The 57,671-nt window shown below is 38.8% G+C and carries 51 protein-coding genes and 1 tRNA gene; 23 read left to right on the plus strand and 29 right to left on the minus strand.

The genetic code is table 11. The features are described 5' to 3' along the window. The 4 genes from FTV50_RS07655 to FTV50_RS07670 form a co-directional block, all read left to right on the plus strand. A partial coding sequence (locus tag FTV50_RS07655) for a type I secretion C-terminal target domain-containing protein (RefSeq protein ID WP_257223874.1) occupies positions 1-2,827 on the plus strand: 2,827 nt, incomplete at its 5' end. Positions 2,828-3,077: 250 nt separating this feature from the next. Continuing rightward, complete coding sequence (locus FTV50_RS07660; protein WP_180024043.1) at positions 3,078-4,049, plus strand: hypothetical protein; 972 nt, start codon at positions 3,078-3,080, stop codon at positions 4,047-4,049. Positions 4,050-4,143: 94 nt separating this feature from the next. Then, entirely contained in the window at positions 4,144-4,989 is an 846-nt protein-coding gene (locus FTV50_RS07665) for a hypothetical protein (protein WP_180024044.1), read from the plus strand. A gap of 150 nt (positions 4,990-5,139) precedes the next feature. Then, positions 5,140-5,583, plus strand: a complete 444-nt coding sequence (locus FTV50_RS07670; RefSeq protein WP_257223879.1) for a hypothetical protein — start codon at positions 5,140-5,142, stop codon at positions 5,581-5,583. Positions 5,584-5,691: 108 nt separating this feature from the next. Here the strand turns inward: FTV50_RS07670 and FTV50_RS07675 are convergent, their stop codons facing one another. Both FTV50_RS07675 and FTV50_RS07680 read right to left on the minus strand, forming a co-directional pair. Further along, positions 5,692-6,270: a DJ-1/PfpI family protein gene (locus FTV50_RS07675; RefSeq protein WP_078193062.1), complete on the minus strand. Its 579-nt coding sequence runs from the start codon at positions 6,268-6,270 to the stop codon at positions 5,692-5,694. A 348-nt stretch (positions 6,271-6,618) separates the two neighbouring features. Next, positions 6,619-7,236 (minus strand): hypothetical protein, encoded by a 618-nt coding sequence (locus FTV50_RS07680; RefSeq protein WP_180024046.1) that lies wholly within the window; start codon positions 7,234-7,236, stop codon positions 6,619-6,621. A gap of 356 nt (positions 7,237-7,592) precedes the next feature. Here FTV50_RS07680 and FTV50_RS07685 point away from each other — a divergent pair, with 356 nt between their 5' ends. Further along, a complete protein-coding gene (locus FTV50_RS07685; RefSeq protein ID WP_180024047.1) occupies positions 7,593-8,294 on the plus strand; it encodes a DUF4145 domain-containing protein in 702 nt (233 codons plus the stop codon). Positions 8,295-8,345: 51 nt separating this feature from the next. Here the strand turns inward: FTV50_RS07685 and gatB are convergent, their stop codons facing one another. Genes gatB through gatC form a run of 3 tightly spaced genes read right to left on the minus strand, consistent with a single transcriptional unit; the run spans position 8,346 to position 11,665 of the window. Further along, a complete protein-coding gene (gene gatB, locus FTV50_RS07690; protein WP_180024048.1) occupies positions 8,346-9,821 on the minus strand; it encodes an Asp-tRNA(Asn)/Glu-tRNA(Gln) amidotransferase subunit GatB in 1,476 nt (491 codons plus the stop codon). Beyond that, entirely contained in the window at positions 9,821-11,299 is a 1,479-nt protein-coding gene (gatA, locus tag FTV50_RS07695; RefSeq protein ID WP_180024049.1) for an Asp-tRNA(Asn)/Glu-tRNA(Gln) amidotransferase subunit GatA, read from the minus strand. Before gatA ends, gatB begins: the two co-directional genes overlap by 1 nt. Positions 11,300-11,350: 51 nt before the next feature. Beyond that, a complete protein-coding gene (gene gatC, locus FTV50_RS07700) occupies positions 11,351-11,665 on the minus strand; it encodes an Asp-tRNA(Asn)/Glu-tRNA(Gln) amidotransferase subunit GatC (RefSeq protein ID WP_078189985.1) in 315 nt (104 codons plus the stop codon). 133 nt (positions 11,666-11,798) lie between these two features. Between gatC and FTV50_RS07705 the strand changes: the two genes are divergently transcribed. The 6 genes from FTV50_RS07705 to FTV50_RS07730 all read left to right on the plus strand — a co-directional run bounded on the left by FTV50_RS07705 (position 11,799) and on the right by FTV50_RS07730 (position 16,564). After that, entirely contained in the window at positions 11,799-12,845 is a 1,047-nt protein-coding gene (locus tag FTV50_RS07705; RefSeq protein WP_078193300.1) for a rod shape-determining protein, read from the plus strand. Between the two features lie 16 nt (positions 12,846-12,861). Continuing rightward, positions 12,862-13,719 (plus strand): rod shape-determining protein MreC, encoded by an 858-nt coding sequence (gene mreC, locus FTV50_RS07710; protein ID WP_180024050.1) that lies wholly within the window; start codon positions 12,862-12,864, stop codon positions 13,717-13,719. Further along, positions 13,706-14,197 carry a rod shape-determining protein MreD gene (gene mreD / locus FTV50_RS07715; RefSeq protein ID WP_180024051.1) on the plus strand — a complete coding sequence of 164 codons (492 nt, stop codon included), beginning with the start codon at positions 13,706-13,708 and terminating at the stop codon, positions 14,195-14,197. Before mreC ends, mreD begins: the two co-directional genes overlap by 14 nt. Beyond that, positions 14,185-14,751 (plus strand): Maf family nucleotide pyrophosphatase, encoded by a 567-nt coding sequence (locus tag FTV50_RS07720; RefSeq protein WP_180024201.1) that lies wholly within the window; start codon positions 14,185-14,187, stop codon positions 14,749-14,751. Before mreD ends, FTV50_RS07720 begins: the two co-directional genes overlap by 13 nt. Positions 14,752-14,793: 42 nt before the next feature. Next, on the plus strand, positions 14,794-16,248 hold the full coding sequence (gene rng / locus FTV50_RS07725) for a ribonuclease G (RefSeq protein ID WP_111885603.1): 1,455 nt from the start codon (positions 14,794-14,796) through the stop codon (positions 16,246-16,248). Between the two features lie 142 nt (positions 16,249-16,390). Beyond that, positions 16,391-16,564 carry a PA1571 family protein gene (locus FTV50_RS07730; protein WP_168379036.1) on the plus strand — a complete coding sequence of 58 codons (174 nt, stop codon included), beginning with the start codon at positions 16,391-16,393 and terminating at the stop codon, positions 16,562-16,564. 313 nt (positions 16,565-16,877) lie between these two features. On the opposite strand, the gene FTV50_RS07735 is transcribed toward FTV50_RS07730, so the two are convergent. Together FTV50_RS07735 and FTV50_RS07740 are read right to left on the minus strand one after the other, a co-directional pair. After that, positions 16,878-18,257: a wax ester/triacylglycerol synthase family O-acyltransferase gene (locus tag FTV50_RS07735; RefSeq protein WP_180024052.1), complete on the minus strand. Its 1,380-nt coding sequence runs from the start codon at positions 18,255-18,257 to the stop codon at positions 16,878-16,880. Between the two features lie 167 nt (positions 18,258-18,424). After that, a complete protein-coding gene (locus tag FTV50_RS07740) occupies positions 18,425-19,159 on the minus strand; it encodes a phosphoadenylyl-sulfate reductase (RefSeq protein ID WP_180024053.1) in 735 nt (244 codons plus the stop codon). A gap of 199 nt (positions 19,160-19,358) precedes the next feature. Between FTV50_RS07740 and thrH the strand changes: the two genes are divergently transcribed. Further along, positions 19,359-19,976 carry a bifunctional phosphoserine phosphatase/homoserine phosphotransferase ThrH gene (gene thrH / locus FTV50_RS07745; RefSeq protein ID WP_078189978.1) on the plus strand — a complete coding sequence of 206 codons (618 nt, stop codon included), beginning with the start codon at positions 19,359-19,361 and terminating at the stop codon, positions 19,974-19,976. A 72-nt stretch (positions 19,977-20,048) separates the two neighbouring features. Here thrH and FTV50_RS07750 read toward each other — a convergent pair whose 3' ends face one another. From FTV50_RS07750 to FTV50_RS07760, 3 genes are all read right to left on the minus strand, one after another. Then, positions 20,049-21,425: an OmpP1/FadL family transporter gene (locus FTV50_RS07750; protein ID WP_180024054.1), complete on the minus strand. Its 1,377-nt coding sequence runs from the start codon at positions 21,423-21,425 to the stop codon at positions 20,049-20,051. Between the two features lie 374 nt (positions 21,426-21,799). Next, a complete protein-coding gene (locus FTV50_RS07755) occupies positions 21,800-23,020 on the minus strand; it encodes an OmpP1/FadL family transporter (protein ID WP_078193052.1) in 1,221 nt (406 codons plus the stop codon). Positions 23,021-23,324: 304 nt separating this feature from the next. After that, positions 23,325-24,584, minus strand: coding sequence for an OmpP1/FadL family transporter (locus FTV50_RS07760; protein ID WP_078193051.1), 1,260 nt, complete (start codon positions 24,582-24,584; stop codon positions 23,325-23,327). Positions 24,585-25,654: 1,070 nt separating this feature from the next. Between FTV50_RS07760 and FTV50_RS07765 the strand changes: the two genes are divergently transcribed. Beyond that, positions 25,655-26,182: a Panacea domain-containing protein gene (locus FTV50_RS07765; RefSeq protein WP_180024055.1), complete on the plus strand. Its 528-nt coding sequence runs from the start codon at positions 25,655-25,657 to the stop codon at positions 26,180-26,182. Between the two features lie 8 nt (positions 26,183-26,190). Beyond that, the gene (locus FTV50_RS07770) at positions 26,191-27,183 is read left to right on the plus strand and encodes a hypothetical protein (protein ID WP_180024056.1); all 993 of its coding nucleotides are present in this window, start codon (positions 26,191-26,193) and stop codon (positions 27,181-27,183) included. Between the two features lie 436 nt (positions 27,184-27,619). On the opposite strand, the gene FTV50_RS07775 is transcribed toward FTV50_RS07770, so the two are convergent. Both FTV50_RS07775 and FTV50_RS07780 read right to left on the minus strand, forming a co-directional pair. Next, positions 27,620-28,087 carry a hypothetical protein gene (locus FTV50_RS07775; protein WP_257223875.1) on the minus strand — a complete coding sequence of 156 codons (468 nt, stop codon included), beginning with the start codon at positions 28,085-28,087 and terminating at the stop codon, positions 27,620-27,622. A gap of 158 nt (positions 28,088-28,245) precedes the next feature. Then, a complete protein-coding gene (locus FTV50_RS07780; RefSeq protein WP_180024057.1) occupies positions 28,246-28,650 on the minus strand; it encodes a hypothetical protein in 405 nt (134 codons plus the stop codon). A gap of 71 nt (positions 28,651-28,721) precedes the next feature. On the opposite strand from FTV50_RS07780, the gene FTV50_RS07785 reads away from it, so the two are divergent. Beyond that, positions 28,722-29,228: a DUF4365 domain-containing protein gene (locus tag FTV50_RS07785; RefSeq protein WP_180024058.1), complete on the plus strand. Its 507-nt coding sequence runs from the start codon at positions 28,722-28,724 to the stop codon at positions 29,226-29,228. Between the two features lie 933 nt (positions 29,229-30,161). Beyond that, positions 30,162-30,470 (plus strand): hypothetical protein, encoded by a 309-nt coding sequence (locus tag FTV50_RS07790; protein WP_180024059.1) that lies wholly within the window; start codon positions 30,162-30,164, stop codon positions 30,468-30,470. A 1,115-nt stretch (positions 30,471-31,585) separates the two neighbouring features. Here the strand turns inward: FTV50_RS07790 and FTV50_RS07795 are convergent. Beyond that, positions 31,586-32,188, minus strand: a complete 603-nt coding sequence (locus tag FTV50_RS07795; RefSeq protein ID WP_180024060.1) for a hypothetical protein — start codon at positions 32,186-32,188, stop codon at positions 31,586-31,588. Positions 32,189-33,263: 1,075 nt separating this feature from the next. Here FTV50_RS07795 and FTV50_RS07800 point away from each other — a divergent pair. Together FTV50_RS07800 and FTV50_RS07805 are read left to right on the plus strand one after the other, a co-directional pair. Further along, positions 33,264-35,513, plus strand: coding sequence for an SIR2 family protein (locus FTV50_RS07800; protein ID WP_180024061.1), 2,250 nt, complete (start codon positions 33,264-33,266; stop codon positions 35,511-35,513). A gap of 98 nt (positions 35,514-35,611) precedes the next feature. After that, a complete protein-coding gene (locus FTV50_RS07805; RefSeq protein ID WP_180024062.1) occupies positions 35,612-37,051 on the plus strand; it encodes a hypothetical protein in 1,440 nt (479 codons plus the stop codon). A gap of 415 nt (positions 37,052-37,466) precedes the next feature. On the opposite strand, the gene FTV50_RS07810 is transcribed toward FTV50_RS07805, so the two are convergent. The 11 genes from FTV50_RS07810 to FTV50_RS07860 form a co-directional block, all read right to left on the minus strand. After that, positions 37,467-39,923, minus strand: a complete 2,457-nt coding sequence (locus FTV50_RS07810) for a DUF927 domain-containing protein (protein WP_180024063.1) — start codon at positions 39,921-39,923, stop codon at positions 37,467-37,469. After that, positions 39,920-40,222: a hypothetical protein gene (locus tag FTV50_RS07815; RefSeq protein ID WP_180024064.1), complete on the minus strand. Its 303-nt coding sequence runs from the start codon at positions 40,220-40,222 to the stop codon at positions 39,920-39,922. The genes FTV50_RS07810 and FTV50_RS07815 overlap by 4 nt, the downstream gene beginning before the upstream one ends. A 2-nt stretch (positions 40,223-40,224) precedes the next feature. Then, positions 40,225-40,737: a hypothetical protein gene (locus tag FTV50_RS07820; RefSeq protein WP_373683679.1), complete on the minus strand. Its 513-nt coding sequence runs from the start codon at positions 40,735-40,737 to the stop codon at positions 40,225-40,227. Further along, entirely contained in the window at positions 40,734-41,237 is a 504-nt protein-coding gene (locus FTV50_RS07825) for a BRO family protein (protein WP_180024065.1), read from the minus strand. Before FTV50_RS07825 ends, FTV50_RS07820 begins: the two co-directional genes overlap by 4 nt. Next, positions 41,234-41,443 (minus strand): helix-turn-helix domain-containing protein, encoded by a 210-nt coding sequence (locus FTV50_RS07830; protein ID WP_180024203.1) that lies wholly within the window; start codon positions 41,441-41,443, stop codon positions 41,234-41,236. Before FTV50_RS07830 ends, FTV50_RS07825 begins: the two co-directional genes overlap by 4 nt. Before the next feature lie 2 nt (positions 41,444-41,445). Then, positions 41,446-41,829 (minus strand): hypothetical protein, encoded by a 384-nt coding sequence (locus FTV50_RS07835; protein ID WP_180024066.1) that lies wholly within the window; start codon positions 41,827-41,829, stop codon positions 41,446-41,448. Positions 41,830-41,832: 3 nt separating this feature from the next. Next, entirely contained in the window at positions 41,833-42,042 is a 210-nt protein-coding gene (locus FTV50_RS07840) for a transcriptional regulator (RefSeq protein WP_180024067.1), read from the minus strand. Positions 42,043-42,176: 134 nt separating this feature from the next. Beyond that, positions 42,177-42,821, minus strand: a complete 645-nt coding sequence (locus FTV50_RS07845; protein ID WP_180024068.1) for a hypothetical protein — start codon at positions 42,819-42,821, stop codon at positions 42,177-42,179. Between the two features lie 324 nt (positions 42,822-43,145). Then, positions 43,146-44,468 carry an integrase arm-type DNA-binding domain-containing protein gene (locus FTV50_RS07850; RefSeq protein ID WP_180024069.1) on the minus strand — a complete coding sequence of 441 codons (1,323 nt, stop codon included), beginning with the start codon at positions 44,466-44,468 and terminating at the stop codon, positions 43,146-43,148. 167 nt (positions 44,469-44,635) lie between these two features. After that, positions 44,636-44,711, minus strand: a tRNA-Arg gene (locus FTV50_RS07855). Between the two features lie 73 nt (positions 44,712-44,784). Next, positions 44,785-46,173 carry an amino acid permease gene (locus tag FTV50_RS07860; protein WP_078189974.1) on the minus strand — a complete coding sequence of 463 codons (1,389 nt, stop codon included), beginning with the start codon at positions 46,171-46,173 and terminating at the stop codon, positions 44,785-44,787. A 330-nt stretch (positions 46,174-46,503) separates the two neighbouring features. Between FTV50_RS07860 and prpF the strand changes: the two genes are divergently transcribed. The 3 genes from prpF to FTV50_RS07875 all read left to right on the plus strand — a co-directional run bounded on the left by prpF (position 46,504) and on the right by FTV50_RS07875 (position 49,918). Next, positions 46,504-47,694, plus strand: coding sequence for a 2-methylaconitate cis-trans isomerase PrpF (prpF, locus tag FTV50_RS07865; protein WP_078193050.1), 1,191 nt, complete (start codon positions 46,504-46,506; stop codon positions 47,692-47,694). 207 nt (positions 47,695-47,901) lie between these two features. Then, a complete protein-coding gene (locus FTV50_RS07870) occupies positions 47,902-48,879 on the plus strand; it encodes a GGDEF domain-containing protein (RefSeq protein ID WP_180024070.1) in 978 nt (325 codons plus the stop codon). Positions 48,880-49,009: 130 nt separating this feature from the next. Then, positions 49,010-49,918 (plus strand): polyprenyl synthetase family protein, encoded by a 909-nt coding sequence (locus tag FTV50_RS07875; RefSeq protein ID WP_078193048.1) that lies wholly within the window; start codon positions 49,010-49,012, stop codon positions 49,916-49,918. A 198-nt stretch (positions 49,919-50,116) separates the two neighbouring features. Here FTV50_RS07875 and putP read toward each other — a convergent pair whose 3' ends face one another. The 5 genes from putP to FTV50_RS07900 form a co-directional block, all read right to left on the minus strand. Then, positions 50,117-51,607 (minus strand): sodium/proline symporter PutP, encoded by a 1,491-nt coding sequence (gene putP, locus FTV50_RS07880; RefSeq protein WP_078193047.1) that lies wholly within the window; start codon positions 51,605-51,607, stop codon positions 50,117-50,119. A gap of 211 nt (positions 51,608-51,818) precedes the next feature. Continuing rightward, on the minus strand, positions 51,819-52,673 hold the full coding sequence (locus FTV50_RS07885; RefSeq protein ID WP_078189969.1) for an SPFH domain-containing protein: 855 nt from the start codon (positions 52,671-52,673) through the stop codon (positions 51,819-51,821). 16 nt (positions 52,674-52,689) lie between these two features. Continuing rightward, positions 52,690-53,172: an NfeD family protein gene (locus tag FTV50_RS07890; RefSeq protein WP_180024071.1), complete on the minus strand. Its 483-nt coding sequence runs from the start codon at positions 53,170-53,172 to the stop codon at positions 52,690-52,692. 99 nt (positions 53,173-53,271) lie between these two features. Beyond that, positions 53,272-54,195, minus strand: coding sequence for a patatin-like phospholipase family protein (locus FTV50_RS07895; RefSeq protein ID WP_180024072.1), 924 nt, complete (start codon positions 54,193-54,195; stop codon positions 53,272-53,274). Between the two features lie 61 nt (positions 54,196-54,256). Further along, the gene (locus tag FTV50_RS07900; protein WP_180024073.1) at positions 54,257-54,892 is read right to left on the minus strand and encodes a 1-acyl-sn-glycerol-3-phosphate acyltransferase; all 636 of its coding nucleotides are present in this window, start codon (positions 54,890-54,892) and stop codon (positions 54,257-54,259) included. A gap of 168 nt (positions 54,893-55,060) precedes the next feature. Between FTV50_RS07900 and FTV50_RS07905 the strand changes: the two genes are divergently transcribed. Together FTV50_RS07905 and FTV50_RS07910 are read left to right on the plus strand one after the other, a co-directional pair. Further along, positions 55,061-56,347, plus strand: coding sequence for an MFS transporter (locus FTV50_RS07905; RefSeq protein ID WP_180024074.1), 1,287 nt, complete (start codon positions 55,061-55,063; stop codon positions 56,345-56,347). A 127-nt stretch (positions 56,348-56,474) separates the two neighbouring features. Further along, positions 56,475-57,611, plus strand: a complete 1,137-nt coding sequence (locus FTV50_RS07910; protein ID WP_180024075.1) for a porin — start codon at positions 56,475-56,477, stop codon at positions 57,609-57,611. Positions 57,612-57,671: the final 60 nt, after the last annotated feature.

The following is a 57,671-nucleotide window of genomic DNA, read 5'->3' on the forward strand; positions in this document are numbered from 1 at the left end:
AGCTGCAGCGCAAGCAGCGGTAGATGGCATTGTTGCCGACTTCCCAACAGAAGCAGCTGATTTCCAAGACCGTATTGATGCGTTAACGGATATCGTGATTCCAGCGGTGACGGACAGCAACAACAACGGTGTTGACGATGCAACAGAAATTGCAGCGGTAGAAGACTTGGTAGCAGCGGCAGAGCAAGCGTATCAGGATGCGGCGGATGCCTTGACGGCAGCGCAAGCGGATAACTCAATCAGCCAAGCCGAAGTGGATGCCTTAACCCAAGATCTAGCGGATGCTCAAGCGGCGAAAGCTGCAGCGCAAGCAGCGGTAGATGGCATTGTTGCCGACTTCCCAACAGAAGCAGCTGATTTCCAAGACCGTATTGATGCGTTAACGGATATCGTGATTCCAGCGGTGACGGACAGCAACAACAACGGTGTTGACGATGCAACAGAAATTGCAGCGGTAGAAGATTTGGTTGCAGCGGCTGAGGCAGCGTATGCAGCAGCGGATCAAGCCCTAGCTGATGCGATTGCAGACAATGCAGTGACGCAAGCAGAAGTGGATGAATTAACCCAAGACCTAGCTGATGCGATTGCAGCAAAAGATGCAGCACAAGCAGCGGTAGATGGCATTGCGACAGACTTCCCAACAGAAGCAGGCGGTTTCCAAGACCGTATTGATGCGTTGACAGATATCGTGATTCCAGCGGTGACTCATAATATCACTGCAGATGACGATCAAAATTCAACAAACTATGAGTTAAGCACAACAGAGAGCAGAGCTGATATCGAAGGAAGTATTTTCACATTAGCGAATGCAGGTGTGCTTGGAGGTATAATTAGTCTTGATTTAAGCACTTCAACAAATCCAAAAATTACAGTTGCAAACAATGAAACACTTAATTTTACGTTGACGGCATCAGGATCAACAGGTCTAACAGCAGGAGCATTGGGGGCACTTGTTGATGCCCTTCTGGCTGGTGGAAGTGTTAACGGCACGATGGATCTCGTGATATTAAAAGACAATGGGGCCGGTAAGTATGAAGTTTATAATGTCCTTGAAAATGTGTACACATTAAATAACGCCTTACTTACATTTACTGCTAGTGGCAGTGCAGCTGTTACATTAAACGAGGCTGGTAATTATAGTTTTGTCCTTGCTCCAAATGGTTCTGAAACGAATAATCTTTTAACGCAACTATTATCGTTGAATGTACTTGGTTCATTGAACTTGGATGCAAATGGCACAGTTATCGCAACCATTAACAATACTGACCCAGTAACAGGCAATGTATTTGATAATGATGTGATTAACCCAGTTGGTCTTGATGTCAAAGTAACCACAGTTACACATGGTGCTGACAACCAAGGTGTAGTTGCTGGAACACCTACAGTAATTGAGGGGCAATATGGCACATTAACGATTAATTCGGATGGTACATATAGCTATCAAATGACTGCGGATGGAACAGCATTAGGTAAAGTGGATACATTTAGTTATACAATTGCGGATGGAGATGGACATAGTTCTGTAGCAAATATTTATATTCGTTTGGATTCGACTCTAGTGAATCTAGATTGGACTGGAAAAACTGGAGCACAAGAGGCAACGAAAGCTACAAATGTTCTGGTCTCAGATGTGGATGGGACAGCAGCAACACTCGCTAACCAATATAATGTAGCTGTAAATGGAAACGGTGATGCAGCTGGATCTGTCTTAACAACGGGTCAAACGACACTAGGCGTACAATCTATTCCTGATGATAGCGGCACATTCACAGTCGCTGCGGGTCAAACGGCATATATTGCGTTTACAACAGTTGTTCCAGCCAATGTAACGCAGGACTTTGGTACGTTTGTTACTAATAATCAAACCACTAACTACACAACTACGGTTACGTTATCTCAAAACGGTGTTTTAATTGGCGGTACTCTGGCGACTTGGACTAGCAATGCGGCTCAAAATGGTACCGTTCATTACTATAAAGTCACCAATACCGGAACATCTGATGCGACGTATTCATTAAAAGTTTCTGGCAGTGATGGTGTACCGCTTTATGACTTTAATAATACCTTGACGGCGCAGTTTGGTGTAAATAACATCCAGCTTGATGTGAAAGCGCCAACTTATACTGCAGCTGCGGTGACAGGTAATGTCATTACTGGTACAGATAGTGCTGGTGAGGACACCTTGTATTCTTCTAGCTTCAAGCTCGGAGCTGTAGCGGGTACAACTGAACCGGCAGGCTACAATGTAGGAACTGGAACTGCAATTGTCGGAAGCTATGGCACACTGACAATCAATGCAGACGGTTCATATAGTTACCTTGCAAATGGTAAAGTTAGCGACCTAGGCAAAGTGGATGTCTTTACTTATAAAGTAGAGACTCTAGACGGTTCAAGTGCAAGTTCTACTCTAAGCATTACACTTGGTAAAGAGTCTGTACTTATTGGAAATCCTACAGGTGGGACGGCTGGAGATGATGTTGCTGTATCGCAGGGTGGAGCAGAAACATTCACCTTAGGCACAGGTCAAGATACATTGATATTTAATGTATTGAATTCGACAGATGCTCTGGGTGGTAATGGCCACGATACTTGGAGTGATTTCAGTACATCGCAAGGTGATGTCATTGATATTAGTTCATTACTCTCCGGCGCGACTGCAGCCAACATTGCTAGTTATGTGAGCGTTACAACTAGCAATGGCGTTTCGACTATTTCTATTGACCGCGATGGTGCTGGTACAACGTACAATAGTAAAGTTGATTTATTGACTATTAATGAAGCATCGACCCTTGAAGAGCTCATAAAAGGAAATCATCTCATTTATTAATTAATAAAATTAAGCTCTTAATTAAAGAGCCTCCTCGGAGGCTCTTTTTTATGTTCTTCATAAACACCACTAGATCGAAATGAAATGTGAAATTCATCAAATTAAAATGAACAACATGTGTATAGATCTCAAACGTATGCGATTTTAGTGATTAAATTTATAAAAATAATAAATAAAATCAAGATTATAAAATTGTGAAAGGCACTAAATTACGCTATTTTTTAAGGGTGAAATTTTTGAGATTTTTGCTGTGAATTTAAAGGCAATTTTATGGGTGGGGAGTATTGGATTTGCATTACATGGTTGTACCACCATGCAGAGTTTAAACCCAAATTCATTTAATCATTATGCATCACCACAAGAAGTGATCAATCAAAAAGGGCTAAATAGCTCAAATGGCAAGGCGAAAGAATACGTCTATGATTGGGGACCACAAAAGAAAAATATGGAAGCAGAATCACTCATACCCAAGCAAAATATGAGCAGTTACTGCCAAGCCAAAAATGGCAAATTTATTCAACTGAATAAAAGCAATTTGAACCAAGTCAAAAATGCATGGAGTCGTAAATTATTAGCGACCTATAGCAGTATAAAACAGAGCACAGGTGTGTTTCAGTGTAGTCAGGCAGATGGACAACGTTGGATGGTTGCTATTGAACCCGTTTCAGAGCGTAAATCGAATGACCGTTCTGAAACCCGCTTAGTGAGTTTGTATACAGCAATTATTGGACCCGAAGAACGTCGCAAAAACTATAATAAACAAGAAGAAACTGTAGCTAAAAAAGCCACACCAAGCAAAGCAAAAGCAACGACAACAAAAAGCAATGCGAAAGAGGAAGCAAAAAAAGAAGTAGAGACTAAAAAAGAAACCAAAGCCAAAGAGCCTGAAAAAAAACCTGTAGTGAAACCAGTTGCAGAAACATCGCAACAGATACAAATGCGCTTATATGTGAATGCACGACGTGACCTGAATGCCGGAAAAAATCAAGTCACCGCTTGTAATAATGCACAGCGCGCTTATAGCTATGGCAAATTAAATGGTGCAAATGCCAATAGAGCCTATGCTGAATCAGGCATGCTCGTTGCAAAATGCTTAACGTCAGTGCCTGCTTATAGCAAAAGTTATCCAAACGCCAATGCAAGAGCAAAAGGCATCCTACAAAACTTAGCGACTAACTATAACCATGCAGGGGCAAAAAATATGTTGAATCGTATGAAATAAACCTCAACAGGATAAAAGCCATTTGGGGAAATAACCTTTTATCCTGATCCAATGATGTATTCAGATAAAGTTTTAAAAATAATAAGGAAAAACCATGAGTTCAGTAAATGAAACTTATTTTAATGCACCATTATTTGATCGGGAATTGGCTGAAATTACAGTCAATATCGAGCAAACACCCTTCTTTTTGAATGATCGTGGGCATCCAACATATTTAGCATCACTTGGGTCAGGGATTCATTTAATTACCGAGTTGGCCACCAATGCGAAAATGACGATGGGAAATGGCTACGAGGTTCCTTCTGAAATTTCGACTAAAATTACCAATTGGGGGGAGCAAACGGAGCTTGATTTTGAAGGGCAACACTTCGAGTTTATGCCATTGGTGGCAACCAAAGAAACCGCGGCAGCTTTTGGTATCACCCTAGTCCATGCAGGTGAAGCGATTCAGATTCATTCAAATCAAAAACTACTGTCAGAAATTCAATATGAATACGGCATGATGGCAGGGCATTATTTACCTTATGAAAATGCAACATCAAATTTAAATGGCTGTAAAACTTTAACGCCATTTGTCATTACTGATTTAGAACACCATGACTTTCCGCATATTTTTAGTGCGACAGATCAGGATCATTTGCCTCTGGTCATCTCAGTGGGACGCTATTTTCCAAATCTAGGCAAGATTTACTTGGCAGATTTATGGGTCAATCCGGGAGATGCTTTATACATTCCTGCGAAACCAAAATATTTAAATCCCGAGTTTATTGACCTACATAATAACCGTAATGCAGCACTTGCATGTTGGCGAGGTGATAGCAATAAATCGACATTGACCACCCATAGTTTGCTCGATACCCATGGACATTTTTACTGGTATTGGAATAGAAGGCCAACGATTCATCCTCTCATCTATGCACCGACTAGCAAAAATGAATAGTTGAGTTACATAGACCAAACAGCAAATACAGCACTTCATGATACAAAGGTGACTCAAGTTTTGGGAGTTTGGTCTATGGCTTACGGTTTATCTAAAAAATTACATCTACGTTTTTCACGACCAGCAGGTTTGGCTTTATTGACGCTCATCATGTTCGGGTCGACTCAGGTGAGTTTGGCGAGTCCTACGGTCGATCAGCTCAGTCAATGTTTAGTGAAATCGACCACTGCTGCGGATAAAACAGCGGTGCTGCAATGGACCTTTTCTGCCTTGGCAGCGCATCCAGATTTAAAACAATACAGTAATGTCAGTGATGCGCAAAAAACGCAACTCGATAAAAATCTGGCTCAAGTGATGCAGCGAATTTTGGTGGAGCAATGTTCTACGCAAACGCAGGCTGTAATTAAAGCCGACGGTCTACAGGCTGTAGGCGAAAGTTTTCAAGAGCTTGGTAGTATCACGGGGGATGAAATATTAAAGACGCCTGAAATTAAACAACAATTACAAGGCGTACTGCGTTATGTCGATTTGAATAAATTGGTGACCAAATTTTTAACCCCAGAAATTTGGAATAAGTTAGGTGTGGTTCGTTAATTTTATTTTGAGTAAATAAAAAATGCTCCTTTTATACAAGGAGCATTTTTTATGGATTCACCCTAAATGGATGATGATCCAATGCGTTTTAGTTTCGTGACTCAAGCATTAAATGGTAATCGTCGCGCCTAATGCTTTAACAAATTGCGCCATCCACGCAGGGTGAGCAGGCCAAGCAGGAGCAGTAACTAAATGACCGTCGGTGACTGCATCCGTGACTGCAATATCTGCATATTGACCGCCAGCCAGTTTAACTTCGGCGGCACATGCAGGATAAGCGGAACATGTACGGCCTTTCAGTACATTGGCTGCTGCTAAAATTTGCGCACCATGACAAACCGCTGCAATCGGTTTTTTCGCTGCGTCAAATTCGCGTACGATTTCAATCACACGTGCATTCATACGTAAATATTCAGGTGCACGACCACCCGGAATCACTAAGCCGACATAGTTATCTGAGTTAACTGCATCAAAGTCATAGTTAATGGCAAAGTTATGACCGCGTTTTTCGCTATAGGTTTGTTCACCTTCAAAATCATGAATCGCTGTGGCAATGTTGTCACCGGCTTTTTTGTCAGGGCAAACGGCATGAACGGTATAACCAAGACCAACTAAAAACTGAAAAGGTACCATGGTTTCGTAGTCTTCAGCATAGTCACCTACAAGCATAAGAATTTGTTTTGACATAATGTAACCCTCTGTTGAAATATGATTTATATCAATTTTTCATTTACCTTAGCATATTGAAATGACAGTTTTAAGCAGGCTGTAAATTCTTTAGTTGTATATTTTTATTTAGATTTATAAAAAGTTATGGATGGTTATAGTTCAAATTATGATGAGTCTAGTAGGCTAGCTGTTATCAATTATTAATGACTTTAGTGTTTTTCACAAAGTTTTAAAAAGTTAAATATTTACCTCTCCCTTGCGCAGCACTGCTGCTTATCTCCTAAAAGGAGAGGGGGGGATATCCAAAAAATCGTTTAAGTATTTATTCACTTTGAAAGCTCCCTCTCCCATTGGGAGAGGGATAAATCACAGCAAATCAGGATAAAATTTTTCATAGTCTAGATTTGGTTCATGCGTTACTTTCAGCTTGCCTTTAGATCCTGTGACATAGCTATTGATCTCTTTAAGTGGTTTCTCATGCCAACCGATATTGAATGCACAAAACGTATTTTCTTTTTTAAAAAATTCTAGATGACTGTATGGCAAGTGATTGTGAATCCAATATGCAATCTGTTTCCAATTATTTGGGTCTTTTTCAATTAAATCGATGAGTGAGGGAATGATAATACACGCCGTTGCACCGTAGCCTTTAGCATCGGGATAGTCCCAAATATGACTGGCAAAGTTTTTCTCATTACTTGCGCAATTATGTCCTTTTTCGTTGCCAAGTTGGTTCACGCTTGGTGAACGGTAAGCTGAACGAGTGGCAATACGTCCAAACTTTTCTTGCAGTGGTTCAAGTAGTTCTTCGCAGAGTTTCGAGCCCGTACGAATGGCAATATCAGGATGGTCAGGGACGTTGGGTACACCGTACCAATTGGCGATTTCACTATAGAGAAAGTCGCGCATAAAGAAGGACTTGGAAAGTTGGATACGTCCTAATTCTTCAAGTTTGCCAATTGAGGATGCTTTTTTGATGGTCATGTTGTTTTTGGTGTGAAGTATTTGGATTGATTGTATGGTTAAAAATATGAAAATTAAATATTTACTTCTCCCTAACCCTCTCCTGAAAGGAGAGGGAATTTCCAATACTAAATTTATAACGGCAAAAAATTAGTAATGTGAGCTCCTTTTCCCACTGGGAGAAGGCGGGAATGAGGGGGGATAAGTCCTAAGTCTTTGAGTTTGACGATGGAAAATATTTAGTAGGCGTTTATGTATTTAGTGGTAATTATTTAAAGAAAAATTTCTTTAAATTTTTCAAAGTAATAATAGTTTTAAAACTTACAGATTTGTATGTAAACTTGTTAAATAAAGAAAAACTAATGTTAGTATAAGTTATGAAAATACCAGAACAATCTAAAACTATTCTTGATCAAAATAGTTTCAAATGTCCTCATTGTGGGGCTTTTTCACATATGAAGTGGGAAAATTTATTTTTTATTTCATATGATGAAAATGGTTTAGAACACAATATTCCAACTAGAGTTCATCAAGCAAACTGTGCATCATGTAGTCAAAATAATATTTGGTATAATCAAAAAGTTGGAAGTAATTTTCTTAGTCTTATTCCAAGACCTAGTCAGGACTCCGACTTAGTGAGATTATTTCCAATACAAGAAATAAGCAATCAAGATATTCCTGATTATTCACCTGATATGCCAAATGATGTAAAGGTATTATATAAAGAAGCGGCTTTGATCTTTGAATTGTCACCACGTTCTGCTGCGGCTTTAATACGTTTAGCATTGGAAAAACTATGTGGTCATTTAGGTGTAAAAAAGAAAAATATTAAAGAATCAATTGAGGAGTTGGCAAAAGAAAATATTATTCCATCAAGAGTTGCGAGAGCCGCTGATAATATTAGATTGATTGGAAATGCAAATGTACATCCAGGGATTATTGGTGATGAAGTTTTAGAAGATATTAATCCTGCTATTTTTACTTATATTAATTTAATAGTGGATTATGCTATTACAAAACCAAAGGAAATTGATGAAATTAACTCCTTATTTCCAGAACAAAAAAGAGCTTCATTATAAGTATAAAAAACCCGCTCTAAAGCGGGTTTTTTATTTCAAAATCAATTGGTATTAACCAATCAATTTCTTCATTAATTCATTTACTTGTGCAGGGTTGGCTTTACCTTTCGCTGCTTTCATTACTTGACCAACTAAACCGTTGAAAGCTTTCTCTTTACCAGATTTATACTCTTCAACCATCTTCTCGTTAGCAGCAAGTACGTCTTTAATAATCGCTTCAATCGCGCCTGTATCAGTTTCCTGTTTCAAGCCTTTTTCAGCAATAATCTCGTCCGCAGTTTTGCCTTCTTCCCACATAAAGCTGAACACTTGCTTTGCAATCTTACCGTTAATGGTGTTGTCCACAATACGTGCGATCATACCGCCAAGTTTTTCAGCAGATACAGGAGAGTCATGAAGCTCTAGGCCTGCTTTGTTTAAAGCACCAGAGAATTCACCCATCACCCAGTTAGCAGACACTTTACCTTGTGAAGCACCGCCAGCAGCTTTTACGACTTCTTCATAAAACTCTGACATTTCACGAGTAAGCGTCAGCACGTGTGCATCGTACTCAGTCACACCAAAGTCAGCCACAAAGCGTGCACGACGTGCAGCAGGAAGCTCAGGAAGGGCAGCACGTGCCGCTTCAATTTGCTCGTCTGCAATGATCACAGGTAACAAGTCAGGATCAGGGAAGTAGCGGTAATCGTTCGCTTCTTCCTTCGAACGCATAGAACGCGTTTCCATCTTCACAGGATCGAACAAACGTGTTTCTTGGTCGATGGTGCCATCCCATTCCAAGATTTCCATTTGACGTTCAATTTCAACATTGATTGCTTGTTCAATGAAACGGAAAGAGTTCAAGTTTTTCAACTCACAACGCGTACCAAACGGTTGACCCGGACGACGTAAAGACACGTTACAGTCTGCACGGAACGAACCTTCTGCCATGTTACCGTCAGAAATGCCTAACCAACGAACAAGCGTGTGAATCGCTTTAATGTAGGCAACCGCCTCTTCAACCGAACGCATATCGGGTTCAGATACGATTTCAAGCAGCGGTGTACCAGCACGGTTTAAATCGATACCAGATTGACCTTCAAATTGGTCATGGATCGATTTACCTGCATCTTCCTCAAGGTGAGCACGGGTTACGCCAATGCGCTTAACCGTACCATCTTCAAGTTGAATGTCGATATGACCCAAGCCCACAATCGGGTTGTCCATTTGGCTGATTTGGTAGCCTTTTGGCGAGTCAGGATAGAAATAGTTTTTACGTGCAAACACAGATGCTTGGTCGATGTACGCATCGATACCCAAACCAAAGCGAATCGCAAGATCAACTACTTCTTTGTTCAATACTGGCAATACGCCCGGCATTGCCAAATCAACTAGGCTCGCTTGTGTATTTGGGTCTTGACCAAATGTAGTAGATGAACCTGAGAAAATTTTGGTATTGGTTGCAAGCTGAGTGTGAATCTCGATACCAATCACCACTTCCCAACCATCAATTAGGTTAGATTTTGGTTTAGCAGCGTTCTTAGCCATTATGCGTTCTCCTCAGCAATTGCAGCGCGTTGTGTATGCCAATCGGTTGCTTGTTGGTACTGATGCACCACAGACAACAATTGAGATTCTGACCAGTAGTTACCAATCAGCTGTAAGCCAACAGGTAAGTTGTCTTTGTCAAAACCAACAGGCGCGTTAATCGCAGGCAGACCTGCCAAGTTCACTGCGATGGTGTAGATGTCGCCTAAGTACATTTCTACAGGAGACAGGTTTGCACCAATTTTATATGCAGTCGTTGGTGCAGCAGGAGCAGCAATCACGTCTACAGATTCAAATGCTTTTAAGAAATCTTGTTGAATTAAACGACGTACTTTTTGTGCTTTCACATAATAAGCATCGTAGTAACCCGCAGAAAGCGCGTATGTACCAATCAGGATACGTTGTTGAACTTCTTTACCAAAACCTTCAGAGCGTGAACGCTTGTAAAGATCCATCAAATCCACAGGATTTTCTGCACGGTAGCCATAACGTACACCGTCGAAACGAGATAAGTTAGACGATGCTTCAGCAGGTGCGATCAAGTAATACGTCGGTACGTAGCTTTCAGTCATGTTTAGGTCAATCTCAACCAAGATTGCGCCCATTTCTTCAAGCTTTTTCAACGATTCTTCAACACGTGCTTTCACGTCTGCATCTAAACCAGCAACGTTAAAGTACTGTTTAGGAATACCGATGCGTAAGCCTTTTACTGAAGTGCTGTTGAGGTTCGCCACGTAGTTATCGACGTCTTTTTCAACCGAAGTTGAATCTTTCGCGTCATGACCTGCCATCACGTTCATGAGGTAAGCACAATCTTCAGCAGAACGCGCCATTGGGCCACCTTGATCGAGTGATGATGCATAAGCAATCATACCGAAGCGTGATACACGACCGTAAGTCGGTTTAAGACCAGTCAAACCACAGAAAGACGCCGGTTGACGGATTGAACCGCCTGTATCTGTACCTGTTGCGAACGGAGCAAGATCAGCCGCTACCGCCGCAGCAGAACCGCCTGAAGAACCACCTGGAACATGGTTTAAGTTCCAAGGGTTAGCCGTTGCGCCATAAAATGAATTTTCAGAAGTCGAACCCATGGCGAATTCATCCATGTTCACTTTACCTAAAGTGACAAGGCCCGCAGCTTTACCTTTCGCTACAACGGTTGCGTCGTAAGGAGAGATAAAATTGTCCAGCATTTTAGAACCAGCCGTGGTTTTAATGCCTTGGGTACAAAAAATGTCTTTGTGTGCAATTGGTATACCAGTCAACGCAGTTGCATTGCCTGCTTTAATTGCAGCATCAGCCGCATCTGCTTGCGCAAGTGCTTGTTCAGCTGTCACGGTCACGTATGACTTGACTTGAGCATCGATTTTTTCAATGCGTTTTAAATAGTGTTCAGTCAATTCGCGTGAAGAAAATTTAGCGCCAGCCAAACCTTCAGACAATTCACGAATTGATAAGTGATGTAAATCTGTCATGAGAAATATTTCTTTACGTTTAATTTGAAAAAATGTTGATCTGAATAAAAATTATTCAATCACACGCGGAACAAGGTACAAGCCATCCTGTACGGCAGGAGCAACTGCTTGATATGCTTCGCGATGATTGGTCTCAGATACCACGTCTTCACGTAAGGGCTGTGGATTGTCGAATGGACTTTTTAGTGGTTCAACACCGTCAGTATCGATGCCTTTCAGGGTTTCCATCATGCCTAAAATTTTATTTAAACTTTGAGCATAGTCAGCAGATTGCGCTTCATCTAGCGACAATCGAGCCAGATGGGCAATCGCTGAAACTGTTTGTGCATTTAGATCTGCAGAATGCTGTGCATCCGATGTAGACATAACATTACCTAATCAGTATTAAAAAAATTCAAAATATCGTGGCTTATAATAAGCGATTGACTTGTTCAAATCATCACATTTAGTTAAAGTTGCCACCTTGCGTCCATATAAAAGTTTAACTGAGAACGTCCCCGTGATTCTAAAACGACTAATTGGCTTGTTTTCGCCGGATCTTGCCATTGATTTAGGCACTGCAAATACACTTATCTATGCGCCAGGACGAGGCATTATATTAAATGAACCGACGGTGGTGGCAATTCGCCACAGTGGTTCACAAAAAATCGTTGCCGCAGTAGGTCTTGACGCGAAGCAAATGCTAGGTCGTACACCTGCAAATATTTCTGCGATTCGCCCAATGAAAGATGGGGTGATTGCTGACTTTGAAGTCACTGAAACGATGTTGAATCAATTCATTGGCAAAGTGCACGAAAAACGTTTGTTCCCACCTGCACCGCGTGTCGTGGTGTGTGTGCCATGTAAATCGACGTTGGTGGAACGCCGTGCAATCCGTGAAGCTGTATACAATGCAGGTGCACGTGAAGTTCGCTTAATTGAAGAGCCAATGGCTGCTGCAATTGGTGCAGGTATGCCTGTTGAGCAAGCCTGTGGTTCGATGGTTGTCGATGTTGGTGGTGGTACAACTGAAATCGCGATCATTTCACTTCAAGGTTGTGTCTATGCAGACTCACTACGTATCGGTGGTGATGTATTTGATGAACAAATCATTAACTACGTGCGTAAAGCACATGGTTGTGTGATTGGTGAAACCACTGCAGAAAACATCAAAAAAGAAGTGGGTATGGCGCTTCCAGAAGAAGGTGCAAAACCTTTGGAAATCGAAGTCCGTGGTCGTAACTTGGCAGAAGGTGTACCTCGTGCGATTACTGTCACTTCTGATGAAGTGACTCAAGCGATTTCTGATCCACTACAAAACATTGTGTCTGCGGTTAAATCTGCACTAGAGCAAACGCCACCTGAGTTGTCTTCAGACATCGCAGAACGCGGTATTGTGTTGACTGGTGGCGGTGCATTACTTCGCAATCTTGATAAGCTTCTTGCAAAAGAAACAGGTCTTCCTGTAGTGGTTGCAGAAGATCCACTATCATGTGTTACACGTGGTGGCGGTAAGGTTCTCGAATTCTTCGATAACCCAAATCATGACATGTTATTTGTAGGCTAAGAAAAGGACTCGGCGGGTGCAAACGCAACTGTTTTCAAGACAACCGCCATCTTTTCGCTCATTTATCATTGCGGTGATTACATGCTTGGTGGTGCTTTTCTTTGATTGGCGCTTGCCACATGTAATTCAACCGGCCAGAGACGTCTTGTATGCGGCATATAATCCAATTTATGCACTAGCAAGCTATCCAGTGTTATCGCGAGAATGGCTGAATCAACAAACCAAGTCTGAAGCTCAATTACGTCGTGAAAATACCGCGATGCAAGCAGAGTTAATTCAGGCTCAAGTCCGTTTACAGAAACTTTCTGAACTTTCTGCTGAAAATACTCGACTGCGTGGACTACTCGATACACCACTCATCATTGATGGTCGTATGGAGATTGCCGAAGTCATTGGTACTGATGCTGATCCCTTACGTCATATTATTGTGATTAACCGTGGAGCCAGCAGTCAGCTTAAAGTGGGACAAACTGTACTCGATGACAAGGGTATTATGGGGCAAATTATCAATGTTTACCCGCATAGTAGCCGTGTGATGTTGCTCTCAGACAAAGAGCACTCTTTATCCGTGCGGATGGAGCATACCGGTATGCGCGCAATCGTTACGGGTACAGGTGACTTAGGTCGACTTAAAATGGAATACGTGCCAACCAGTGCGAATATCAAAGTCGGTGAAAAAGTCTATAGCTCAGGTCTAGGGGCACATTTCCCAGCGGGTTATTTGGTGGGTACAGTGTCGAAAGTCAGTCGTCACAATAGCGGTGAATTTGCCCAAATTGATATCAATCCTGCTGCCCAATTGGCAGGTGGTCATCATGTGGTTGTGCTATTTTCCGATTCTTTAGCGATGGAGCAACCGCATGTCACTCGCTAAGCTTAATCGTCATACAGAGCGCGACCCATTATTTCCAATTATCTTTTCCATCATTTTGGCATCCGTGCTGATGGTGTATCCGCTTTCTTATGACCTATCGGGTTGGCGCCCATTATTCATGATGATGATCATGCTATTTTGGGTCCTCTGTCAGCCGACATGGTGCGGTGTTTGGTTTGCATTTGCCACAGGTCTCTTTACAGACTTATTGACTGATGCGCCTTTTGGCATGAACGCACTGAGTTTTGTGGTCATTGCATTTGTGACACGCTTTTTGACCCGTGAACGTCGTATCCTCACATTTGGTAATTTATGGATTATTGCTGCAATGGCAATTTTCGCGCATTTACTGTTTGTGTGGATTGTTCAAGTGATGGGTGGGGCACAGTTTTCATTTGCTCGCCATTGGCAGCCAATTGTTACTAGCTTACTCATTTGGCCAATCATGTATTACTTCCTGAGAAAATGGCGCATATAATTTTAGCTTCGAGTTCTCCTCGACGACGCGAACTTTTGCAACAATTAGGTCTGGAATTTGACATTTTCAGTCCAGATATTGATGAGTCCGTGTTGGAAGGAGAACCTGTAGCGGATTATGTAGAGCGTTTAGCACGTGCCAAAGCTTGCGCAGTACAACAACAATTCCCTAATGCTATCGTTATTGCCGCCGATACTAGTTTAGGTGTAGATGAGCACATTTTAGGAAAGCCAGCATCGAAAGCACATGCTTTTTCTATGTGGGAAATGATCTCTGGACGAAAACATGATGTGTTTTCAGGTGTTTGTGTCAGTACAAAAGATCAAATATACAGTATAGTAGTGCGTACACAGGTTGAATTTCAAACGCTGAGTCTAGCTGACATGGAAAGCTACTGGGCAACAGGTGAACCAATTGGCAAGGCGGGAGCCTATGCCATTCAAGGAATTGCTGCGCGCTATATTCCTTGTATTGAAGGGAGTTACAGCAATGTCGTTGGGCTTCCTTTGCATGAAACCGTACAGTTATTACAGACAGTTAAGGCATTAAATTAACTGCTGCAACACAAGAATTTTTATAATGTTTTGAGTTTTGATATGTCTGACGAGTTGTTGATTAACGTCACACCGATGGAATGTCGTGTGGCGTTGATTCAAAACGGTACGGTCAATGAATTATTTGTTGAACGCACCGTGAAGCGTGGGTTAGTGGGCAATATTTATAAAGGGAAAGTTGTTCGCGTGCTTCCGGGTATGCAGGCTGCTTTTATTGATATTGGATTGTCGAGAACGGCTTTTTTACATATCAATGATATGGTCTGGCAGCGCAATCAACCGACCCCGAACGTTTTTGAGCTGTTACAACCGGGACAAGTACTCACCGTACAAGTCATGAAAGATATGTTGGGTACCAAAGGTGCACGACTTTCTACTGATCTTTCTATTCCTTCCCGTTACCTCGTTTTAATGCCATATGGCAGTCATACCGGTGTTTCACAGCGCATTGAGTCTGAAGAAGAACGTGATCGCTTGCGTAGCATGATTGAACGCATCCAAAAGGAACACAACTTACCGGGTTCAGTCATCGTTCGTACTGCCGCCGAAGGTATTCCTGAATGTGAAATTGCGCAGGACATGGCTTATTTAGCCAAACTGTGGGAATATATTCAACGTAAACAACGCAGTATTGTCGTACCTTCTCTGATTTTTGAAGAGCTGCCTTTACCGCAACGCGTCATCCGTGATTTGGCTAATGAAGAGACGTCTAAAATTCAGGTCGACTCACGAGAAGTACATGGCAAATTGCAAGAGTTTGTCCAAGAATTTGTACCGAGTATGCAAAATCGCTTACTACATTATCCGGGTGAGCGTCCAATTTTTGACTTGTACAATGTCGAAGAAGATATTCAAAAAGCCTTACAGACACGTGTAGCACTTAAGTCTGGCGGCTATCTAATGATCGATCAAACTGAAGCAATGACCACGATTGATGTCAATACTGGCTCCTATGTTGGTGGTCGTTCACTTGAAGACACTGTGTTTAAAACCAATATGGAAGCCACACAGGTCATTGCACGTCAGCTCCGTCTACGTAACTTGGGCGGGATTATCATTATTGACTTCATTGATATGCAAGAAGCACATCATCGAGAAGAAGTGATGAGCCAGTTTGAGAAAATGCTCGAGCGCGATCATGCCAAAACCAAGATCACTCAAGTGTCTGAGCTGGGTTTGGTGGAAATGACGCGTAAACGCACCCGTGAATCTCTGGAGCATCTGCTTTGTGATTCTTGCCCGACCTGTCAGGGGCGTGGTTATGTGAAAACTGCTGAAACAGTTTGCTATGAAATTTTCCGTGAAATCTTGAGATATGCACGAGCTTATGAGTCACAAAGTGGTTTTACCGTGGTGGCACATCCGTCGGTGATTGACCGATTGTTAACTGCTGAAGCACCTGCAGTGGCTGATTTAGAGCACTTTATTAGCCGTGTGATCAAGTTCCAAGTGGAAAATTTATATACGCAAGAGCAATACGATATCATTCTGAGTTGAAATTGTAACAGAATATCGTTAAACACTTGTTACAACTGAGATTTTACTTTTGAACTGTTATTTTGAATACTAGACACATCAAATAGCCAAAGCCGTTTTCCCGTAATGAACTTGAAAATGGCTTAGCAAAAAGAGGTGTATTATGGGTGTTAGTAAAACAGTAATGAAAAGTGGTCTTAAAACTGTCGTTGAAGCAAAAGCGATCCATTCAGGTTATATCGTGGATGAGCGTGGTAATGAAGTTCAAATTACAGCGTCTATGATTCGCTCTGCTTGTCATCAGTTACTTAAACAGTGCCGAGCAATTAAAGCTTAAATATTGAAATATAAATAATAATGTAATCCAGAGGGTTAAAGTGCTAACGCGCGATTCTAAATTTTTTAATGCGCTAAAATTTTATAAAGAATGGAAAATAAATTTAATTATCAGTGTGTATCTACAAGTCGTAATTAAACAATAACAACGGATTTGTTCACCTAAATTTTAGCTTATACACATAAATTACTCCAAAAAATTAATCAAAGTTCAAATACTAAAAAAACCGTCTAGATTGTTTAATTTAGACGGGTTTTTAATTTTTGATGGTTCAATCTGCTGATGAACTGATACTAAGTTGTGAAGCAGGCGGTTAGCTAACCGCCTGTAACTTTGGGGAATCTTGATTCACAATAGCTTCAAATCGTTGAATTTCTTCTTCCAAATGCGACAGTAAATTTTGCATTTTTGGCAGTGCATTACGACATGCAGTTAGACCCACTTCAAGCTTATCTAAATAGCTAGTCATAGTGATATTAAGCGCTTGACCATCTAACACTATGGAAGCAGGGTAGAGCGCTTCTAAGCGTGCACCATTCCAATATAACGGCTCTTGTGGGCCGGGAACATTTGAAATCACCAAGTTAAAGGCTTGACGTTTTGGCATAAAGCCTGATGCAATATTTAAACCTGCTGCACTGTAGACAAAAGCACTGTAGTTTAAAATTTGATTCGAGTTCATGCGCTTAAAGCGTTCTTTGGCATTGAGCACACTACGACGCACAATCTTCAACCGTTCTAGAGGATCTTCTTTATGGGTTCCTAGGTTTGCCAAAATCATAGTAATACGGTTAGACATATCTGAATCATCGGTACGAACAGATGCAGGCACCATGGCAATCAATGGCTTTTTAGGTAAAGCATTTTGTGTAATTAAATACTCACGTAATGCACCTGAACAAATTGCGAGCACAATATCGTTAATTGTTACACCAAGTGACTTGGCAATATGTGACAAACGTGAAAATTCAAAAGACTGAGCAGCGAAACGACGTGAAGAACTAACCCGTTGGTTTAATATTGAACTCGGCGCTTGGAAACTAGATACATAATCTGGGTTACGCCCCATATCTTTCATTACAGTTTGTGACAGTTCATATAAAACTCGTGGAGTTGAGTCAAGTTGTCCCTTAATGGTCGATAGGAGACCTTTCATGCGACTGACTTTAGGCTGCTTCAGGCGTTTTGCACGAGGGCCCTCAACACACCAGGGTGGCACAATACTTTTAGCATCTGGGTCATGCGAAAGTGATTTTTCAACTAAACGCATACCTGCAATGCCATCGACCATCGCGTGGTGGATTTTGAAGTACATGGCAAAACGATTGCCTTCAATGCCTTCAATAATATGGCAAGTCCAAAGCGGTTTTGCACGGTCAATCAGCGCACTGTGTTCTTGAGAAATATAAGTCAAAAGTTCACGAATACGACCGGGATGCGGCAGTGCGATATGGCGGAAGTGATGATCTAAATCAAACTCTTCGTCTTCATCCCAAAAGAAGCCGTTGAGTTTATTGTTAAAAGGAGGAATAGGAATGGATTTTGAATTACGAATATCTGCGACTAAATCTTGAATAAAAGTATCTGGTGCATTGTCAGGGATCTGAAATAAAAATAGACCACCTACGTGCATCGGTTGTTGCCGTTTCTCTAAATTTAAGAATATGAAATCAATAGGATGTAATGGACGCATAGCGTTGATTGCCTCACTGCAATTTCTACAGCTGCTCATGTATGAGTAGCATTGTTAGAATTATTAAATTGTCATTTGCAGTATAGCGTTTTTACGTTGAAATGATACGGAATTATGTGTATCGATGCGTTGAAAAAAACCACTGCTATGCAGTGGTTTTGTGCTCTTTATTTTTTCATGTTGCCTGCGTGTAAGCCGCATTCTTTATGGGTTGCATCTTCCCACCACCAGCGACCTTCACGTTCGTGTTGATTCGGTAAAACAGGTCGAGTACATGGTTCACAGCCTATCGAAATAAAGCCACGTTCGTGTAGTGGATTATATGGAATTTCCATTAGACGGATATAGTTCCATACATCAGCACTAGACCAGTTTGCCAAAGGATTGTATTTAATTAAATGCTTGCCCTCACCTGAAAAACCTGGGTCAGCTTGTACTACAGGAATTTCATTACGTGTGCCTGGGCTTTGGTCCTTACGTTGACCAGTGATCCAGCCATCTAAAGTGGCTAGTTTTTTACGCAAAGGTTGTACTTTGCGGATACCACAGCATTCTTTATGTTCATCTTGATAAAAGCTAAAAAAGCCCTTTTCTGTCACCAGTTTTTGTACGGCATCACTTTCTGGGAAACAGATTTCGATATCAATTTTATAATGTTTACGGACAGTATCTAAAAATTGGTAAGTTTCAGGGTGTAAGCGACCGGTATCTAAACTAAATACACGAAATGGAATCCCTAAGTTCGATGCAAGATCTATCAGTACAACATCTTCTGCACCAGAAAAGGAAATCGCAACTTCACCTTGCTGGCTTAGCGCAAGTTTCATAATCTCAGAAGGTGATTTATCTGCATATTCGGATGCAAGTGCATCGACAAGGTCAATAGTAGGGATGGTAGTCATGAATGTCCTGGCTATAGGCTTGGAACGTTAAAACCTATATTAATTTATTTCAGAACTATTTTAATGGAAATGCTAAAACACACTTATCACTAAAAAATAGATACTTATGAAAAAAATAGATTTAAAAAAGAACAATGCATTTTTTTATTCTTCCGCTATGATATTGAAAATTTTTTTCACTTAACAGAGGGTAGAGTGCATGGAAGTCGTTTGTTTAGATCTAGAAGGGGTTTTAGTACCTGAAATTTGGATTAATTTTGCGAAAAAAACAGGCATTAAAGAACTTGAAGCAACGACTCGTGACATTCCAGATTACGATGTGTTGATGACTCAACGTTTAAATATCCTAAAACAACACGGTTTGGGTTTAAACGATATTCAAGACGTAATTGCAGATATGGGGCCATTTGAAGGTGCAAAAGAGTTTGTAGAGTGGGTACGTACTCATTTTCAATTAATTATTCTTTCAGATACTTTCTATGAGTTTGCACATCCATTAATGCAGCAACTTGGTTGGCCAACGATTTTCTGTCACAAGTTAGAAACTGATGAAAATGGCATGATTAGCGCTTATAAGCTTCGTCAACCTGATCAAAAACGTAAAGCCGTTCAAGCATTACATGGATTGAACTTCCGAGTGATTGCAGCAGGTGATTCTTATAACGATACGACGATGCTCGGTGAAGCAGATGCGGGTTTCTTATTTGATGCGCCTGACAATGTGATTGCGGAGTTTCCACAGTTCCCACCAATTCATGGCTATGCAGCACTAAAAGAAGCCATTCGTAATGCTTCAGTGCGTGATATTCCAGCTTAATTCTGAATAGCAAATTATAGAAAGGGCGCTTATAGCGCCCTTTCTTGTTTAATCCAAAGTTTTTAAAGCAACTTAGAAACGGTAACCAATTTTCAAGCTATAACCAATTGCATCGTTATCTTCAAAGTTTGCAGCATATTCATCTGTACCGAAATGACTTGCAACTTGTGATTTTGCATCACCTAGCCAGAAGTACTTAACACCGGCTTGTACAAATGTTTGTGGTGTTGGACTAAATTGTCCACCTAAACCTAGGCTCCAATAACCCTCTGTTGGGCCAAGAGTCGATACAGGGTTACCAGCCCCAGAGTCCCAACCGACCATGACTGTGCCAGCCCATTGTTCATTAAACTTACGTCCGACACCCACATTCGCCGAAATTTGATCCTTCTCGTAGGCAACTAAATCAAAGCCACGTGGGTCACCAATTACTTTGTTTGTTAGAGCAGATGCTAATTGACCAAATTTATTTGGGCGTATTTTAAATTCCGACCAATCTACCCAACGCAATTGAGCAAATGCTACTGTATTGGCCATAATCCCTGTTTGAAAATCTAAATTTACAGACTGTGGTGTGGTTACATCAGTTTTACCCTCTTTAAATTCATAACCATCTACCATAGGTTTAATACCACCTAAGCCGCCCATCAGGGAGTTAGCTGGCATAACTTCATCAGGAGTTACACTATGCTCAATCTCCGAGCGGTAAGTAACAGATGCTTTAAGTGCAATTTCCGGTATTTGAAAAGCAAAGCCAGCAAGCCAACCAACAGAAGAATCTTCTGCTATACGAGCTTCATAACCATTAAATTTATCTTTAGTACCTTGAATTGTGGAATTCAAACTGCAAGCGCTAATCGGACAATTAACTCCTCCAAATGGACCATAAGCAGAACCACGTAAAGTCACATCACCTTTAACTGTCTGATAAACTGGACCTGCATAAATATTCCAATTTTCATTTGGTTGATATCCAAAAATAAATGATAAATTTTGTGTATTTACATCAACGGATGTTGCTTCATCTCCGACAGTAAATGCGCCAACTTCATTGGTTTTGAGTGAAACACTATCGGTTTGACGTTTATCATTCGTTGAATATTTTGCTTTAGCACCAAAAGGCTGGTCGTAAATTAATCCAAATGAAACATTATCTGTCATTTGTACTTTTAATGCAGCATTGTAGAAATGATAGCTCTCTGCCATATCACCAAGTTCAGTACCTTGAATTGATTTTGCTGTATTTGCACCACCACCTGTAACTGTATAATTATCTTTTAATTTGCCAGAAACATCGGCATCTAAAACTGAAATCCCTGCTTCAAAATAATTACCCGGTTGTAAAAATGCAGAAATTGACTGCCCAGAGCGATCCATTGCTGCTGCAAAAGCCCCTGTCATTGGTACGCTGGCAAATAAAATGGCACTTGTTAATGCTTTTAAGTTCATTTTTCTACTTTCCTAGTATAAAAAACGCGTCAATGCGTTAATAAAAATATGAGATATGTAAATTATTTTTAATCATATCCATGTGCGAAAAATATCATAAATAAAAAAAGAGTAAAGACTCTAAAATTGAACTAATAGTATAAAAAAGTCATTGTTTTTATTTATTTTAGAGTTAAAACTTTAAAATATTTATTTAAGTTACTGTTATGCAAATAAATACTTTTAAATTAAATATTAAAGTTTTTATAGTTTGTTTGGCTAAAAAACGCTCTATATATTGCTTAATAAATATAATAAATTGTGAAATACATCACATGTTGAATATAAAAAAGCCCCAAAATGGGGCTTTTTTATATTACAAAATATAACTTGTATTAGAAGCTGTACCCGACATTTAAACCATAAGCAATTGCGTGGTTATCTGCGAATCTGCCTGCAGGGGTATGTGCGCCCGTTACAGCATCAGCATCACCCAACCAGAAATATTTTATACCAGCACCGATGAAGTAATTTGTAGCAGGAGAGAAGCGTACACCTGTACCAATATTCCAATAACCTTCAGTTGGACCTAATGTTGTCACAGGGTTGCCTGCTCCAGAGTCCCAACCGATAGATACATTTGCAGCCCAACGATCTGTAAATTTACGACCAACACCAATGTTTGCAGAAATTTGATCATCTTTATAATCAATTAAGTTAAAACCATTTGGCTTAGTTGGAACCATACCAGATTGACCGAGTGTTTCACTAAGTTTTCCAAACTTGTAAGGTTGTACTTTAAATTTTGACCAATCTACCCAACGTACATTTGCAAATGCAACAGTGTTTTCCATAATACCTGTTTGGAAATCAATATTTACAGACTGTGGAGTCGTTAGCTCAGTTTCACCTTTTGCAGAGTTTATAACAGTCATTGCACCATTTAAAGCGTCATTTCCAGTCATTCCTACAGCATTAAAACGCTCATAGGCATTCATTTCATGATCAATTTCAGAGCGATAAGTTACAGAGGCTTTAAGCGCAATTTCTGGAATTTGATATGCAACACCCGCTAACCAACCAACGGATTCATCTTCACCTGTTCTAAAATCATATCCATTAAAAGCAGAATATGTTTTACCACGTAGAAGTACTGTGCCATCTACTGTTTGATATACAGCACCTGCATATACGTTCCAGTTCTCATTGGGTTGATAGCCAACCAATAAACTTAGATTTTGTGTATCTACAACAACAGATGTATTTCCTTGAAAAGGCAATGGACGGTTTTCAACAAAGTTATTTTGGCCAGAATATTCTGCATCTGCACCAAAGGGTTGGTCGTAGATTAAACCTACTGAAATTTTATCTGTCGCTTGGATTTTAAGTGCTGCATGAGGAAAATAATAATCACCCGCCATATCTGAAGCACTGTTTTTATCAGTGTCTTGTCCTGATACATTTGGATCTAGAATTGAAATACCAGCTTCTGCATAGTTACCAGGTTGTAAGAATGCAGAAATTGATTGGCCTGAACGGTCTAAACCACCAGCAATCGCTGTAGTTGCAGGCATTAAACTGATGATGATGGCTTTTGTAAGACTGTTAAGTTGCATACATTATCCCTGTTTGTAACTTTTGATGTTAATTCGGTGAGTGAAAGTAACATAAATAGAAAAACAGTAAATAAGAGTTGCTACTCTAAAAATGAACTGTATAAGTTAAAAAATAAGCAATGCTAGAGTAATTATTCTAGAAGGTGTTATTTATGTTTATGATTTATAAATAAAAAAATAGAGTATTTAACTTAATGTTTAACTTTGAACTTAAAAAATTCAAATGCTCAATCTATGAACATTTGAATTAAATTATTTTTACAATAGTAGATTGGATATATTTCCAATCTACTAATACCGAGAATTAGAAGCGGTAACCGATTTTTAGACCGTAAGCCCATGCATCGTTATCTTCAAATGATGCTACTGATTCATTTGTACCAAACATTGATGCAGGTTGTGCTTCAGCATCACCTAACATGAAGTATTTAACACCACCTGCGATAAAGTAGTTAGGCGCTGGGCTGAATTGTAAACCTAAGCCAACGTTCCAGTAGCCTTCAGTAGGACCAAGTGTTGATACAGGGTTGCCTGCACCAGAATCCCAACCTACAGAAACGTTACCAGCCCATTGTTCACTCAATTTACGACCTATACCAACTGTAGCATTGATTTGATCGTCAGAATAAGCAACAAGGTCAAATCCACCAACAGGACCACGACCAAGGGCACCTAATGTTTCAGATGCTTTACCAAAAGCGGTTGGGCGAATTGCAAAATTTGACCAATCTACCCAACGTACATTTGCAAATGCGACAGTGTCGGCCATGATACCAGTTTGAAAATCAAGGTTAACAGACTGCGGTGTGGTGATCTTAGTGTCAGCACGCGTTGAAAAAGCACCGCCTAGTAGAGCACTGCTTCCAGTTTCAGTGGTTGCAGCTTCGTGATCAATCTCAGAACGGTAAGTAATAGATGCTTTTAAAGCAATTTCTGGGATTTGGTACGCTAATCCTGCTAACCAACCAACGGCACTATCTTCTTTCATATTTGCATTATATAAACCGAGAGCTTGGTTTGCTCCATATGCAATACCGCGTAGTTGAACATCACCTTTTACTGTTTGATAAACACCACCGCCGTATATGTTAAAATTTTCAATTGGTTGAAAACCTAATATCATCGAGATATTTTGAGTGTTAACTTCGACTTCCGTTGTTTCGCCCATTAATTGGAATGCGCCAGGGTTACCTGCAACTGGTAGTGTTTGATCTGTTGCACTATATTTAGCTTCTGCACCAAAAGGTTGATCATATAGTAAACCAAAAGAAAAATTATCAGTTAGCTGTAATTTTAATGCTGCTTGTGGAAAATAGTAATCACCCGCCATGTCATCTAGTGATGTATTAGCAAGAGCTCCTAATGTTGGATTGCTTGCAGGAGCAGTGCTGTTCATCTTCCCAGAAACATTCGGATCTAAAACTGAAATACCTGCTTCAAAATAGTTCCCTGGTTGTAAAAATGCAGAAATAGATTGCCCTGAACGATCTAGTGCTGCTGCAAAAGCACCTGTCATTGGAACTGAAGCAAGAATCATGGCTGTAGCTAAAGTTTTTAATTTCATTCTTCGTCATTCCTTGAGATACGAATTTGATTTTTATGGTTACTGCATATATTCGTTATGGAAAACTTTTTAATACTCTTGGGCTTAATTGTTACTCCATGTGACAAAAATAGCACAATTAAAATAAGAGTAAATGCTCTAGATTAAAAAATATGATTGAAAAACGAACTATTTAGAGTAAATGTACTAATTAATACATATAACATTTTGATTATTATTTAATATTTTTAGTTACTGCATTATTTTCTAAACCTAAAAATAATTGAAAATATTTTGATATGGGCAGTCATAAATTGATTTTTTTGGCCTTATAGACCACGCCATGTGTCGTTTTTTGCATTGACAAATAGATGATTAGGGAATTTAAAAGTGCTATTCAATTCTTCTTAAAAAACAAACTCTCAAGAGTAATATCAGTAAAAACAAAGATTAAGTTAAAAAATTCAGAGATGAATTTTGAATTTGTAATTTAGATTTAAGAATTCTGAATTTAGTTTTATTGATAAATGTGAGTTGAACAAATCAGAGAGGTGAGGTGTCTAAAAAATTGTGCGCTCTGCGAGCCTAGAACTTTAGGTTTAAGGCTTTGATAATAAATGATTTAAATGATTGTATTTATTTGTTGGGTACTTATATGGGTACTTATTTCGGATAATGCCAATGTAGTAGGCCAAACAACTTAGAATGCAAAATGAGTGAACCATATACTTGCCGAAGGATTATACCTATTTTGTCCATAATCTAACGAATCTTCTCAGACTCTTTAACGCGTTGTTTAATACTTAATCTTTGTGAGTTAAAACCTTTTATTTTTGTGTACTAAAAATGAATAATTAGAGTTTTTGTGAAACAAAAAAACGTTCCACGGTATTGCATGTTTGTGGTATATGTTATTAAATAAACCAAGTAAAGGTAAGTGACTATTTATCTTTTACTGTCTTTAATAGTGTGTAAGTTATTGAATTTGAGAAAAATATGAAAGCCATCACAAAATTTCGACAATGTTAACTTAATTAGTGTTTTTACGCTGTTGGTTTTGTTGGATTTAATTTTAATATGTGAGGTGAAGTATGGAAAATAAAAAAAATACTGCGGTAGATTTTGCCAATTTAATTATTACCTATGTAAAAGATCTACCAAATCGCAAAGGTAGCTTAACTCCTATTAAACTACAAAAAATTCTTTACTACGTATATGTTGAATGTCTTGTAAAACATAACGTTAAGCTTTTTGATACCCCGATTGAAAAATGGAAATTTGGACCTGTGGTTAGCTCGGTTTATCATAATTTTAAAACGTATGGAACAAGTCATATTGCAGAGCCAACACCTAGTTTTGTTTTTGATTTAAATGAGGACGGCTTTCATTACGAAGAAATCCCATTTACTAAAGCTTCAGTTGAAATATGCCCTGAAGTAGAGAAAACAATTCGGCAGAAGGTTGCTGATTTAGTTGATCAAAATCCTTTTGATTTAGTTGAACAAACCCACAGAGAGTTGCCATGGAAGAAATTTGAACCACAAATTCTTAAAGGGGTACGAGGGTTGGTTTATTCAGACGAAGAATTAATTAATTATTTTACAAAAAATGCTGAGTAGAAAGTTTAATGATTAGTGGAGATGAGCTCCTTAGGCGATTTTTAAAGAGTTGTATTGAGAATCCTGCAGATGGGGCACATCTTGACGAACTACTCAAAGTTTTTTTAGGAGTTTTGCATTTTTATAGGTGTTTAGAGGGCTATCCGACTCCATATCATGATATCACTCAATTTATTTATAATTATAAAACTGAGATTAGAATTGATGATTTGAACCTTGTTATGGATGCGCTTGAACTGAAATTAGAAGATGTTCAGGATGAAAATTTTGCAAAATGTTTTAGAAAATTTAGACGTAATATTTTGCTCGCTGTAACTCAAAAATACTATATACAAAAAGTTGCTAGCGATGCATTGCAAGCTGCTCAAGATGCTTCAAATACAGCTAGTAATGCATTAAAGGCTGCTAATGTTGCTTTAAATGCTGCTAGTGATGCTGAAGATAAAGCAACTAGAGCTACAAATTTATCAGGTAGTGCAAAAGAAACATTAGTCCATGCTAAAAAAGCAGCTAAAAAAGCGGAAGACGTTTCTAGTGATGCGTTGAAGCTTGCTGGGGAGGCTCGCACACAAATTCAGGAAGCAAAAAAAACCTCAGAAAATATGATGGTTAACTATGTGACCATCCTTGGTATTTTTGCGACAATTATTATTACGGTATTTGGTGGCATTAATATTATCGGTTCTGCTGTTAAGCTATTAGAGGGTAGTGGTAAATTAGCATATTTGGTATTTGTCGTTTCTTTCTTAATGATATGCCTATTGACTCTAATCCGTACTCTCACAACATGGATTAGTGCATTGAGTAATTATAGAGAAGACAAAGTATTAGTTAGCAGTCCAAAAAGTTTTTATAAGACCTCTGTATGCGCATTTTTGATTGTTGTGATAGCTGCAGGAATCATGAGTTATTTTAATAAATCGCAAGAAGCGACACAAAATAATGTTGATAAAGATAAACATAATTCAAGCAATGTATTGTTTATGAATATAGGGAAATAAAGAAAATTTCATTTAGAAGCCTCCTTTGGGAGTTTTTTAAGTTTTAAGAAGATATTGATATTGACTAGTATTCTAGCTGGGGCAAGACCTAGAAGTTGATGAATTTGACTAGACATGTATGATCCATTGGCCAATCTGGAACTAACCTTCTATACTCAACCCAATGACATTTGAAATGTGAACGGGGGGAATTTAGAGGCTTGCTTTCAAGGTAGTGACTTAACTATTAATTGATAAAGTCCATCATTTGGATGGACTTCATTAACAGTTCTGATTTTCATTTTACAAGTTGTTGTGATGTTTTGAATAGCTGATATAGCACTGTCTTTAGGTGACTATATGGAGTGTAGATACTTGCTTACACTCCATAAAAATGCATTATTTATATGGGAAGTATTCAAAGCAATTTACGTTACTACCATGAACACGATTTTGTTCATAAACCATTTTCTCTGCTTTGATCGGAATAGTATCTACTTTTCTCTTTAAGAGTTGTTCTTAGTGAGTTGGGTATTTCAGTTCGCTGATAGTTTTTCATTGCAACGTTCATAGCAGATACGGCAGCACTTTCAGCTTCACATAATATTTTTATCTTTTGAAAGTTTTCTAAGTCATCACGATTTGCTTGAACAAATTCTGCAATTTTTTGATCAAATAGATCCTCATAGTATTTTAAAGCATATTTAACTTGCCCAGCTGACATTTCTGAATGGATTTTAGGTGCTGCATTAGCACTTGGACTTAATACTTTTCCTCTCATTAGTTCTGGATTATTGGTTTGAAGCATTGGGTTAAGCACGGAGGTAAATAAACCGTCTTTAACCTTCCCCCAATTAGCACCATCTGCGTAAGTTGTAGCACTAAGAGTTAAACCGATAGCTAAAATATAAAGTTTAGTTTTCATTGAAAATCAATTAAGTATTTATAAAGTATGTGAATTTATTACAACACTAATAGTTTTAAGGTTTATTATTAGTCTAATAGCTTTAGCTCTCAGAGAGCTTGGATAGCATTCTGTTGTTTAGCCGTTAAATGAGATTTTAGGTTTATAGTGGTACTCGTTCATTTATATATTGTGTCTTCATATAATTTATACTTACATGAGTCTTCTGATATTAAATTAAACTGCATCATATCGTAGACTGTTGTTAACATGCCTTCTGCTACTTCCTTAGTATCATGTGCAATTTGTAAATCATTATAGAATTCGGAGACTTTGAGCATATCTTGTAGATTGGTAAGCATTTTGCAGACCTGAAGCGAAAACTCCTGCCTATCGTTCTCAACATTGTTTTTTGCCGAGTCTTTAGCAAGGTTAAAGTCACTCAGTAGGCTTTTAGAAATCCTTTTAAATTGTTCCTGTCTTTCTTCAATAATAGGTTCATCTTCCACTTGTTCTGATTCTGCTTGTACTATTGAGATACTAGATACAGCTAATAAAGTGAGCAGGGCAGTTCTTAGTTTCATTTTATAAGTTGTTGTAAAACTTCTGATGATTCAGTATACCATTCACATTTTAATCTTGATAATAAATACTTATGAGCCGTTATATTTGGTCCAAGCTAAACAAGCTGCAAGTAGGTACATTCGTTGAATACTATATAAAGATGGAATTTGCTATGTATGGCTTCCAGGTCTATACATCTGAAGTTGATGATCGTGGTTTAGACTTTGTAGCACGTTATAAAAAATCTGATTTTCTTTCTATTCAGGTTAAATCTTTAAGAAAGGAGACAGGTTATGTATTTATGACCAAAAATAATTTTGAGCCTAATCCTAATCTTTATCTTGCACTTGGTCTTTTAAATGAGGGAGATATGCCTAAGCTGTATTTGATCCCTTCAACTGTTTGGTTAGAGCCTAATCCTCTATTTATAAGTCGTGATTATGGTGAAGATTACAAGAGCAAACCTGAGTGGGGATTAAATTTATCTAAAAAGAATATGCACATGCTTGAGCCTTATCAATTCGATAATATGATTCAGTCACTAGTAGATAGTTATGAACTAAAAATTGCTTCTAATACTTCTGAGAGCTTGGTATAGCACTCCGTTGTTAAGCCACTGAATAAGATTTTAGCTTAAATAAGATTTTAGCTTATAAGAGTGATTCGTTCATTTCTGTTTTGAAAGCTACTCTCATGTCATAGACTGCTTCTGCCGTATTAGGTAGTTCGAGTGGGGTCTACCATTCATAAGACATAGTTTTGACAGTACTGCATTGAGTAAGGATGTTATTTATTCTTATGCCTCGAATACAATAAGTTAAGTACCAACCCATGTCCTACAAAAAACCATCAAAGCAGCTTACAGATATTGAAAGCCAGGCCAATTCTAATCTTTGATTTGTCATTATTTATATATCTTCTTAGAAAACATTGCGATTCTGCGATTTACCTTTGAAAGCCTTATTTGGTAAGGCTTTCTATATCACAAGGAGGTTTTTGCGGTTCTGCGATATTGCGATTCATGGATTTGTATTGGTTTAAGTCTATTACCCTCTCAAAATATCTATTTTTAGAGGCAACAAGGGCAACCCAGGTAACATACTTGATATGACTAGGTTTCAGGCTGTTGCCTCATTCTTTTGGCCTGGGCAAAAAAACACTTTCAGATGTCTAAAATCCTCTATTTTATGACGTAACAAAGGTTATTCTATAAACACATTATGACGTAACAGTGGTTGCTTTATAGACAAATTATGACATAACAAAAATATTGGGAGCTAAAATTTACGGTGAGTAACAGTAGTTACGCACATAAAACAATCAACTTATAATTTATTGATCTGTTTAGAGCAGAACACCATTTAAGACACGAGTAATAGCATTACTGCTTGAGTACTCTAATGACATTCATGCGTTTTGTAAGAGATATAGGTGCCGGTTGCAGACAGCTGATGATTTGATATTTACGCTTGAAATTTAAACACATATCCATATATAACCAAGATAACTAATAATATTTTGTGAGGGTTATATGGGGTGGATTAAAGAAAAGTTATGGGAATTGAGCGATGTGCTTGAAGAGTTCCCGAAAGTCTATTGGTTGACAATGTTTTACGTGGCTTTAGCTGCAATATCGGTATTTATGTATGTGCCATTATTTAGCAAAATAGCGGACCTCAACTTGTTGGGCGCAACTCCGTTTAAGCAAACAATTATTGAGAGTTGGAATATGTTGCGATGGGGGCTAATTGTGTCCCCGATAACAATTCTATTAATTGGTTGGATTCATGCAGCTGATCTATATGAAAGATTAATGCGTAAAAGGTATGGGTATAGGTAATATAAATAGACCTCCTTCGGGAGGTTTTTTTAATGCTTGAAATATGGGCTTTAAGCTTAAGTGGCAGCATAAGCCCTCAGGCGGCTGAGGAAAAACTTAAAACAGTGTCCACTTTTACTAGACCACTACACCTTGCTACCCATCATAGATGAAGAGGACCAAAGTACAGGGTACACATGAAATGTACACTCTTTTAAATGCTTGATCGTTGCTTGACTAGTTTGAGGTGAATCTTGCTTATGGTGGTGACCAAAATCCTGCTTACTAAACAAAAAGCTGAATCCGCTTAATCTCTTTATTTGCTTGATTTGAACTTGCTTAGAGGGAATAAGGTGCCCCAATCCATTGTCACACAAAACATGTAGTCATAAAAATGCCTGAGCTTATCCCAGCATTGCCATAGTTTCCCATGGTCTTAAGTGCAACCCCGGATTAGATCCAGATGTAGTGCGTCCACATACATGCACATCGTTCACCCCTGACCGGTTTCACAATAATACCTGAAGACTGCACAGCCTCCTATACACAACCCAATGATATTTGAAATGTGAATGGACGGCATTCAAAATGCTACTCTAGGGCTTGGTACCATAAAGACTTATGCCATGTTTCGGCAGTTAAAAAGCATTCTTAAATTAAGCAAATAATGTGGGTAAATACTGCGATTAAATCATAGTGGTTATTAAATTTTTTATTAAGACGAGAGGTCTATAACCGATCTACAACTTTTGATGTGGTAACAGGAAAAGGCAAAAACAGGTTTTGATGTGGTAACAGTATTTTTTTGATGTAGTAACATAGTCCACGTATATAAAATAATCTAAAGTACGGACATACAGCCTATTTATATAATTTGTGAATTATCCGTAAAACCTATGATTAAGACCTGACATTTTCTTTGATATAAAAGCCTTTAAACCTCACAAAACTACACATTCAAAACTTGTTATTTAAATACTCCAGGCCAAACCCTATTAGATCCAAAATTTGAAAGGGTATATCCAAGATTGAATACACTACCAACAGTAGCGAAATTGAACGGCAACATTGGTTTATGACTTACACAGCTTCAACAGCATTTCAACGGACGTTCACAAAACGTTATTTTCTATTAGCTATTTTTCAATAAACTTTTGGATTTTATCCATGAATGCGTTATGGAATGCTATAGCTGCAGCATTGGCCTGGCGTTCATACATATCATGCTTAGCAACCATAGCCTTGAATGTTTTTGCATTCTTATTGAGTGGCTTATAAGTCTTCTTAAGGAATGGTATTTCTTCACGATCTAATGGCCATCCGAGTTTAATTCGCATTCGTTGCATATTAATTCTTGCTACATGCTTCTTATTGCACTGCTGAATGAGGTAGTTGAGCTTGTGACACTTTCTGCATTTAAATTGGCCATCAATCAAATACAGTTTTCCAGCGCGGTTACCACAATCATTACCAGGACATATAAACCAGTACCGGTGATTGCCGTAGTTGCATGGCGTGGTAGTTACTTGGATGTGCAACCGGTGATTAACACTATTTTGAGTAAAGGAAAGGATTAGAGTGCCGTGACGATACTCATAACCCATTGATGAGCTAATTTGGTTATCTAGTTTCCATACCCAAGTACCAGAGGCGCCGTCTACAAGCATATTGGATCTGGCCACAGTTCGACTATCTATATTCAGACAATCTTCGACCGTACGCTTACTTTCTCTTTTCATGCATAAAATCCGCAATAATTGCCAAAATAATCACACGAGATACCCCTCAATTGCATTTTTAAGGCCGTTTTAAGCATAAAAATGTATAAAAACAGCATAAAAATCACATCAATCACCCTTATTTACGCATAAAACACCATGTTTTATAGGGTGTATGTCAAGGTAATTAAAAAGCCATATACTTAATATGAATCAGTGTATTAGATCTCAAACGTGCAAAACACGTTGCATTATTTTACTAATGATTTAGGTCAGATTTGAATAAAAAAACAGGAACCGAGCCGAGAAAACACATAAAACATAATTATAGATGAGCGTATGGGCCTGGCATTCGTCAGGGTAAGGGGTGGTGATTTCCATCATAGCTAATGTTAAAACTTGGCCACATTTGAAATGCGACCAAGATCCATTCGAGAATTTACCTTGATGTACCTTGATGAAATCCAAGTCCATCAAAGTAGAGCTAAACAATACAACACATAGCTTTAAGGCCATTTAAGAGCGCTTTATGATTATGGTCTATCAAGGAAATGGGTACGGCGTAACACGCATCGATGTACCAGGCCGATTTTGCGACACGTAGAGACACGAAATGAATTTTATTAAAAGCAATGCAAGCCTTACAGTGCTTATGTTTGAGTGTGATTTTGGTAGCAAATTTAATACTGCGTTGTGTCTCAGAAACTCTTAATACAACCATGCAGCAAATAAGTTTTACCTTGATAAAATGGCACTTATTGAAAATGACTGTAATAACCAGTAGATAGGGCTTTGAGGCTGTTTTAATGGTGTTGTAGTCTAGCTTGATCCAGAAAATATTTAATAAGTCTTGTCCTGCAAGAAATACGGATTTTTCATAGAAGTACTTATACAGAATGAGAGTTTCATTAAATAAGATAAAGTCTTTCTCTAAAAGCCTTTCGGTGAAATTTGGTTTCATATTTTTGCTATATTCAGTCAACCTAAATTAATCTGCTTTATTGAGAATAACTATTGGAACTTAATTGCAATGTATTTATATTTAAAAAACAAAATCTTATTAAAAAAAGCTATTCATTAAGAGTTGATATATAAAATGCGCTTTACTAAAACTGGTCCTAATATTCCCGATGAATTAATTGAAGCACAAAAAAATGGTGAACTTCTATTTTTCTGTGGTGCGGGGGTCTCGGTTCCTGCTGGATTACCTACTTTTTATAGTTTAACGAAAAAAGTTGCTGAAGAATTACATGCACTAGATGATGAAAATAATGAGATTTCACAATTACTATTTAATTCTCAATTCGATAGAACATTTACAGCCTTAAAAAGAACTTATGGTGATGAGATTGTTGATTCTGTCTTATTGAAAGAACTAAAACTCAATAAAACTCCATTACTAAGGAATCATGAAAATCTTTTAAAACTTTCAATAAATGAAGAAAAGAAACCATTTCTTATAACAACAAACTTTGATCTACTTTTTGAGAAAGTGGATAAGAAAGTAAAATCTTTTGTTCCACCATATTTACCAGATCTTAAATCTAAAGAGCCGTTATCAGGCATTGTTTACTTACATGGTAAATGGATAGATCCAAAGAAAAATGAACCTAATAATCTTATTGTTTCATCTCAGGACTTTGGTAGTGCTTATTTATCCCATGGTTGGGCAACAAGATTTTTATCAAATTTATTGACACGTCGTACAGTCGTATTAATTGGTTATTCGGGAGATGATACTTTAGTTCGTTATTTACTTGAGGGACTAAATTCTGAAAATTCGGACAATAAAAATAAGATATATGCCTTTGAACGAGGAGAGCAAAGTAAAATCAGTCAAAAGTGGTCCCAGCTTGGTGCTATAGGTATTTCATATCCTAATCATGATGATCTATGGGATACAATCACAGAATGGGCAAAATATGCAGGAGATGATGATAAATGGAATACTCACATTTTTGAATTTAGTCAAAAAAGCCCAAAAGATTTAGAAGCATTTGAGAGAGGACAGGTTGCTAATTTTATTTCAACATTTAAAGGTGCTCAAAAATTTCAATTATTTCAGCCCACACCAAAAGCAGAATGGATTTATGTTTTTGATAAATATATCCGGTTAGGAAAACCTAAAAAAGTAGAAAATCAAACTGGTCAATATCTTATATTAGATCCTATCGATTTATATGGGATAGATACAGATTTTACTCGTTCAGATTTAGAGTTAATTCCTGATCATTTAAAAAATAATGTTGGTGAAGATTTCATTGATAATTTAAATAATGAGCACTCAGGTGAGTTAAGAGAAAGAATATCAAATTTACGATATCAACGGCTATGGGCTGTAAACTCAAGAATTACAAGTTTAATAAGATGGTTCGTAAAAGTTATTGAACAACCTTCAGGTATATGGTGGGTTGCTAATCAGAATAACTTACATCCATTAATAACCAGAGAAATTGAAGAGCGAATTACTAAAGAGCCTAATTCATTTTCTGAGAATGAATTAATTTTTTTCAGAAAAATAATACTAAGTCAAAAGCTACTAGAAAGACAACCTACAATAACTTGGTATGAATTAAAATTTATAGTAGAGAAAAATGGCAATGTATTTACTGAGTCAAACTTAAAGGATCTAGAGTCACTACTTGAACCAACATTGATAGTATGTAGAGATTTATCATATATCGCCTATTTGAACGCTGAAGAAGATGAGAATTTAAAGATAAATTTTAAAACTCAATTTATTGGTTTTTGTCATGATTCTATTAATGTTCACGATGACTCATTAATAAATGTTATTAATATAATCGTGGTTTCATTATTTAAATATATAAAATTGCTTAAATATACTTCTACAACTGTTAGTTCATTTTTGAATTTTGAATATCCTATTATAGCTCTTAATGATTTTGATAATGAAATGCGAGATGCTTATGAAAATACTGCAAAAATAATTGTTTGGTTAAGTCATTTGATTTATAGACAACTTCAGATAGATGAAAAGGAAATTTACGCGCTTTCTAAAGAATGGCCAAAAGATGATTCATATATTTTCAATCGTTTAAGACTATTTGTATGGGTGTATTCTCAAAATATTTATGAATTTGATATCGGGAAAAAAATTGAAAATTTCTCTGATGATTTTTTTTGGAGCTCTGTTCTAGAGGTGGACCTATTTAAATTTATTTCAAAAAAATGGGATAAAATACCTGAGGAAGATCGCATAATTATCGAAAATAAAATTATAAGATACTATCCAAATAATAAAGATTACGATGATGATTTATTTGAAAATAGAAGAATTTATCATACTGGTCGGTTACTAAAAAAATTAGTAATTCGAAAATAGGTTTATCAGAATCAGCTAAAAAATATTTATTAAAAATAGAATCATCTGATAAATGGAAAAATAGTTTTTTAGATGAAGAGCCATTTATTCCTGGTGTTATGTCAGGTTTAGTAAAGACTAATACATCTATAGATATGTTTGATTTAGGATTAATAACAGATTCAACAAAACTATTGGATGAAATAAAAAAAATTGAGAATGAGAGGAGTGTGATTTTTGAACAAAACAGACCATTTATTGGTTTAATACAAAAAGATATTCGACATGTTCTAAACATACTTTTCAAAGAACTTGAGTTGGGTAACTTTCGTGAAGATTTTTGGCAGCAATTATTTGAAAATATTCCTGAAAGTACAACCATAGAAGAGAAATTAATTGTGGCTAATGCAATATTTCTTTTACCAAGTGAAGTGATTTTTAATTGTCGCTTCAGTCTATCTAGATGGATTGATGAAACACTTGTAAATACCTGCATTTCAAATCATGGACTATTTTGGAAAGTATGGGATTATGTTTTCAATTCACTAAACACAATAGGTCCAGATGCAACAAAAAGTTCTATCGGTGAAGTTAAACGAGGAGGAAAAGTTATAAATGTATCTCGAAAAACTTTAGATTATGCTTTGAATTCACCTATTGGTAGATTAGTTTATTCACTATTTTCAACTTTTAATGCTTGGAAATTAGACACTAAGATTTATAGAAAAAATTATCTTTCAAGATTTGAATTAGCATTAAATAGTGTTGGAGAGGGGGCTGATCATGCTGCTGTAATGATAGCATATCGTTTTAAGTTCATTTTTTATCATTATAAACAATGGACTGAGTTTAATTTAATTCCACTTTTAAATATCGATAACCCTGTAAGTGAATCTGTTTGGCATGGCATAATGCTCGAGACACCTTCTCCCAAAGCATCATTAATTATAAAGCCTTATATAACTTCATTATTTAAAAATAAACCTGAATGGCTTGGTAGTGAAAAATTAAAAAATAATTTAGCAAAATATCTAGTTGTTGTAAGTTACTGGTCATATCCTAAAGCTAAATATTATTCTGATATCGATCTTAGAAATATGATCCGAAATTTTGATAATGATATGCTCTCACATACATTGTGGGTGTTACAGCAACTAGTAACTGAACAAAAAAACTGGACAACATTTGGACGACATTTTATTAAAAATATTTGGCCTAAAGAAATAATATTTCAAAATTCAAGAACGTCTGAACGATTACTAAATTTAATTTTAGAAACACCTGATAGTTTTCTAGATATTTATAAACACGTAATGCCCTATTTAGGAAAAATAGATTCAGGATCCTTATTTATGTTCAGATTGGTCAAAGATGATAAGATTTTCCTTTTGGAAAAATATCCTGAAGAAGTTCTTTTATTATTAGATAAAGTAATAGGTTCAAAAATTGAATATTATGATCATTTTTTGAAGGACATATTAGAAAAATTAATTTCAGCGAAACCAACTATTAAAAATCATCCATCATGGAGACGGTTAAAAGAAATAGCCGAAGATTAAAATCAATGAAATTGAGTAATTTTGCACTTAATTATCTATATATGTTATAGGAGTTGTAATCCTTAATATCTTCTTTCTTGCCAGCCATTTTGCTCTTATCCTGTTAGCCTGTATATGCGTCTGTTTTGCGGTGGACATGGTGGACTAAGTGGACATAGACAATTATCTATATGTTTTTAAAAAATTAATTTAGACCACCTGCATATCAATTGGCATCATAAAAAAGTGGACAGATAAAATAGAAGAAGTGGACAGAACAGAATGCACCGTATTATGTCCACCCTATGTCCACCTATTAATATAGAAATATTTATATAAAGTGGACAGAGTAATATTTATATATAACAGTGTATTAGCTATATAAATTCTTTCAATATCCACCTTGTCCACTACGTCCACCTTATAAATATTCTTTTCAGATTTCATTATCTAGGCTCTGCATAGCCTCTACACTGAAATGCATCATGCGTGGGCGCGTACCGTCAGGCAGGGTATTGCTGGACTTCTTCACATAGAGTTTTTTATCACCCTCAATAAACTCTTTAATCCAGCCATGTTTGATCAACGCTTTTTTGACGTTGGCTTCATTCATTCCGATACACATTTCCTTTTTAAACATGGTCGGTGATACCAGGTAGATCTTTTCTCCAGGATCATAGTAGCCGACACGGTTATGGATACGTTGCCGAACGACTTCACCATCTGCCTGTCTGATTATTGTTAGATCCTCAAATCGGCTGGTACCATTGGCCTCAAAGAATGCCTTGATATGCTCGAGCGTTTTGGTTTCTTCCATGTTTTCACCATTGCCTAAATTACCTAGCCAAGTGTTAAAACATTGCGCTACGGCCTCAAATGCACGTCCTTGCTGCCACCCTGTAATGCCAGCTTGTGTGGCCAGTTCTCCAGCTGCAGCTACGAGTGCGAAACGGCGTAAAACACGACTAGCTTGGCCATTCTTTATTTGGCTATGCTGCTCAATAAATCTATCCAGTAGGGCTTGGGCTTTCCCTATGGCGGCATCTTTATCCTGAGTCAGATACTCAAGCCACTTTATGCCAGCATGACCATAATGCTTTGATGCCAGTTCATTAATGCGATTACCAACGTCCTGAGGTGCTGTACCGTAGTTGATGCAATCAAATACGCCGTATCCTTTACCAGTATCACTAGGAATGTGTGCAAAGCGCAATAATAGCCCTGCATCTAGTTCAATACTGCCACGGCGCAAATGCTCCTCAAGGGTGACTTCACCAGTTGAGGTATACATAAGGCTAAACTGTTTGGCATCACGGTTTTTACCGGCCTTGCTACTTCGCGCTTTGCCTTGGCCACCGGTAAGCATATAGACAATATCTGATACAGCTTTCGGCACTGCTTGGCGTAACTCATCAAGGTTTAGAAAACTATCATTTCTTAACTCAGCTTCATTCTCTAAAGCGTTATCCGTGGTCCGCCATGACTTAGAGATATGCTTGGGACTGCCCCACACGCTGCATGATGCTTTGGTAATGGTGCTTTTGCCGTCCGTTGATGAGCCATAAATATGAAAGCCACCACTTTCTGCACCTAGGGGCAAAACCAATTGCCCGGAAAAGGCACATGAAAATGCCAGTACCGCTAAAGCATGAGGTTCAATCAGCCGGCTAAGTTCCTGCCATTCGTCAAAGGTCCCGGATACGGTATAGGGGCTTTTGCTGTCACTGTGAAAAAGCAGCTCTTCATCTTCACTATGGCCATAGGTTTTATTGGGAGTGGCGAAGCAGTGCCCATGCCATCCGGCACGATCGACACAGCGGAAACGTTGTTCTATCGGGTAGTCCTGAATGTAGTTAATAAATACATTTTTCTTATAGGCCTGGCGCGGTGGCATCAAGCCATGATTGGCAATAATCTTTAAGGCTTCCTGCGCTTCACCCATAAAATGCTCGTATGGGATTAGTAGCCGGTGTAAGGTATTGTCCTTATCATGAAATTGAATAACACGCTTCCAGTTATCATTATTAAGGCTCCGCGCTTCACCTAAGATAATGGCTGAATGACAGATAAAAGTGCGTGTCTGCTTGAGTTCGCCATCTTCATCGCGCTTTTCCTTAATCAGATATAGACCTGTGTCCAATATATGTAGGAATGCGCCGTCATCCATCCTGAAGGGCTTGGCTAAATGACCTTTAGGCAATAGCTTATTTGCAGGCAATTGCTCAATGGCTAACTGAATAAATGCTTTAACCTCTTCTACATCATCATCCTTATACAGCTCAGTTAGAAATGAACTTCCGTCGGATTCTGTATATTGATTTAGCAATCTAACAGCTGTGTTTTTCTCTAAGCTTTGGAATGCTTCCAGCTTGATATGTTCAGGGCGGACCGGCATATAAAGCTGACTATATCCAGCCTTTGACAGCTGATTAATCACAAAATGGATCTGCTCAAAATCAAACGGTTTGAGTGTTGTTGGTTTGGCGCACAAGGTAGGTAATATCACCAAAGCCACGGCGTAACCTGTTTGAGCAACCTTAAAGAAAGCTTCCAGGCCATAAGTAATGATAATGGGCTGATCTTTCTTTAAGTCGCCACAACATGCAAAACCTTTGGCCAATCCGTCTGGCATGACTTGCACACGTTGGCCATCCTGTAATACGGCGCATTGGATCTGCTCCAGATGGCCATTTACGATCGGAAAAATTAAAGGGTTGTGGTACTCAATCCCTTCAATTTCAATTTGAGCCTCATCAACATAAACCGGCAATGCTGGACTACCAAAATGCTGAATAATGGGATGCTCTAGATATTCAATTTGATTAGGTGAAAACTGCCGGCATTGCTTAATAATATCTGCAGGTGAGTCTAATAATGAGCTTCGAGAAATCATGCTTGTGACTCCTCGCATTCGGCCTGGTATTGCTGTTCAAGATTTTGGCTCAGATCGGCGGATTCTTGAATCATTGTATTGGTGATTGCAATGATGCGCTTTAAATTATTAAAGCAACTATCTGGAATATCATAGGTATTCCCTAGGTATTCTTTAAGGCTTTTAAATTCCTTAGAAATAACACTAAGCATGGTGCTGGTATCAGCCATTTGCTCATAAGCCAAAGAGTAGGCTTCGTATAAATCGCTAGAGCTATAAGTTGGGTTCTGTTTTTCTAAAGACGTATTTGTATTAGGCACGATTAATGCGCTCCGCTTGATTTTAAAGGAGCTTCACCATTCACGACCAAATGAGGGTGGCGAAGCCGAAAAGGGTTGGTCGACAGGCTCAAACGGTTACCTGCACACTCGAAAGTGTCCCTCTCCAGCTCCGCCATAACATGCGAATGCATAGAGATTTTACGCACAAAAAAAGCCCTTGCGGACTGTACGCCGTTTGAAAATTTATAGCCGACCAAAGCTAATTCATCTGCTTTTTGATGAACGTCGTTAGCATAAGCGGAACGCCCACAGCTTGCAACAAGAAAAACAGAGATGACCCAAACTAAAGCTAGTTTTAAGAGGTTTAAGCATAAATCTGGTTTTGGATTGATATTTGAAAACAGCATGTTATATGCTTCAAAATCTTTTAGGGGGGTGTCCAGTTTTGGGCATACCTCTATAGAATTTAGTGGCTCAATTTGAGCATCTAAATAGATGCGCTCAGATTTGAGCGTATCTAAGGCTTGAGTTTCAAGGGGGGTATGATTTTTCATTGCGCCACTCCCTCAAAAGTAAGTTGTAAATTGGCTTTACATGTTTCAATACGTACGGCGTTTAAATGCTTTTCATGCTTGCGGCGGTGCATACCTAAACTATGGAATGTGCCTTTATCTCTTGATACTTTTTCTTGCATACAAAGGCGGTTTAATTCTTCATAAGCAGTCTGCCTTGCTGAGTAGCTGCCAGTTTTACGGATTGTTGGTAATACCTCAGAAAATACCCAATTTTGGAAGCTCAAGGCTTCTGGTTTATTAGATCGGAAGATGATGCGATATAAATTCGGTTCATTTACAAATTTAACCTTTTGAGTACCACCATTTGTAAGGATGTGGCAATCTGCCATACCCTTTGCATCTAGGTCACGCAATAAACGTGATGTGCGGTCCACATTTAAAATACGGCATACATCAGCAAGACAAAATAAAGGTTCACCATTTACATCAAAGACAATACGAACGCCGTTATTATTAAAATTAAAAATAGATAGGCTCATACTTGCACCTCATTTAATTCATAACGCGCGTGTGTGCCTTTGCCATTCAGATTAGGCTCAATGTGGGTCACAATGTCATGACCTTGCTTGCGTAGTCGCTCAACAACTGCACTTAAACGATAGCAATCAAAATGGTGGATTGCCTCGGCCTGGGAAAGTGTCTTGCCGTTTTTAAGGTGGGCTAAAACCTGAGTTTGATGATTTATACTCATGCCTTGCCCCCAATTTTTATTGCATCTAGCAAGGTAGAAAGGTGGTGCATAGATTGCAGTTCAGCATCTAGCATTTGCACGATGTGTTTAGGTGAGATATGCACGGTTTTAAGACGCGCAGGACGGATATATTCTGCAAGAGCATCAATACGCTTTTTAACCAGCTCTGTGTATTCCATTGGCTCGTCAATGCCGGCTTTCATGCTGCGCTGGTACTGAGTATCCAGTAAGCCGTATAAATCATCTAAAGTTATCGAAGCGTCTTTTAATTGCTGGTGATTGATAGCGGTGACCAAATCACGGTTATAAACATCTTTTGCAATAACTTTCAGCTGACGACTAATTGATGTAGCAATACTTTTAATTTGAGTTTTAGTCATTGATTAAGCCTCGAGTACTGCAAGGCTTTGCATTTGCTTGTTATGCCATTCAATCAATTGCGCATAGTCAAAATACACTGGAGCCTGACGTGATGCCCCGGCTTTAAAGGGCTTTGGAAAGGTGGGGTCATTCAAAGTAAGTTCACGTAAAGCATTGCGCTTTATGCTTAATAACTCACAAGTTTGATTATAAGTAACTCGAATCGGTTGCATGTGTATAACTCCACATAAATTTATATTGTGGAGTTAGTATGTATATGATTTTTTTTACTAAAAACCTTTGAGCTAGCAAATAGGGTTATATGCAAGCACAATGGGTAATCTGCTTGCAAAAGAGATATCTATGTTTACTCTTTATTAGGCTTACTAAATTCTTTTGAGAGCCAACTTTCAATCGTTTTCGTGCTTAGAGAATGTATGCCAGCATGCTTTCTGGCACATTCGGCATAAGAATGGTAATTAGATATATTCCAATCATTAAATATTTGCTTTTTTAGTATCTGATATTTTCTAGATCTAGTTAATCCTCCTAATGCCTGTATGGACTGTTTTAAATTTTTCTCTTGATTATTAAGGGGCTTAGCATCTATACATTGTATAAAAGCACCTAAATCTAGGTTTATTACCTCGATATTTTTTAAGGCAAGATGAATATCATCTAGATTCATTCTTGTGTTGAGTTGCAGGATTTTAGCAATAGTTATTTCAGCGACAATATAGGCCAGTGCTAGTCTTTGAATATTTATGGGAGGTGCAATAGATAAAAAGCGTCTAAGTATTTTTGTAGATGGGAATTCAACTAACTCTTTGTCACTTGTATCTTTGAATAAAGCAGGATGATTTCCAGTTGAATATACCTCATAAAATGCATCTATTGCTTGATTTTTATCTATGTCGAGAGTTCTGAAAATATTTTCAAATTGTTTTGAAATGTTGCCATTTTCACCATAAGTTTTTTTTAAATAATTAATTATAAATAAATCAATCGCCACGCTTATTAACCTCCCACAGCATCCCAATAAAACAGCTAAGCCAATCAGATTGGGTATCTGACTTTCGGGGATCAACCTAGGCTTAGCAAATTGAATATAAGCGATAAAAGGTTAAATAAGAATATGTAGGGTTAAGTTGGCGACAATTTACGACGCTATGGGAATATAGGAATCGCAGCGTATCGCAAATGAATCGCAAAGCCTTTGCGGAGTTGAATCCTTGATGCTGTAAGGCATACAAGGCTAAATCGCAAAATCGCAGGCTTTTTATGGTAATTAATATACAAACCTCACATTTAAGCTAAGTGAGGATAGTTGTAATCATTACTTAGCTTTTTTAAATTGGATGAGGTTATCTTGCTCTATGAGCTTTATTTCCTGTCCGTAGTCGTAGGCACTGATATAGCCGTTTTTATTCTTATCAATATAATCACTCCACCAGGCCATCATTTTTTTACGTTCATCTAAAAACTCAACATGGTGTGTATAAGCCAAACGTACTTGGTCTCGTTCCTGGTGACTCATTTGTTTCTCGACAGCTTCTTCTGTGAATAGCATGCTTTCAACCAAGGCACCACAAGCCATACCTCTAAAACCATGTAGACAGATATCTTCATTAGTATCGTAGCCCATACGTCTTAAAGTGTTATTGATGGTACTTTCACTGATAAAGCCATAAGGGTCACCATGTTTAGGAAATACGTTTTCATACATACCGCTATAAATATGTAGTTCATTTAAAATGGCCAAGGCTTGAGGGGAGAGTATGATTAGATGCTCAGTTTTCATTTTTGCTCCTCGATGAGCAAACTTATTTCCTTTAGATGCTTGACGTTCAGCCGGGATAATCCAAACACCTTTTTTTAAGTCAAACTCAGACCATCTGGCAAAGCGTACCTCGCTAGATCGGGTAAAAGTATGTAGGGCGAATGCTAAACAGAGCTTAGTAATCGGATAGCCTTTATCAGCCTCAATCTTCTGTAAGAACTCAGGTAATCGGCTTAGGTGTAATTTAGGGTGGTGCTTGGTCTTTCGTGTAACGGTAATCGCATCCTTTAAGCTGGATGCTGGATTCAATTCTATTAAGCCTTTGGATATGGCATAAGCGAAGATACTAACAAAACGCTGACGAGTTTTTTTAACGACTTCTAAAAAGCCTGTTTCTTCAATCTTACTTAGTACAAGGTTTAAATCTTTAGGTTTAATACTGTCTATTGGCCTGGTACCAATAATAGGGAATACATATTTTTCTAGGTTCTTTAGAGCACGTTCTGCAGTTTCTTCTCCCCATTTGCCACTGGCTTTGTATGCCACATGCCAGGACCGAGCAATTGACTCAAAATGGAATTGATTATCTTGCTTGGACTGTTCAATCAATAATTGCTGTTTTGGATCTAAGTCATTAGCCAGCATTGATTGATATTTTGTGCGATGCTCTCGTGCCTTCGCTAACTTGATCGCTGGATAAGTACCTATAGTAATAATTTGGGTACCTAGGGAGTTTTTGTACCTATATCGCCATGTCTTTGTACCGGATGTTCGAATGAGCAAAATTAACCCATTTCCATCAAATAAGGTGTAGTCCTTTTCCTTTGGTTTTGCGGCAGCACATTGAGGATCCGTAAGGGGTTTAATCAATTTAGCCATGAGAATGAGTACCTGAAAGTAGATAGAATCGGGCTAGGTACTCATTAAGGTACTCATTATTTAAGGTTGTATCAAGTTGTATAGAGTTAAGTATAATCAAGTTTAATTTATAAGTTATTGATAGTTATTAAGTGTTGGTCAAGATGGGTTGTATGAGTTTAATGATTTGGTGCGCTCTGCGGGACTCGAACCCACGTCGGTCGCTTAGGAGGCAACTGCTCTATCCGGTTAAGCTAAGAGCGCAAGACGGAGGCTAATGTACTCCTATTTTAGCTAAAAAAAAAGTTATTGCCGAAACAATAACTTTTTAAATTACTTAGTCTTTATGAACTTCATTGGGGTCAATGTCGCTCAAATCTTTAGGATTAAGATAGTTAAACATTAATAACATGACTGTAATCCAAACAGGGATCATTAGAACTGATTCCATAAAGCCCTGAGTCCACATAATAAATAGAACTAAAGCAATAAAGATCAGAACGATGTAGTTGCTGACTGGTGCCCAAAGTGCAGGATAAGACGTTGTAAAATTCAAAATACGTTTGGCACGACGGAACTGTAAGTGAGTCATGGTAATCATCGCCCAGTTCAGGACAAGCGCACCAACAACCACATACATTAAGTGACCAAGTGCATCTTCAGGTACGAAGTAGTTTAAGAGTACACAGCCGAAAATCAGTACTGCAGAAAGTAATACTGCTGGAATTGGTACGCCACTTTTGTTAGTTTTTGCGAAAACTTTTGGGGCATTACCTTGTTTTGCCAAGCTGTAAAGCATACGGCTATTGGCATACATACCGCTGTTATAAACAGACAGTGCTGCAGTTAGGATAATGAAGTTCAGTAAATGTGCAGCCCAATCAATACCCAGTTGGCTAAAGATCATCACAAATGGGCTTTTGTCTAGACCACCTAGTTCAAGCTGATTCCATGGCACAAGTGACAATAGAATAGTCAAAGAACCCACGTAGAAAATCAAAATACGAAATACAACTTGGTTGATCGCTTTTGGAATAGTTTCTTTTGGATTTTCAGCTTCTGCTGCCGCCATACCAATCAGTTCAATACCGCCGAAGGCGAACATCAAGAAAGCCAGCATGAAGAATAAACCTTCAAAACCATTTGGGAAGAAGCCGCCCTGACTCCATAAGTTGGTAAATGATGCTGTTGAATTGGCATCTGCAGTAAGTAGCAAATACAAACCAAATACGATCATAGAAATAACTGCAGTGACTTTAATAATCGACAGCCAAAACTCAGATTCACCATAAAACTTCACATTACCTAAGTTTACTAAAGTAATGATCACGAAGAAGAACAGTACAGATGCCCACGCTGGAATATGAGGCCACCAGTAGTTGATGTATTTCGCAACAGCGGTGAGTTCTGTCATTGCCACTAAAATATAGAGAATCCAGTAGTTCCAACCTGTTAAGAAACCTGGAAATTTCCCCCAATATTTATATGCAAAATGGCTAAATGAACCCGCTACAGGTTCATGGACGATCATTTCACCCAACTGACGCATAATTAGAAAGGCGATCAGACCGCCAATGGCGTAGCCGAGAATAATGGATGGTCCAGCAGATTGAATCACATGCGCTGAGCCCAAGAATAAGCCTGTACCAATTGCACCACCCATGGCAATCAATTGAATATGACGATTCTTTAAGCCACGCTTGAGTTCGGAGGAATTGGTAGTCAAGTTACTCTTCCCGAGAATGGTTTAATTTTGGTAATTGTAATGTATAGAGAATGAATAGCCTAGTAGCTCAAAATTTATGAAAAATATTTATATATTTAATAACCTATTTTTCGTTTTAAATGCTGAATTAAAAATTTATGAATCAATAGATTAATTTTATTTTAATTGAAATTCTTATACTTGGCTTTATATGGAAAAGGTATCGAATGTTGTTTTTTTATACTTAAGTCATGTGATTGTTAAAACTTCAATTAAACATTGTATGATGCAAAAGCGCAGAAAAGAACGCTCTGCCAAAACACAATGATAAAGATTAAGGATTCAATAAAAATGAGTTTTGCTCCCCAAATTAAGATTCCAGCGACTTATATGCGTGGTGGTACTAGTAAAGGTGTATTTTTCAAGCTAGATGATTTGCCGCTTGCAGCACAACAAGCTGGAAAAGTTCGCGACCAACTTTTATTGCGTGTGATTGGCAGTCCAGATCCTTATGGCAAACAAATTGATGGGATGGGTGGAGCAACATCAAGTACCAGTAAAACCGTGATTTTGGCAAAAAGTTCACAGCCTGAGCATGATGTAGACTATCTATTTGGACAAGTGTCAATTGATAAAGCATTTGTCGACTGGAGCGGTAACTGCGGAAACTTAACAGCAGCAGTTGGTGCATTTGCCATTTCAAATGGTTTGGTTGAGGCATCACGTATTCCTGAAAATGGTTTGTGTACGGTTCGTATTTGGCAAGCCAATATTCAAAAAACCATTATTGCGCATGTACCTATTACTGATGGTGCAGTACAAGAAACCGGTGATTTTGAACTAGATGGTGTGACCTTCCCAGCAGCCGAAGTTCAAATTGAATTTTTAGACCCCGCAGATGATGGTGAAGATGGCGGCGCTATGTTTCCTACAGGGAATTTGGTCGATACCTTAACCGTACCCGATGAAGGTAGTTTCCCTGCAACATTTATTAATGCAGGCATTCCAACGATCTTCTTAAATGCAGAAGATATTGGTTATGTCGGCACTGAACTGCAAGATGCGATCAACGGTGATGCTAAGGCATTGGCCCGTTTTGAAAAAATCCGTGCTTATGGTGCGCAGCAAATGGGTTTGATTTCAGATATTGCAGAAGCAGAGCAACGTCAACATACCCCAAAGATTGCATTTGTTTCAAAGCCGAAAGCTTATACATCTTCGAGTTCTAAACAAATTTCAGAACAAGATACGGACTTATTGGTTCGTGCCTTATCAATGGGGAAACTGCATCATGCCATGATGGGCACAGCGGCAGTTGCCATTGGTACAGCTGCGGCGATACCGGGGACGCTTGTGAACTTAGCCGCGGGTGGTGGGGAGCGAGAAGCTGTGCGTTTTGGACATCCATCTGGGACGCTACGTGTAGGTGCGCAAGCAATTTATGAAAATGGTCAGTGGGTCGTTAAAAAAGCCGTGATGAGCCGGAGTGCGCGTGTCTTAATGGAAGGCTGGGTGCGTATTCCTGCGGATAGTTTAGATTAAGTATTTAACATCTCATTTGAAATCAGCCTCTGCTTTGCAGGGGCTTTTTTTTTGCCTTTATCTTTTATATGAATAAGCAAATCATGAATTGGTATATATTTTTATATAATATGAACTGCATTTAATATTAGAAAGTTTCTGTGATTTATGTCAGATTAATTTTGTTAGCATTTTGCGTAGCTTTACCCTGAAAAAAGTAGCGAAACCATGCTTAAAAAAGACTTAATAAAATCGGATCTACCTACTGAACAATTGGCTGTATTGGAAGCGTTGCCAATGCCTGCTGCGTTATTTTCTGCGACAGCTGAGCTGATATGCGCCAATCAAATATTTAAACATCGATTTCAGTCAGACTTACAAGAGATTGTATTGAATCATGTGTCCGTGATGCAGCAAAAAACCAAAGCCACAAGTTCTGAGTTTGATTTACGCTGTTTAGAGAATGATAGCATTGAACCCTTTATGTATAGTGAAAATGAACGGCATTATTGGTTCACGCTCAAACCAAAGTTTCAACAAAGTGGGGATTTGGAACATGTACTGTTGTGCTGTGCGGACATTACAAATTTAAAGCAAGTCGAATTATCACTGTTGAAACATAACCAACAACTCGAACAACAAGTTTATTTTGATTATCTGACAGGGATAAGAAATCGACGAGGTTTTGATTTAGACCTTTCTCAGTGGCAAAAAAGCTTCGCGGTCGAACAAGCAGATGAAATTTGTTTGATGATGCTCGACTTAGACAATTTTAAGCAAATCAATGATATCTACGGCCATGCGTTTGGCGATGAGGTTTTAAGAAAAAGTGCGCAGCTTTTAAGGGGGCAAATTAGTCAACTCGCAGATGCACAAATATATCGCATGGGTGGGGAAGAGTTTGCAATGATTTTGCCACGCACGGCTATATCGACTGCATGTTCGATTGCACAACAATGTTGTGAGCAAATCTATGCTTCTTCGATGAATTATGCGGATAAGGCTTTACAACTGAGTATCTCATGCGGAGTGGCCTTGTGGGATGGAACAGAGTCATTTTTTGAAACATTGGCACGTGCTGATCAGGCTTTGTATCAAGCCAAGAAAGGCTCGAAAAATTGTACCTGTTTTAATGATGGACAAAATGTGGCGCTATTTGAGGAAACGACATTTAAAAAACCATCAGACTGTGGGAAAAACACATAGATTTAGGCCGTAACATAGAGAAAGATTTGAGAAAGCAGTATGATGCAACAGGTCAAAATTGACAGAAAACATTGGCAGTCGATTTGCTAATGAACGAAGCAGTTAAATATTTAAAGTATTTGAGGTGAATGTGTCTTCTTTAACAGACGTTTCCACACATGCCCTGACAGAAGCGCAGCAGCGTATTCAGCAGGATTTACTGACAGCGCTTGATGCATTTTCAATTCCAGAACCCTTAAAAGGGGCGGTGTATCATGCTGTGATGTTGGGTGGAAAACGCGTTCGACCGGCACTTTGTTATGCAACAGCAGCGTTAAAACCCAATACCAATTTTGCAGCCGTACGCCGTGCTGCGGTGGCGATTGAATTTATTCATTGCTATTCATTGGCACACGATGATTTGCCGTGTATGGACAATGATTTACTTCGTCGTGGTCAACCAACTTGTCATGTGGCTTTTGGTGAAGATACGGCTTTACTTGCTGGCGATATTTTACAATCGATGGCTTTTGAAGTTTTAGGCAGCCGTCTTTTTGATCAAGGCCCAGCCGTTGAAGCGCCGATCATCTTGAAGCAAATGCAAATTTTAGCGACTGCAACTTCAAAAATGGTCAATGGACAAGTCCTAGACTTACAAGCGGAAGGCAAGCATGTCAGTCAGGATGAACTAGAAAACATTCATCGAAATAAAACTGGTGCTTTAATTTCTGCTGCAATCATGATGGCGGCAGTGACGATATTTAATGGTACAGACCAAGCTATTCCTAAACTCCGCGAATTTGGTCTAGCGATTGGTTTAGCTTTTCAGGTGCAAGATGATATTTTAGATATTATTGCTGACACTGAAGCATTGGGTAAAACAGCAGGTAAAGATCAACAAGTGGATAAATCGACATATCCTGCGTTAATGGGTCTCGAGCAAGCGCAAGCTTATGCAGAAGAATTACATGCTCAAGCGCTTCAAGCTTTGGATTATTTTGCAGAAGATGCGGCAGAATTACACAAGATCACGCAGTTTTTATTAAAACGTCAAAGTTAATATGACGCAGTAAAAGACCTCAGCCCACACATGTAATATGTTGTGGGCTTTTTTTATATTTTGTATATTTGGAACAGAAGTCAATAAACCATCTACTGAATAGCTAAATGGATGACATGATAAAAAAGAAAAAAGGACGCCTAGCGTCCTTTTTTGCAGATATTAAAACTTAGAAATTAAATTTAAGTGCTATTGGTCTTAAATACTTTCTTTATAGATACGATCTGCTTCTTCAAATTTTTCAGTGACTTCAGCAGATGGCGCTTTGCCCATTAAGCTCACAATGATGATTGCAATGAGTGAGCAGATGAAGCCCGGTATAATTTCATAAACGCCTGTATCGCCCCAGAGGTTTTTCCATAGAATAACCATAACCGCACCGACCACCATACCTGCTAAAGCACCATTGAGTGTCATGCGTTTCCAAAACAATGACATGATAATCAGTGGGCCAAATGCAGCACCAAAGCCTGCCCATGCATATGCGACGAGACCAAGGACTTTAGAGTCAGGATTACCCGCCATATAGATCGCAAGCAACGCAATCATTAACACCATAATACGGCCGACCCAAACCAATTCTTTTTGTGAAGCATTTTTGCGTAAGAATGATTTATAAAAGTCTTCAGTTAAGGTACTTGAGCAGACTAAAAGCTGACAGCTGAGGGTACTCATGATTGCAGCTAAAATCGCAGCTAGTACGATACCTGCAACCCATGGGTTAAATAGAATTTTAGTCAATTCCATAAAGACCGTTTCAGGGTTTGCTGTAACGACACCTGCCAGTTCTGGATGCTGTTGGAAATAAGCAATACCGAAGAAGCCTGCTGCAACTGCGCCACCGAGGCAGAGCGTCATCCATGTCATACCAATACGGCGTGCATTGGGAATCGATTTAACAGAATCAGCTGCCATGAAGCGCACTAAGATATGCGGTTGACCAAAATAGCCTAAGCCCCATGCCAATAAAGACATGATTGCGACAAAACTTAAGTCAGCAAATACATTCATCGCTTGAGGGCGTGCTGCTTCTAGTGCCAGAGTGAACTGGCTTAAATCAGAGAATGACAACATGACCACGATAGGGGTAAGTAGCAAGGCAAAAATCATAAAGCCCGCTTGAATGGTATCGGTCCAACTGACAGCAAGGAAGCCACCAATAAACACATAGCTCACCGTTGCAATGGCACTGATCCAAAGCGCAGTGCTATACGACATACCAAACATACTTTCAAATAATCGAGCGCCTGCAACCATGCCTGAAGCACAGTAAATTGCGAAGAAAATCAAAATAATCACAGCTGACACGATACGTAAGATTTTCTTTTGATCGTTAAAACGATTTGAGAAATAGTCAGGTAGGGTCAAGGCATTATTTTGAACTTCGGTATGTACACGAAGACGACCTGCCACAAGTAGCCAGTTGAGCCAAGCACCGATGATCAGACCAATTGCAATCCACATTTCAGATAAACCTGAAAGGTAAATCGCCCCCGGAAGACCCATGAGCAACCAACCACTCATATCCGATGCACCTGCAGAAAGGGCAGTAACAAAGCTCCCTAATCGGCGGCCACCTAAAATGTAGTCAGAAAAGTTACTGGTCGCACGGTATGCAAGTAAACCGATCACGACCATGGCGACAATATAAAAGAGAAAGGTAATTAGGGTGGGATTCAGGGAGCTCATACGGTATCCGCTTTGGCGTTGGACAATTGCGTTTAATTAGGGGACTCAATTGGATTTGCCTAAACCAAGTAGGTGAAATCGAACGATAAGTCCTAAAACGTCAAAAAAATAACGTGAAATTTAAACATAAATTGACAAACTTTGCCTTCTTTTTTGTTTTGGGCATAAAAATGGGCCGTAGATCACGACCCATTTTAATTAATGCGGAGATTTAGTTATTACGTCCCATCACACCACGAATCGTATTCAGTACATCCGCAGGTAATACCACAGTTTTGGCATTATTAGATTTAGCCATATCTTGCATGGCTTTGACGTATTGTTCACCCAGTAAGTACGCAACTGGAATTTCTTTATCGCCGACGGCTGAACTCACCATTTCAATTGCACGTTGAGAAGACTCTGCTAGTACCACTTGAGCTTCTGCATCACGACGAGAGGCTTCCAAACGACCATCCGCTTCTAAAATAGCCGCTTGTTTTTCACCGTCTGCCTTGGTCACTGTCGCACGACGTTGACGTTCAGCGGCCGCTTGCTCTTCCATTGCCGCTTGCATGGTATGAGAAGGTTTAATATCTTGAATTTCTACAGTTTTAAGCGTAATACCCCAGTCAGAGATATCATCAGAAATAGCAGCTTTAAGTTTAGCCTTAATATGATCACGCGATGATAGTGCATCATCGAGGTCCATTTCACCAACAATAGACCGCAAAGAGGTTTGAACTAAGTTTTGAATCGCCCATGTGTAGTTTTCAATACCATAAACTGCTTTTTCAGGCGTGGTTAAGTTGATATAAGCCACAGCATTCATCAGCAGTACCGCATTGTCACGTGTAATCACTTCCTGAGAGGGAATATCTAACACGATATCTTTGGTTGTGACTTTATAAGCCACTTCATCGACATACGGAATCACAAAGTTCAGCCCCGGATTGAGCGTTGTATGGTATTTACCTAAACGCTGAACAATCCATTTATAACCTTGGGGAACAATACGGACACCTTTAAAAATGGTGACGGCTACAAAAACTAAGAGCGCTAAAAAAACAATAGAAACACCAGACATGTCATTTCTCACTTATTTATGGATTGTCAGTGGGGTGGTTGCTGCTGCTGTGCAGTTGGACGACTAAATCATTGCCTAAAATATCGGTCACGCGAACACGGTCGCCGACTTGAAGTGCATCTTGGGTACGGCAATGCCATTCGTCTGAACCTAAAACAGGCATCGGGAAGCGAACTTTAACGCTGCCATGATTGAGCTGGGTTTGAATCACCATACCCACTTGGCCAATCGTCGCTTCACGGGACAGACCTGCTTTGGTTTTATCAATGGATAAAGGCTTAATAAATTTGAACCACAAAAATGTGCAGAGCACGGCAAAAATAATCCAAACCACAATTTGGACATTAAAGTCCATGGATGGAAAGATCCAATATAAGATCCCAACCAAAATTGCAGAAACGCCAAACCATAGCGCAGCAAAAGACGGCAAAATTAGTTCAAAAAGCATCAAAGCGACGCCCAATACAAACCAGTGCCAAGGTTCTAAAATAAATTCCATACATCTACTCTTATATAAGGGTGAATTGATATAGATGAACCAGTATCTATATCAATGTAGCAGATGTATAACTCAATGAATATAAAAAAAATCGTTGAATTATATTTTCGCTTTTGGTGCTGGTTTAAAGGCCGCAGGGGACTGTTTAAAGTTATCGATCGCCTTAATAATGCTATTCACTTTGAGCTGTGCGGCTTTTTCACCTTCTAAAATCGTCGCATTGCTCGACTTCAAATCGAGTGTGCCGATATGTCCCACTTTAGGTTGAATCACGAAATTGGCATTTTTCAGTTCTTCATTAATACTTTGTTGTCCCATGATGTTAATGGTTTGATCGAGTAAACCAAACATGCTTACGGCTTTGCTACCATCAGGACGCGCAGAGATATCAACTGCAATCACGATATCTGCACCCATATCACGTGCGGTTTTCACTGGAATTGGGCTGACTAAGCCACCATCGACATATTTCACCCCTGCAATGGTTGCAGGTACAAATACATTCGGAATGCTGCACGATGCACGTACCGCTTGGCCGGCATTACCACGGTTAAATTCAGTTTTACTGCCATTATCCAAACGGGTGGCTACAGCAGCAAAGCGCTTTGGAAATTGTTCAATTGATTTATTGCCGACGTTTTTATTAACAAAGTCTTGCAGTTTTTGCCCTTGAATAATGCCTTGGCTATTTAAGGTTAAGTCACGAATATCGGACTCTTTAAAGTTCAGGGCCAATTGCTGCATTTGATAAGGCGTTTTACCGCTGGCATATAAGCTGCCAACAAAACTACCCGCACTGGTCCCAGTCACAATCTTAGGTTTAATACCATGTGATTCGAGCACTTTAAGCACGCCAATATGAGCAAAACCTTTGGCACCGCCACCACCGAGCGCAATCGCGATCACCGGTTCACGTGCTTTGGCTGGTGTAGGTGTCGTGGTCGCAGGTGTTTTGGTTGCAGAATCACAGCCAGTGAGTGCCAATACAAAGAGGCTAGGAATCAGGTATTGCAAAAGTTTCATGGGTGAAATCTGATGGTTAAATATACAAAGTGCACATCACATCAAAAAAATAGCCATTTGACTAGGGCTTTTTCCAGTGCTTTTGTAACGGCAAGGCCAACCATTCGGGATTTTTCGGGGAAAATTTGCCATCATAAATCTTCAAAATTTTTTCGAGATCAGTTTCAAAATCTCCACTGGGTTCAAAAACACCCAAGCAATGAATGGTTTTCTTTGCATAATCAAAGCTAAACATCACAATAGGTATCTGTGCTTCATAGGCAATATAGTAAAAACCACTGCGGATTTTATCGGCTTTTTTTCGTGTTCCCTCAGGTGCCATTCCAATCCAAATTTGATCTGTCGCTTGGACAATCTCAGCAATTTCACGCGTAAGCCCATGTGGGTTTTCACGCTGCACAGGGATCACGCCGACCCAATCCAAAAGTGGTTTTAAGGGGGTATCAAAAAGGGTGTTTTTACCAAAAATGGTTATTTTTATCCCGATTCCAAGCAAGGCAAGAAAACCATGCCATGCATCTATATTAGAAGTATGCGGAGAAATGATCGCTACAGCTTTGGCAAGGTTGGGAAATTCGCCATCAAATTTCCATCCTTGTGCCAAAAAAAGTGTTTTAAATATTGCGCGGCTCAGGGGGGAGCCGCGTGATGGAACTTGATCGGGCAAAACTGGAAATAATTGAGTCTTTTGATTCATTGCATATTCTTATATAAGTGAAATCCATTTTCGATGTGATGCACATTTAAAAGTACGGCATCAGCATTGACCTTATCTTAGGTCGATGATTATTTTAGATCATTGGCAAAATAGGCGTATTTTGACTACTCTAAATGTAACTTCAGCGCATTCAACATTTAGGAACTTATGATCCAGCTTCGTCAGCTCTATCTTTTACTGTTTTCCTTATATTGGGCGCAAGGGTTACCTGTCGGTTTTATGACGCATGCTTTACCAGTGATTTTAAGAGCGCAAGGTGTATCTTTGGCACATATTGGTGGCTTTGGATTACTCATGCTGCCATGGTCGATCAAAGTTTTCTGGGCACCGTGGATTGATCGACATGGTTCAAGGTCCAAAGGGCACTATCGGAGTTGGATTATTCCAATGCAGTTGTTGTCCGTGGTGGTCTTGGTCTTCTTGTCTTTTTTGCCGATCCAAAGCTTGAATGAACCGATGTATTTGCTGCTATTTTTTGTGGCTTTACTCAGTATGAATTTGGTTGGTGCGACTCAAGATGTCGCAACCGATGGCTTGGCCGTCAATATTTTAAAAACTGACCAACAGCACTGGGGCAATACCTTTCAGGTGATTGGTTCAAGACTCGGCTTTATCGTGGGTGGCGGTGCTGTGCTTTGGGCCTTGGATTGGTTGGATTGGCAAGCCACATTTCTGTTTTTAGCGGCATTGGTGTTCATCAATACGATTCCTATTTTTCTGTATCGAGAACCTTTAAAGCCACAGCTCAACATAATTTCCTCTCAAGAGAATGATAACAACCATAAGCATACTTCAGGCTTGTTCTATGCTATTCGCCAGTATTTGGCTTATTTTACCCAAACTAAAACCCTCACACTGTGGCTCATGATCTTATTGAGTTTTAAGCTTGCAGATGGTCTAGCAGGTCCACTACTTAAGCCACTGATGGTCGATTTAGGATTGAGTTTTAGTAAAATTGGTCTGTATGTCACCATGCTAGGTGCAGTGGCTGCTTTAATTGGGGCAGGGCTTGCTGGTCTTAGCTTGAAGTATATTTCTCGGGCGCAAGCCTTGGTTTTCTATTCGGTATTGAAAATATTCAGTTTATTGGCCTATGCATGGTTGGCTTTGCAGTTCGAGGCAAAACGGCAGGTTCATGAATGGCTGATCTATGGGATTAATGCTGCCGAAGATATGATTTCAGCCATGCTGCTCGTGATTATGCTGACTTTGGTGATGCAATATAGTCGTAAAGCATTTGCAGCAACGGACTTTACATTTCAGGTTGCCATTATGGCTACAGTGAGTGGGGGGCTGTATAGCATCAGTGGCATAGTGGCCGATCAGTTGGGTTATAGCACTTATTTATTTTGGATCACAGGTTTGGCTGCATTGAGCTTAGTCCCGATTCTATTTTGGGGAAAAGCATCAAAAAATGACCAAAATCACTTCTAAATCATGATTTTGGTTGTTTTTTATCAGCTAAAGCACTAAAAGAGCAATGCAAATATTATTTTAATAATTTTGTAATATGTTTCCCGTGTGTAATATCTGTTACAAAATAATTTAAGGAAAATTTTTGATGAAAACTAAGTTAGCAGCGGCTATCGCATTGAGCCTTTTGGCTGGCTCAACCTTTGCAGCACCAACCTTCTACGGTGAAATTGATGCGTCTGTTGATTATTTACCTGAAGATAATAAAACGGGTGTTTCAGACAAAGATGTCGTTGAAATCAGTTCAAACAGTTCTTTCTTGGGTTTAAAGGGCGATGAAAAACTGACTGACCGTTTAAGCGCAGTTTATGCAATTGAATGGGCATTTAACTCAGACGGCGAAGGCGATGACTGGTCTAAGCGTAACCGCTTCGTTGGTTTGAAAGATGCTAAACTTGGTACATTGAAAGTCGGTGCACACGATACACCATTAAAACAATTGTCTAGTCCGGTTGATACATTCAACAACTACGTGGGTAACCGTGCTGATGTTACAGGCATCATGACGGGTGAAAATCGTGTGGATAACGTTGTTGTCTATGAATCACCAGCTTTTAAAATTGCTGAAGGTGCAATTAAAGTTAATGCATTGCTTGCAACAGGTGAGTCTTCAGGAATCAAGAGTGATAAAGGTGTAGTAAAAACTGCAGGTCGTGGTCTTGGCGATGCTTGGTCGGCGTCTGTTGTCTATGACAGCCCCGTTGTTGTCGCAGGTTTAGCGTATGACAAAGCCATTCCATCGAACTTTGGTGGCGTAGGGATGCTAAATAGTGGTACATATACCGTGAATGATAAAGTTGTTTCAAATTCTGAAATAACTGGAACCAAAGTATTTGCTGCTGCAAATACAATTCGTGCGATTGGTCGCGTAAATCTTGAGGGCGGTTTGGCAGTCAAAGCACTGTATCAAACATCAGAGGTTGAGGCTGCTAAAGGTAATGATGTTGCAGCAGCAAATATTGATGATGCTCAAGGTTGGTTAGTCGGTGCAGAATACAATCTACCATCTGCAAAAGCTTGGACAGTCAAAGCACAATATAGTCAAAATACCACGACTTATAAAGCAGGTGCAGATTATGAAGCTCAGCAATTCATTGCAGGTGCAGATTATGCATTTAGCAAACAAGTGAAAGCTTATGGTTATGCAGGTTACTTAGCACTTGAACAAGGTTCGAATGAAAGTGAACAACCTGTTCTAGGTACAGGTCTAGAATTTAAATTCTAAAACTTTGATTTAAGTTGTTCAAAAGGCGATGTTTTACATCGCCTTTTTTGATTTTTCTTG

Source organism: Acinetobacter sp. YH1901134 (assembly GCF_013416965.1).
Taxonomy (GTDB): Bacteria; Pseudomonadota; Gammaproteobacteria; order Pseudomonadales; family Moraxellaceae; genus Acinetobacter; species Acinetobacter amyesii.

Bases quoted from the DNA above. Each gene is read 5' to 3' on its own strand.
- FTV50_RS07670 (WP_257223879.1), top strand. From the start codon at position 5,140: ATGTTCGGGTCGACTCAGGTGAGTTTGGCGAGTCCTACGGTCGATCAG.
- FTV50_RS07820 (WP_373683679.1), bottom strand. From the start codon at position 40,737: ATGAAAAATCATACCCCCCTTGAAACTCAAGCCTTAGATACGCTCAAA.
- prpF (WP_078193050.1), top strand. From the start codon at position 46,504: ATGAGTTTTGCTCCCCAAATTAAGATTCCAGCGACTTATATGCGTGGT.
- FTV50_RS07680 (WP_180024046.1), bottom strand. From the start codon at position 7,236: ATGACCATCAAAAAAGCATCCTCAATTGGCAAACTTGAAGAATTAGGA.
- FTV50_RS07810 (WP_180024063.1), bottom strand. From the start codon at position 39,923: ATGATTTCTCGAAGCTCATTATTAGACTCACCTGCAGATATTATTAAG.
- FTV50_RS07870 (WP_180024070.1), top strand. From the start codon at position 47,902: ATGCTTAAAAAAGACTTAATAAAATCGGATCTACCTACTGAACAATTG.
- FTV50_RS07730 (WP_168379036.1), top strand. From the start codon at position 16,391: ATGGGTGTTAGTAAAACAGTAATGAAAAGTGGTCTTAAAACTGTCGTT.
- FTV50_RS07755 (WP_078193052.1), bottom strand. From the start codon at position 23,020: ATGCAACTTAACAGTCTTACAAAAGCCATCATCATCAGTTTAATGCCT.
- FTV50_RS07675 (WP_078193062.1), bottom strand. From the start codon at position 6,270: ATGTCAAAACAAATTCTTATGCTTGTAGGTGACTATGCTGAAGACTAC.
- FTV50_RS07800 (WP_180024061.1), top strand. From the start codon at position 33,264: ATGCGCTTTACTAAAACTGGTCCTAATATTCCCGATGAATTAATTGAA.
- thrH (WP_078189978.1), top strand. From the start codon at position 19,359: ATGGAAGTCGTTTGTTTAGATCTAGAAGGGGTTTTAGTACCTGAAATT.
- FTV50_RS07785 (WP_180024058.1), top strand. From the start codon at position 28,722: ATGAGCCGTTATATTTGGTCCAAGCTAAACAAGCTGCAAGTAGGTACA.
- FTV50_RS07770 (WP_180024056.1), top strand. From the start codon at position 26,191: ATGATTAGTGGAGATGAGCTCCTTAGGCGATTTTTAAAGAGTTGTATT.
- FTV50_RS07840 (WP_180024067.1), bottom strand. From the start codon at position 42,042: ATGCAACCGATTCGAGTTACTTATAATCAAACTTGTGAGTTATTAAGC.
- FTV50_RS07895 (WP_180024072.1), bottom strand. From the start codon at position 54,195: ATGAAACTTTTGCAATACCTGATTCCTAGCCTCTTTGTATTGGCACTC.
- FTV50_RS07760 (WP_078193051.1), bottom strand. From the start codon at position 24,584: ATGAAATTAAAAACTTTAGCTACAGCCATGATTCTTGCTTCAGTTCCA.
- rng (WP_111885603.1), top strand. From the start codon at position 14,794: ATGTCTGACGAGTTGTTGATTAACGTCACACCGATGGAATGTCGTGTG.
- gatB (WP_180024048.1), bottom strand. From the start codon at position 9,821: ATGGCTAAGAACGCTGCTAAACCAAAATCTAACCTAATTGATGGTTGG.
- FTV50_RS07900 (WP_180024073.1), bottom strand. From the start codon at position 54,892: ATGAATCAAAAGACTCAATTATTTCCAGTTTTGCCCGATCAAGTTCCA.
- FTV50_RS07720 (WP_180024201.1), top strand. From the start codon at position 14,185: ATGGCGCATATAATTTTAGCTTCGAGTTCTCCTCGACGACGCGAACTT.
- FTV50_RS07750 (WP_180024054.1), bottom strand. From the start codon at position 21,425: ATGAACTTAAAAGCATTAACAAGTGCCATTTTATTTGCCAGCGTACCA.
- FTV50_RS07780 (WP_180024057.1), bottom strand. From the start codon at position 28,650: ATGAAACTAAGAACTGCCCTGCTCACTTTATTAGCTGTATCTAGTATC.
- FTV50_RS07795 (WP_180024060.1), bottom strand. From the start codon at position 32,188: ATGAAAAGAGAAAGTAAGCGTACGGTCGAAGATTGTCTGAATATAGAT.
- FTV50_RS07665 (WP_180024044.1), top strand. From the start codon at position 4,144: ATGAGTTCAGTAAATGAAACTTATTTTAATGCACCATTATTTGATCGG.
- FTV50_RS07905 (WP_180024074.1), top strand. From the start codon at position 55,061: ATGATCCAGCTTCGTCAGCTCTATCTTTTACTGTTTTCCTTATATTGG.
- putP (WP_078193047.1), bottom strand. From the start codon at position 51,607: ATGAGCTCCCTGAATCCCACCCTAATTACCTTTCTCTTTTATATTGTC.
- FTV50_RS07825 (WP_180024065.1), bottom strand. From the start codon at position 41,237: ATGAGCCTATCTATTTTTAATTTTAATAATAACGGCGTTCGTATTGTC.
- gatC (WP_078189985.1), bottom strand. From the start codon at position 11,665: ATGTCTACATCGGATGCACAGCATTCTGCAGATCTAAATGCACAAACA.
- FTV50_RS07890 (WP_180024071.1), bottom strand. From the start codon at position 53,172: ATGGAATTTATTTTAGAACCTTGGCACTGGTTTGTATTGGGCGTCGCT.
- FTV50_RS07775 (WP_257223875.1), bottom strand. From the start codon at position 28,087: ATGAAAACTAAACTTTATATTTTAGCTATCGGTTTAACTCTTAGTGCT.
- FTV50_RS07835 (WP_180024066.1), bottom strand. From the start codon at position 41,829: ATGACTAAAACTCAAATTAAAAGTATTGCTACATCAATTAGTCGTCAG.
- mreD (WP_180024051.1), top strand. From the start codon at position 13,706: ATGTCACTCGCTAAGCTTAATCGTCATACAGAGCGCGACCCATTATTT.
- FTV50_RS07685 (WP_180024047.1), top strand. From the start codon at position 7,593: ATGAAAATACCAGAACAATCTAAAACTATTCTTGATCAAAATAGTTTC.
- FTV50_RS07910 (WP_180024075.1), top strand. From the start codon at position 56,475: ATGAAAACTAAGTTAGCAGCGGCTATCGCATTGAGCCTTTTGGCTGGC.
- FTV50_RS07740 (WP_180024053.1), bottom strand. From the start codon at position 19,159: ATGACTACCATCCCTACTATTGACCTTGTCGATGCACTTGCATCCGAA.
- FTV50_RS07765 (WP_180024055.1), top strand. From the start codon at position 25,655: ATGGAAAATAAAAAAAATACTGCGGTAGATTTTGCCAATTTAATTATT.
- FTV50_RS07885 (WP_078189969.1), bottom strand. From the start codon at position 52,673: ATGTCTGGTGTTTCTATTGTTTTTTTAGCGCTCTTAGTTTTTGTAGCC.
- gatA (WP_180024049.1), bottom strand. From the start codon at position 11,299: ATGACAGATTTACATCACTTATCAATTCGTGAATTGTCTGAAGGTTTG.
- FTV50_RS07805 (WP_180024062.1), top strand. From the start codon at position 35,612: ATGTCAGGTTTAGTAAAGACTAATACATCTATAGATATGTTTGATTTA.
- FTV50_RS07735 (WP_180024052.1), bottom strand. From the start codon at position 18,257: ATGCGTCCATTACATCCTATTGATTTCATATTCTTAAATTTAGAGAAA.
- FTV50_RS07850 (WP_180024069.1), bottom strand. From the start codon at position 44,468: ATGGCTAAATTGATTAAACCCCTTACGGATCCTCAATGTGCTGCCGCA.
- FTV50_RS07790 (WP_180024059.1), top strand. From the start codon at position 30,162: ATGGGGTGGATTAAAGAAAAGTTATGGGAATTGAGCGATGTGCTTGAA.